The sequence below is a fragment of the Aureibaculum flavum genome, from assembly GCF_016406085.1.
Taxonomy (GTDB): Bacteria; Bacteroidota; Bacteroidia; order Flavobacteriales; family Flavobacteriaceae; genus Aureibaculum; species Aureibaculum flavum.
Map to the genome: position 1 here is coordinate 173,014 of NZ_JAEHFJ010000006.1, position 57,671 is coordinate 230,684.

A 57,671-nucleotide genomic window follows, 5' to 3' on the forward strand; every position below is an offset into this window, starting at 1 on the left:
AGAATTAATAGTTGCAGGATTAAAACTACCAAGAAGAGCTATGCTTAAAAGTGCAGCCCTATGGTCTACAAATCCTTAATTCAATTAAAAGTACACTAATTTTACAATCCGTGCACTTTGAAAGCGACCATAAAAGATAAAAATTCTTAGAACGATATACAAATAGTGACCGAGCTAAATATAAAGTGAAATTATAATACTTTTAACATTACTTTACTTTTAGCTACGGTTTCTTCCCACTCATTTTCAGGGTTACTATCATTTGTAATACCGCCACCAATATAAATTTCAATAGTATTTTTTATAAGTTGCATACATCTTAAATTAACATATAGATTTGAAGTTCCTGCTAAGTTTAATTCTCCTAAAAATCCGGTATAAAACTCCCGATTATAATTTTCATTTTGTAAAATAAAGTCTTTCGCTTCTTGCTTAGGTACTCCGCACACAGCTGGTGTTGGATGTAATAAATTAATTATATTTTTTAATGTTAGTTCTGGTGATAATTCTCCTGAAATATCAGTGCGGAGATGTAGTAAATTTCCAGCTTTTGTAGTATAAGGTTTAGAGACCCTAAAATCATTCAGTACTCCACTTTTCTCGAACTGTTCTAATATAAAGTCTGTAACATGTTTTTGTTCAGTTATCTCTTTTGCTTCCCATTTAACATCATTGTAATCAGAATCGTCAATAGAGGAATTCTTGTTTTCAATATAAACCTGAGTACCCGCCAATGCCATTGTGGCAAACGTGTTTTTATGAACCTTTAACAAAGTTTCAGGCGTTGCTCCTAACCACAACCCCACTTTAGGATGAAACCAACAATATACTAATGCATTATTATAACTTCCAAGTAGTTTTTTAAAGGTTTCAACTAAGTTAAATTCTGTTGCAGGAATAGCCTGCTTTCTAGAGAGTACAACTTTTTTATAATTATTCTTTTCTAAAAATTTAATTCCATCTTCCACTAATACTATATGACTCGCTTTTGAACTTTCTAAATTAGATACCAATGACAAATCCTTTTGGTTATCTTTAAAAAACGTATTGATAAATTTAGCAGTATATAGTTGAGATTCTGATATTGGAAATAAAATAGAAGGTAAAGCAGTGTCAAAAGGTGCAAAAACGAACCCAGAATCTAAATAGTCTTTGGTATTATAAAGGTCATTATTTGTTTGAAAAAAACCTTTAACAAAATCACTATCAGGCTGCCTATATACAACAAAAGGTTTTTTAGTTTCAAAAGCTTGTTGAACCTTTGCGAAAAGTTCATTTATAGATTTATTTTCAAACATTCTATTTAAGTGTTTTTAAAATTTCACTTTTTATCACGTCAAAATTTGACCAAACTAATTCATGGCCAACACCTTTAAGGGTGATCATTTTAAATTTATCTGCATCAATTTTCTGTTGTAAAAATATTGAATTCTTATAGGGTACAATCCAATCAGCATCACCTTGAATATTTACAATTGGTGAAGGACTTTTATTCCATAATTCCGCATACTTGGGCAAATCGGATAGGTGTGAATATTTTTCTTTCGCTGCCGCTTGTACTTTTTTAGGCAGTATCCATCGTGTTAATTTCCAATCATATATTTTTAATCCCCAAAACATAGGTTCTAAATCAGCATTTACAGCACTAGCCAAAGATACTTTATACTTGTAATTTTTGGGTGAAGCTAATACTATTGGACCCCCATAAGAATAGCCTATTAACACAATTTTTTCTGCAGGAATACCATTAGTAACGGCATCTAAAAGACCCAATTCAAAAGCTATAGATCCTTGAACATTACCCGTATGTTCCATACCATATCCTACCCTATCATAACTTAGTAAATTTGCCCTTACATTTAAAGTGCTATCCGTTAAATACCTTTTATAGTCTAAAAAATCTCCAGGAGAGCCATGTACAAAAACTAATGTTAACAAACTGGTATCAATTTTTTGCTGCATTTCCGCCACACGATATTCAAACCCATTATACGTTTTGTGTATGATTTTAGGATATAAACCATTTATAGATAATTCCGTTAAGGCTTTTTTATCAGATGTTGGACTTAAAAAAATATGAGCGGCAATCACTAAACCAATAAAAAACACCAAAAGAAAAATCCCGATAATTTTTAAAATCTTCTTTATTCTTTTCGGCATCATTATCCTTTTCTATTCAGAACAATTACAGTAAGCTTACAAATAGAAATCAATTTTTCTTGTTCATCAACAATCCTAATTTCCCATAATTGTGTTGTTCTACCTTTATGGATAGGTTTTGCTATAGCGGTAACTACACCTTCTCTTATGCCACGAATATGATTTGCTGTGATTTCCAATCCACGTATTTCTTGTGTATTGATATCAATAGAAAAATGAGCTGCTGTACTACCAACACTTTCCGCTAAGGCCACTGAAGCACCACCATGCAACAAGCCTGCTGGTTGATGCACTCGGGCATTAACAGGCATCGTTGCCACTAGATAATTCTCGCCAATATCAGTATACACAATATTCAACGTTGCCATCAAAGTATTCTCTGTACGCCTATTTAGTTCTTCTAATAATGCTTCTTTATCCATAAAACAGTTCTATTTGCTGTAAAAGTAATGAAAAGACTATAAAAGAAAAAGTTACTTTCAGTTCTTATTATTTATAACAAATACATAACTTTGCCCCAGACTATAATGCTATGATATATAAAATAAGATTGATATTAGATACTAAAGAAGATGTTGTAAGAGATATAGCTATTGATTTTAACGATTCATTAGAAGACTTGCATAATACAATAACCAATGCCTTTGGTTTTGATGGTACAGAAATGGCTGCTTTTTATCTAACAGATGGTGATTGGAACCAAGGTGAAGAAATTCCTTTGTTTGATATGAACGAAACGGAAGCTAATATTTCTATGCAAGGTTTTATTCTTAGAGATATTTTAACTGAGGATAAGGGCAAACTACTTTATGTCTATGATTTCTTTTCAATGTGGACATTCTATGTTGAGTTGATTAGTATTGAAGAAAAAACGCCTCAAGTTGAATTACCAAGTATATTACTTTCAGTGGGATTGGTACCAAGCGAAGCTCCAGATAAGGAATTTATCAGTGAGGATAGTTCTAATGGTGATGATGACGATGATTTCGATGCTATGGAAAATTTTGATGATTTTGACTTCGACAACTTCGATGAGTTGATGAATTAAAAAAGTTCGTACTCCTCTGTGTAAAGGCAATACCCTGAAACCTTAATTCAATTTTTGAGATTAAAAATTATTGATTAGATTAACTACATAAAGTAGAAAAACTTTTTTTTCTGTTACGAAATTCAATTTCGTTCGTCTTATTTAATGTAATCAAACAATCACAATCTTGGAAACCATCTTATCCCTCAGAAATTTAGATAAAAAATTTGGAAGTGTACATGCGGTAAATAACTTATCCTTTGATATTGAAAAAGGTAATGTTTATGGTATTTTAGGTCCAAATGGTAGTGGAAAATCTACTACTTTAGGAATCATCTTAAATGTTGTCAATAAAACCTCTGGAGAATTCAGTTGGTTTGACGGAAATATTTCTACACATGAAGCATTAAAAAAAGTTGGAGCAATTATAGAGCGTCCTAATTTCTATCCGTACATGACCGCGGTTCAAAATTTAAAACTTATTTGTAAAATCAAAGGCGTTTCTTATGATAAGATTGATGAAAAACTAAAAGTTGTTAATTTATTTGAGCGTAGAGATAGTAAGTTTAAAACCTATTCTTTAGGTATGAAACAACGATTGGCTATTGCTTCTGCCCTATTGAACGACCCCGAAATTTTAATTCTAGATGAACCTACCAACGGACTCGATCCACAAGGAATTCATGAAATTCGTAAAATTATTAAAGACATTGCCAGTAATGGTACTACAATTCTTTTAGCATCTCACTTATTAGATGAAGTAGAAAAAGTATGTTCGCATGTGGTTGTGATCCGTAATGGTGTTAAACTTTATTCTGGAGCTGTTGATGGTATTACCGCTACCAATGGCTATTTTGAATTAAATACAGAGTCCGATTCTGAAAAACTTAAGGAATTATTAGTAAAGCATCCCGCAATTGCTAACGTAAAAGAAGAAGAAGGAAAATTTATAGCCTCCTTGGAAAATGAATTGTCAGCATCTGAAATCAATACTTATTTATTTAAAAACGGAATAACACTATCGCATTTAGTGAAACGAATGCCAAGTTTAGAGCAACAGTTTTTAACCCTTACCAACAACAACTAACCTACAAGCTACCACAAAATGTTACGACTTTTAAACATAGAATTCCACAAACTAAAACACAACAGAGCTAGTAGAGTACTTACTATCATCTACTTTGCATTACTAACATCAATTGCTTTGATTGCAGCGATAAAATTTGATGTTGGTGTCATAAAATTCCATTTAGCCGATCAAGGTATTTTTAACTTTCCTTATATATGGCATTTCAACACTTATATGGCTTCCATCTTTAAGTTCTTTTTACTTTTGGTAATTGTCTCTATGATGGCTAATGAGTATAGTAATAAAACATTAAAACAAAACTTAATTGATGGTTTAAGTAAAAAGGAATTTATTCTTTCAAAATTTTATACTGTAATTGTTTTTGCCGCAATTTCTACATTTTTTGTATTTGTAGTTTCTATGATTTTAGGGCTAATTTATTCAGATTTTAATGAGCTGAGTATAATTTTTTCTGATCTAGGCTACCTATTGGCCTTCTTTATAAAATTAACTGCGTTCTTTTCGTTTGGTCTTTTTATGGGGATTTTAGTGAAACGATCGGCCTTTGCGGTTGGAGGTATTCTCGTATGGTTTTTTATAGAAAATATTTTTAAGGGATTTCTATATTGGAAATTTAATTCTGATAAATTCGCTTCAAATGATACTGTTAGTAGCGATTCATTATCTTCCATTGGGGTAAATGATATTATGCAGTTTTTTCCTTTAGAGTCCATGGCAAACTTGATCAAACAACCTTTTACAAAATTAAATGCCATACAAACAGCCGGGAAACAATTAGGACAAGATTTTGCTTTTGATGTTAGTGTACATTGGTATCAAATTGCAATTGCTACTGTTTGGATATTTATCTTTATTTATGCTTCTTACGCCTTATTAAAGAAAAGAGATTTATAGAACGCAATTTTTTATCCCAAAACATTTTAAAGGTTTCGTTGCTCTTTTAAATAACGAGCAAAAAAAAATGGGTATTGTTTATGAACCAATACCCATTATTTAACTAACTAACTAACTAACTAACTCAAATAATATACTACAAATTTAAGGTAGAATTTTTTGATTAATGTTAAATTACTATTAAACAATTTGCAATTAATGTTAATAATTGTTAAAATTTTAAGATTTAAATTGAATTATATGGAAATTAATTATTTTCAATTAGAAGGGTCGAAATCTAAAATAGAAGTTTTCTAGAAAATTGTTTATTTAAAAAAAAGTATTTCAGTTCTATTCAAAAAAAAATGGGCATTGTTTATGAACCAACACCCATTATTTAACTAACTAACTCAAATAATATACCGCAAATTTAAGGTGGAATTCATCGTTTAATGTTAAATTAATATTAAACAATTTATGCTTTGTGTTAAATAATGTTAACGATAACGTTATCGTATTTCTTTATCTCTTTTTCATCGAATTATATACTAAATTATGAATTCATATTAGTTCATACTTAAAGCGTTTATCATATGCTATTAATACAAATTAGTTCATTATTTTTGTAGGATGCAATTCGACTTAAAATCAGAATTTAAACCTACAGGTGATCAACCTGAAGCCATTAGACAACTTACGGAAGCTATTGCTTCAGGAGAAAACTATCAAACATTGTTAGGTGTTACGGGTTCTGGTAAAACTTTTACAGTAGCCAATGTTGTTAATAACATTCAACGACCTACGTTGGTATTGGCTCATAATAAAACCTTAGCGGCACAATTGTATTCTGAGTTTAAGCATTTTTTTCCTAATAATGCGGTAGAATATTTTGTATCCTATTATGACTATTATCAACCTGAAGCCTATATTCCTTCAAGCGGATTGTATATTGAAAAAGATCTATCCATAAATGATGATATTGAACGACTTCGATTAAGCACAACATCTTCGTTATTATCTGGTCGTAGAGATGTGTTAGTAGTGGCCTCAGTTTCTTGTTTATATGGTATCGGTAATCCCGTTGAATTTAAAAAGAATGTCATTCATATTGAGGTAGATCAAAAGATTCCTCGTACCAAGTTTTTACATCAATTGGTTACCAGCTTATATTCTAGAACAGAATTTGAGGTAAAAAGCGGAACCTTTAAAGTAAAAGGAGACACAATAACTATTTTCCCTTCCTATGGTGATTATGGCTATCGTGTTCATTTCTTTGGTGATGAAATTGAAGAAATGGAAAGTTTTGATATTGTCAACAATCAAATCATTGAAAAATTTGAAAAATTAACTATATATCCGGCCAATTTATTTGTCACTTCTCCAGATGTATTGCAAAATGCAATTCATGCCATACAAGAAGACATGGTTAAGCAGGTTGATTACTTTAAAGAAATAGGCAAACATCTTGAAGCAAAACGTTTAAAGGAACGTACCGAGTTTGATTTAGAAATGATTCGCGAATTAGGGTATTGTAGTGGAATAGAAAATTACTCGCGTTACCTTGACGGAAGACAACCAGGTACACGGCCTTTCTGTTTATTAGATTATTTTCCTGAGGACTATTTAATGGTGATTGATGAAAGTCATGTTACCATACCGCAAACCCATGCCATGTATGGAGGCGACCGTTCTCGAAAAGAAAATTTAGTAGAATACGGATTTCGATTACCCGCTGCTATGGATAACCGTCCTCTAAAATTTGAAGAATTTGAGGAAATTCAGAATCAGGTAATTTATGTGAGTGCCACACCTGCAGATTATGAATTACAAAAAACAGAAGGTGTTTTTGTCGAACAGATTATCCGTCCAACCGGTTTATTAGACCCTGAAATTGAAATCAGACCTAGTTTAAATCAGATTGATGACTTAATAGAAGAAATTCAATTACGTGTAGAAAGAGACGAGCGGACTTTAGTTACTACATTAACGAAGAGAATGGCAGAAGAACTAACCAAATATTTAAGTAGAATTAACATCCGATGTCGCTATATACATAGTGATGTAGATACGTTGGAACGCGTTGAAATCATGCAACACCTTCGTAAAGGCCTGTTTGATGTATTAGTTGGTGTAAACCTATTAAGAGAAGGATTAGATTTACCTGAAGTCTCATTAGTTGCTATTTTAGATGCCGATAAAGAAGGTTTTTTACGTAGCCAACGCTCTTTAACCCAAACAGTTGGTAGAGCTGCAAGAAACATTAATGGTAGAGCTATTATGTATGCCGATAAAATTACCAACAGCATGCAGTTAACCATTGACGCAACTAATGGACGGCGTGAAAAACAAATTGCATACAATACAAAACATAACATTACCCCAACTCAAATTAAAAAGAGTTTAGACGATAGTTTAAGTAAAAATAATATTAGTTCTTTTCATTATGATGCCGCTGCAACTAAAGCTGCTGAAGAGGATTTAGAATATTTACCAAAACCTGAAATTGAAAAACGCATTAGAGATCGTCAAAAAATGATGGAAAAAGCTGCGAAAGCATTAGACTTTTTAGTTGCCGCTCAATTAAGAGATGAGATTAAGGTGTTGAAAGAGCAGTTGTAAACTTAATCTGTTATATTCACCTTTTATAACATAGATACATATTGAAAAATATATTAAAATATACTCTTTTAGCCTCGATATTGATCAATGCTATCTTAGCTTACCAAATTTTTAAATCAGATCGTCTGGATCGAACACCTCCTTGGCATCCTTTTGTACTTAATTCCCAATTAAATTTGAAATCAATAGTTAAAGATGGATATCGTTTTACAAGTATGCCTTGTGGTCAAGTACAATTTACTAAACAAATCGCAGATACATTAATACAATATGAAGTCACAATAGATTGTAATAAATATGATGGTAAATATCAGCCATTATCAGAAGGTAATGAAGAACAAGTAGTTCTTATGGATAATCAAAATAACAACAAAATTCATTCTGAAAAGCAATCAAAAAAACTGGAAGACGAGATTACAAATAATAAGTTTTACCCATGGAAATTTGATAATATTAAAGATTGTTATCAAAACATTAGTTGGAGAGTTTTCAATATTTCATTGGGATCTGCCATTGACAGTTCCTTTATTAGAACTTACGTACATAAGAAAGGAGGGGATATTATAGAATCCACAGAAAATTGGGATACCAAAACAGGTGGTAATTTCATGGTAAGCCATAATGAATCTAGTCTATATTTCTTCTGTACTTTGATTAACGATAACAATCAAAAGGAAGAAAAATGGGAATTTAGAATCATTAGAACTATTCCTAAACTCGATCAAAAATTATTTATAAAAGAAAAAGAGTGGCAAAATAAAAGAACTGAATACTATCAACAATAAATAACCCACTAAAATTAATAATTAGTGGGTTAAATTTTCAACAATTATTACCTCCTATTTTATCATTCTCCTCTTTACAAAGTAGGTAACTACCCCTCCAATAATTAGTAAAGGCCAAAGATAAACAACACCTAAAATTATTTGTTTAATTAAATTCCATCCAAAAGAAAAACCTTCCTTTATCTCTGAGAAAAAACTACGACTGAAAGAATTTGGCTGTTCTTTATAATCTACTGTTTCATAAATGCTTAATTCAACTGTGCTAAAAGTAACTTTATTCGACAGATATTTTAGTCTTCCCTGAGCTGCTTCAATTTCTTCTTGTATTGCACCTAGTTTTGCTTCAGTTGCTAAAATATCCTCTACATTTTTAGCATTCTTTCGAAGTATGGTTTCATAACGTTCTTTAACTTCTAACTTAGTCTTTAAACGAGATTGAATATCTATATATTCCTCTGTAATGTCTTGAGTAGTGATATTTTCAAAATCAATAAACTCTGCTATAATACTCAATGAATCAATTAAAGTTGTAAAATTATGGTTTGGTACTTTAATAATTAGCCTATTCTCTTTCTGAGATAAATCGTTTTGAGATCTTTGCTCTGATATATAGCCTTGAAATTGATTTATGAGCACATTCACCTCTTTTGAAGCTTTCTTTAATTGTTTAACTTTATAACGTAATGATGCCGATTTTATAATTTTCAAATTATCAGGTAGCTTTGTAATATTGGGGGTTTCAATTTCATTTTGCTCTTCAGAAACAGCATCATACTCACTTGAAATACTAACATTTTCGACAGCTAACTTTTCCCGGTGTCCATTATTACATGATATTAAAATAATACCTAAGATGTTAAGCACTATAATTTTTGATACGAAATTCATTCCTTTTGTGTTCATAATTATCTATTTTTAAATTTTCTTGGAACAAACGTATACCAATGGACAAAAAATGCCTTGCAAAACACTTGTAAACCCATTGTAATCCATTTTACAATTATTAATCATTTACTATTTAGCATTTTACATAGTTGAACCCAACAGATAAATATCATTTTAATCAATTAAAAAAGGCAATCACATTGTCTTATTTTAAAGAAAATGTCGCATCTGAGTCCATAGAAAACTGGAAAGGAGAAGAAATTTCAGCTTTTCAAGAAGATTTATTACAAAAACAAAAATCAAGTATCAGTGAAAAATGGTTTTATACGTACATAAAAAAAGAAGCAGATAAATTACCTCGAATAGATATTTTAAATCTTTTGAGTGCTTATGCTGGGTATCAAAATTGGCATACTTTAAAAACAACATTTCCTGACAGCACCATTAAAGTTTCTAAATGGAATAACAAATTTTATTTTTTATTACTTTTTCCAATACTCGCATTAGTATTTTATTTTACAAATAAAAAAAATGAGTTTCAATTTTGCTTTATTGATCAAGATAAAAACGAAAGTGTAACTTCTGTTTTAGATATTAAAATAATTCATGATTTTGAATCGCCTATTTATTTAAAAACGGATAGTTTAGGTTGCTTCACCTATAAAACGAAGGAAAAGAATATTCGATTTGTAGTTCAATCACCTTACTTTAAAACAGATACTGTTTACAGAAACATAACAACACAAGCTAATAATACTATAAATTTAAATACGGATGACTATGCTTTAATGCTACAATATTATGCAAATGGGAATGTGCAAGATTTAAAAAACAGAAAAAAACAATTGCAAAATCTAATAGCGGACGATGCACAGATTTATCAAGTTTTTTCACAAAACAATGGTGTGGAAATTTATGCTAAAGAAGATTTTATAAACAAACTAATAGTACCAACGAGTAGTTTAAAGAAACTAAAGGTACTAAGTAAAACATATATAGATGGTAAAATCATTAAACTTAAATTCATTATCAGATAATTATAAATAAACGCATACAACACTAAAAGGTAAATCCTTAAAATGAAAAGAATTTCAATCTACATAGTCTTATTTTTAATTGCTTCTTGCTCAAAGGCTCCGAAGGATACTAACATTATGAATAATGATTCTTCAATAAAGAAATATTACGAAGTAGATACAGAAGATTTTCAATATCAAAACATGAGCAAACAAAAGTTACAAGATTTGTTTGATTTATTGGTTTTACAAAAAGAATATCCAGAATTTAATCAGGACATTACTGATCAGCTTAATGAAATCTATGATGGTGAAATTTCAATTTCTGATAAAATTAAAGATATTGCTATCAAAAGTATAAAAGTAATTGAACCAATAAAAAAGCTTTCTGATTCATTACAATCATTAAAAATTTGTTTTGAAGTACAATCCAATCTTGGAATAACAAATGATTCTCTCTTGGTTATTATTAAGACAAAAAAAATAGTATTGGATGATCAAGACCTGGAATCAAAGAAATTAATGTTTAAAAAAATAAACTAAAATTTCGATATCGTATTGGTTATCCTTATAAAAGGCCCTATAAATTATTGAATAACTATCCAAAAGTTTAAATAATCATCTATTGAAAAAATCATTTTCTAACTAAAAAACATTAAATTAGACTCCTATTATATTAACAACCTAATCTATATATTATGGTACCATTTATTGTTATCGGCGGAATTATCGTTCTAATTGCCCTTTTCCTTATTTCTGTTTTCAACAAATTTGTCAAAAATAAAAATGTCGTTAAAGATGCTTGGAGTAATATTGATGTTGCTTTAAAACGTCGTTATGACCTAATACCCAACTTAGTAGAAACGGTAAAAGGATATGCTAAACATGAAAAATCTACTTTAGAAGCTGTAATTAGTGCTAGAAATGCTGCTATGGAAGTACCTACAGGTGATATTAATGCTAAAATAAAAGCTGAAAACCAGTTGCAACAAACCTTACGTAGTATTTTTGCTTTAAGCGAGGCCTATCCTGATTTAAAAGCCAATACCAATTATTTAGATTTACAAGAAAAACTAAATACTATAGAAGAAAATCTAGAACGTAGTCGTAGATACTATAACGGTACAGTAAGAGAGAATAATACCTACGGAGAAAGTTTTCCTGGTGTTCTTGTAGCCGGAATGTTCAACTATCAACATTTTGACTATTTTGAAGCCGATGAAGTAAGTAGAGAAAATGTTAAAGTAGATTTTTCTTAAAAGACTTTGTATACACACATTTAAAACAAAATTAATTGTGAACTATATCAGTTTTTAGCTATGATAAAAACACTTACTTTATTTCTTTTATTTTTCACCTCTGCCATTGGTTTTTCTCAAGATTTTACGGTTGATAGCTGTTCGGTAGATATTTACATCAATCAAAAAGGATATTTTGATGTTGTAGAAAATTACAATCTAAATTTTGAAGCTCAAAAACATGGTATTTTCCGTACAATTATTACCGAATATGACCTATTAACTTACGATCAAAAGAAAGAAAAAAGAAAAATTAGAATCAGTGCTATTGAAGTACCTAATTACAATTTTGAAAAACCATTTGATTTTGAACAACGTTTAAGTAAATCATTAGAAATTAAAATCGGCGATAAAGATAAATTCGTAATTGGTCCTCAAAAATACCAAATAAAATATCGTGTTCACAATGCCTTTCTTTTTGAAGAAAATCAAATACGTTTTTATTGGAATATAAAACCTGACGGTTGGGCTGCCTCTTTTCAGAACATAAACTTTAAAATACATATACCCAAAGGTATTACCGTAAACGCTGATAGTTATTACGTTTATTCTGGATATACTGGCACTACTGAAAAAAGTGATGAATTTGTTTTATCCTATGAAAATAATATTATTTCAGGTACCAGTAAAGATGGTTTTCAATCAAATCCTGGAGAAAGTGTAACTATTTTATTAAATCTTCCTGAAAATTCTATTGCAGAAATAAAACCGTTATGGCCTTTTTGGACTAATTACGGTTGGTCTTTTATTATACTGGGGCTGATAGCGGGGTTTTATTCTGTTTGGAAAAAATATGGTAAAGATGATGATGTAGTCAGTACTACTAGTTATTATCCTCCTGATAACATTGACCCACCAATGGCTGGCTATTTAATTAACGATAGAAACGACACTTCTGATATTATATCACTGCTACCCTATTGGGGTGCCAAAGGTTTTTTGAAAATTGAAGAAATTCCTAAAGGTGGACTATTTAGTAAGGCAGATACAAAACTAATTAAGTTAAAACCATTACCCAGCTCTGCTTCTCCATATGAACACGAAATATTTGATGGATTATTTGGTGGTTCTTTGCAATTAAGTAGTAAAGGAAAGGCGAAAAGCTTTTTAAACGACATATTTGGAGTAGAATCAATTAAGCTAAATCCTAATGAAATATTAGTCAGTAGTTTAAAAGAAACTTTTTATACCACAATGGCCAGTGCCGGAAGCATGTTAAAAGAAAACGCTCAACTTTATTATGAGGCTGAATCAAAAAAAATAAGAACTATTACCTATATCCTTTTGTTTCTAGGAGGGATCGTTTTGGGAATAGTAGGTTTACTATTCTGGGGACCAATAGCCGCAATTTGTATTGTAATTACTTGTATAATTCTTATTTTATTTAACACCTATATGATTAAAAAAAATAAAAAAGGAAACAAAGTCTTTTCTGAATTAAAAGGGTTTAAGCAATTTATAAAAATTGCAGAAGAAAACAAATTGAAAATGTTATTAAACGATGATCCAGGTTATTTTGAAACCACTATGGCTTATGCTTTAGCATTTGGTATGTTTAAAAAATGGGCAAATAAATTTGATGACTTAAATATGGAACCACCAAGCTGGTATAGTTCAGCAACCGGTAACTACATATCAATGAATAGTTTTTCAAAATCGTTTTCAAATGTTATGTCAAACACATCTTCTACTATGGTCAGTTCTCCTTCAAGTAATAGCGGTGGATCTTCTGGTGGCGGATCATCAGGTGGTGGATTTGGCGGCGGCGGTGGCGGAAGCTGGTAATAACAATATCTTAGATAAAATTGATATCATTTTTTTTTCGTAATATCGTAAACTGAAATTTTAAACTAAATTTCTATCAATCAACGATAATTATTAACTCAATTTATTTTTATGAAAAAACTTTTATCCCTATTAGCAATAGCTGCTGTACTTATAAGCTGTAATAGTACAAAAAAAGCTACCACAGCTGTACCTGCAAAACCAACTTTGACAGTTGAAGATTATGCTAAATCAATTACAGCTGAAGAACTTAAAGAAGCATTATATGTATACGCATCGGACGAATTTGAAGGTAGAGATACAGGAGAACCTGGTCAGAAAAAAGCTATAGAGTTTATTAAAAAACACTATGTTGCTTTAAATATACCTTCTGCATTACCAGACAATGATTACTTTCAAGAAGTACCGCTTGAACGCACAAGCTCACCTGAGGTTGCAGTAAACGTTAACGGTAAAGATTATAAATCTGTAGATGATTTTGTGACATTTTCGGGTAGTAATGGAACAATTAATACCGAAGAAATAGTATATGTAGGTTACGGTATTGATGATGAAAAATACTCCGACTATAAGAATATAGATGTTTCAGGTAAAGTTGTTTTGTTTAAAAATGGGGAACCAAAAAATAAAGACGGTAAATATATTATTTCTGGAACTGAAGAAAGTACTGGAAAATGGTCTAATATGCGTCAAGAATTCAGTTCTAAGACAGATATCGCTAAAGAGAAAGGTGCGAAAGCCGCTTTCTATTACAACCCTGATGCTTATGCAAACATTGCAAAGCGTTTTGGTTCTGGAAGAACTAGAATGGATCTGAAAAGTACAGAAAAAAAGGAAGATGAAATAGTTTTTATGCTTGTTAATACTACTTTGGCAGAGGCTATAGTAAGTGATATTGCCACAAATTCAACATCTAAATCCGTAAAACTTCCTGCTGTTTTAACTTACAAATCTAATATTGAAGATTTTAATTCAGAAAACGTAGTCGCATATATTAAAGGATCTGAAAAACCTGACGAATATGTTATTATCTCTGCTCATTTAGACCATGTTGGTGTAAAAGATGGAAACGTTTATAACGGTGCTGACGATGACGGTTCTGGTACTGTAGCTATTTTAGAGATTGCAGAAGCTTTTAAAAAAGCAGCTGATAATGGACAAGGTCCAAAAAGGTCTGTTGTATTTCTTCACGTAACCGGAGAAGAAAAGGGATTATTAGGTTCTCGTTATTATGCCGATGTTGACCCTATATTTCCTCTTGAAAATACAGTTGTTGATTTAAATATAGATATGGTTGGTCGTAGTGACCCTAAAAGAACGGAAGGTGATCGCAATTATGTTTACCTCATTGGTAGTGATAAATTAAGTAGTGATTTACATACTATTTCAGAAGAAGTAAATAAAAAGTATACCAATGTAGAATTGGATTATACCTATAATGATGAAAATGATCCGAATAGATTTTACTATCGTTCTGATCATTATAATTTTGCCAAAAATAATATCCCTGTAATTTTTTATTTTAATGGAACCCATGATGATTATCATCAACATACAGATACTCCAGACAAAATAGAATATGATTTACTAGAAAACAGATCTCGTTTAGTTTTTCACACTGCTTGGGAATTAGCAAATCGTGATCAGCGTATTGTAGTTGATAAACCTACTGAGAAAAAATAATTTACATGCCGTATAAAAAACCTTGTACTATCAACAAGGTTTTTTTTATGCTTCAAATTAGCTTAAATTTGAATCTTATGAAAACAGCTACCATTACCGTACTGAAAAAAGAATTAAAATATAAGTCCAGTGATGAACTTTTAAATTTATGTTTAACATTATCTAAATTTAAAAAAGAGAACAAAGAACTACTCACCTATCTTTTATTTGAAGCTTCAGATGAAGAAGCATTTATACAGAGTGTAAAAGATGAAGTTTCAGAATTATTCAATCAAATAAATACTGCGAGCTATTTCTATATTAAGAAATCTGTTCGAAAAATTTTAAGGCTGATTAAAAAATATATCCGCTATTCAAAAAAGAAAGAAACAGAAGTAGAATTATTAATCTATTTCTGCACTGAACTAAAAGAAATGCATCCTCCCATGGAGAGAAACACAAGTTTATTAAATATTTTTGATAGGCAGGTAATTCTCATAAAAAAGGCAATAGCTACATTACATGAAGACTTGCAATATGATTATAATTTAGAACTTGAAGAAGTTATTTAGAAAAGAGAACCCATGTCAATACTTCAATTTGAATTGTCAGAATTAGAAAAAGCACTTATACATTCTGATAAACACGCCTCTAGTGTGTCTTCAAGTAACATCGCTTGGCATATTGATCATTCCTTAAAAGTAATTCATAAGGTGAGTACGGTTTTAATAGATTCTGATCCTTCTAAATATAAATGGAAGTTTAACAAATGGAGATTTATAATCTTTATAAAAGGTTCTTTCCCTAGAGGTAAAGTAAAAGCACCAAAACATGTTCGCCCTCCTGAAATTATTAAACTAGAAGATATAAAATTACAACTAAAAGAGGTTCAGAAAAACTTAACTGATATAGAAAAACTACCTTCTAAAAGCCATTTTGATCATCCTATTTTCGGACAATTGCATTTAAAAAAAACCATTCGATTTCTAGAATTACATACCACACATCATATAAAAATAATAAACGATATACTTAAAGCAATTTAATATGAAATACCTTAGTCTTATGCTGATTATTACTACTATTATCAGTTGTAAAAATGATTCACAAAAAGATACTAAACCGTCAACCGAAAACGAAAAAAAAATCTCCTTTTTTGTTGGAACCTATACAGACAGTCTAAGTGAAGGAATATATTCGTATTCCCTTTCGAATAGTGGTAACATAAAAAAAATAAAGCTGGCAGCAAAAACGGTAAATCCATCATTTTTAACGAAATCTGCAGATGGTAAATACTTGTTAGCCGTAAATGAAATTAATTCTGTGGATAGTATGGGCACTTTGGAGTCTTATAAAATTACAGGTGATAGTTTAGCGTTTATGAGTAGACAATCTTCAGGTGGAGCACACCCCTGTTTTGTAGGTGTAAATAAGAATGGTTATGTTTTAACGGCCAACTATTCAAGTGGAAACTTAGGTCTGTTTAAATTAAACAAAGAGGGTAATTTATCTGACTTGTTAGATAAAAAACAACATTATACGAATCATCATGTAGAAAGAGGACAATGGGAACCTCATGCACATTCTGCCTATTTTATGAATGATTCGCTAATAGTATCTGCAGATTTGGGAACAAATGATCTTTGGTTTTACACGTTAGATACAGTAGAAAATAAATTAAAAGGAACCATAAAAGAAACATTAAGAATAGGTGTAGATCCTAAACCAGGACCGAGACATATTGCATTTCAACCACAAAAAGATTGGATGTATGTTATTAACGAATTAAATAGTACAATTTCTCTAATAAAAAAAGATAAAGACGAAAAGTACATGGTACAATCTTCCGTTTCTACCTTGCCTGAAGGTTACACAGAAAAAAGTTTCTGTGCTGATATTCATATATCTAACGATGGTAAATTTTTATATGCTTCGAATCGTGGACATAATAGTATCGCAATTTTTGAAATTAATCAAGAATATGGTGAGTTAACAGCTATTGGATATGAGTCTGTAAAAGGTGATTGGCCTAGAAATTTTACTCTTTCTCCGAATAATGATTTTTTATTAGTGGCTAATCAACGTTCAGAAAACATAGTGTCATTTAAACGAGACAAAGTAACGGGCTTACTAACATTTGTTGAAGAAATTAATGTGCCTTCACCCGTTTGTATTCTGTTTTAATTTCCTTTTGGTGATTATAAAATAAAAAATCCCGCCAATTGGCGGGATTTTTATTACGCATTAAATTTCTAAATATTTATTTAGTTACCTTTTTTATAATCTGCTAAGAATGTGGCTAAACCAATGTCAGTCAGCGGATGATTTAACAATCCGTCTATTGCACTAATTGGACCCGTCATAACATCTGCACCTATTTTAGCACAATCAATAACATGCATGGTATGTCTTATAGAAGCTGCTAAGATCTGAGTATCAAAACCATAGTTATCATAGATTAATCTTATTTCTTGAATTAGACCTAATCCATCCGTTGAAATATCATCTAAACGACCAATAAATGGAGATACATAAGTAGCTCCTGCTTTTGCTGCTAATAAAGCTTGTCCAGCTGAAAACACCAATGTACAATTCGTTTTTATTCCTTTATCAGAAAAATACTTTATCGCCTTTATACCTTCTCGTATCATTGGTATTTTTACCACAATTTGAGAATGTAGTTTTGCCAATGCTTCGCCTTCTCTCACCATTCCTTCAAAATCTGTAGAAATAACTTCAGCACTTACATCTCCTTCTACAATTTCACAAATAGCTTTGTAATGGTTTATGATATTATTGTACCCTGTGATTCCTTCTTTAGCCATTAATGTCGGATTGGTAGTAACACCATCTAAAACACCTAATTCTTGGGCTTCTTTAATTTGATCTAAGTTTGCCGTATCTATAAAAAACTTCATGCTTTATCCTTCGTTAAGTTTAATTAAGCAAAAATAAATCTGTGATAAATTTTGCTTATTAAGATAACGTTTAACTTAATAACATATTACTGAAAGCATAAATTATTCAAGATATTAAACATAAGTACGTCAAATAATAATTAAAACCAAAATGAAATAGAGTATCTTAGATTTCTTTAAAAGAATACTAAAAGCTATAATTTATAATGATTCATTAGTAATTTTTCATACCAAGAATCTGGTAATATACGTTTTAAAACTATTGAAAACTTCTCCATAAATCCACCAACTTTGTAATGAATTTTTGGTTGTTTTTGCTGTATGATCTTATAAACAGAATGAGCCATCACTTCAGGATCTAGCCCACCATCAACATGTTGATCCATTAATGCTAAGTTTTCCGCGTACTTTTCTTTATATGCTGACGTATCAAAAACAGGAGTATGATATCTACCTGCCGCAATGTTTGTAGCAAAATCACCTGGAGCCACATTTGTAATATGTATTCCAAATTCTTTAACCTCCATACGTGTAGCTTCAGTAATGACCTCCAAGGCACCTTTACTTGCTGAGTAAATTCCCCTAAAAGGCAAGCCCATATAACCAGCTATTGAAGTAATATTAATAATTAACCCTGATTTTTGTTGACGCATTTGAGGTAAAACTGCCTTCATCACATCAATGGGTCCAAACAGGTTGGTATTAAAAACAGCACGCATCTCATCAGTAGGCGTATCTTCTATAGGCCCAGTAATACCCATACCTGCATTATTGATTAATATATCTAAATGGCCTTCATTTTTTACAATTGTAGCCACTGCTTTTTCAATAGTAACCACTTCAAGTACATTTAAAGCAAGCATTTTCACTCCATTTATAGCAGGCTCTTTAGGGTTACGACTCGTACCATAAACAACCATACCTTTTTGATGTAAATATTCGGCTATACTTTTACCAATTCCTGATGAAGCACCAGTAATTAAAACAACTTTTGACATGCTATTTGTTTAAAGTGTAAATGTAAGAAATTATTAAATGAAGTTATTTTGGATATTTTTTTTTCTGAAGCTATTTAACTTACTAAATAAATTAAATAAAAAATGGGTAAGCGACCTACATCACACCGCTACGACCTAATACCTTTGCTGCATTCCTGCCCTGGAGGATTCAAAGGGAGCTGGTTGTGTAGGACTTACCCACGGCAAAAATACAATCAATTTCGTTCTCTGCAAGTTTTTTTTGCAATATTTTAAAGATATAATTCACATAAAAATTAATTGTTTAATAGTTAAATACTTATATTTGCTCTGACTAACCTAATATAAAATTAATATGAATTCTAGCATAAAAAAAATAGGCGTAAACTTTGGTCTAATACTAGCTCTTTTACTTTCTTTACCCACGTTACTTGCTTATGCCGTTAGTGCAGATATATTAGTAAATTGGTGGACCTTAATCTTTGTGTTTTTTGCTGTAATCATATGTGGTTTATTGGTTATTGGCTATTCTAAGAAAGCTCAAGAAGGTTTTATTAGCTTTAAAGATGCATTTACTGCATTTTTTGTCATGCTGATTATTGCCATCTCTATATCTACGGTAATAAGTATTGTTATTTTCAATGTAGTTGATCCCGAATTTAAGAATGTGATCAAGCAAAAAAACATTGAATTGGTAGAAGGTCAGAGAGATTGGATAATGAGTAAAATGGTCAATTCAACTGAAGATGAAATTGACGATATGAATGCTCAATTTGATAAAAACTTGGAAGAAATGAATAGTAAGGACCAATATAGTGTTGGAAATCAAATACAAGGTTTATTCGTTTTCACCGTATTCTTTTCTGTTTTCGGATTACTATTAGCTGCAATTTTAAAGAAAAAAGAACCACTCAATTAGTTACATTTATGAACATTTCAGTAGTTATCCCACTACTTAACGAAGACGAGTCTTTAAACGAATTATATGATTGGATTGCAAAAGTTATGCAAGCCCATAAGTTTAGTTATGAAATTATCTTTATTGATGATGGAAGCACAGATAATTCTTGGCAAGTCATCGAGGATTTATCAAAAAAGGACTCCGCTGTCAAAGGAATTCGTTTTCAAAAAAACTATGGTAAATCTCAAGCTTTAAATGCCGGATTTAAAATAACAAAAGGCGATGTGGTTATTACCATGGATGCTGATTTGCAGGACAGCCCGGATGAAATTCCAGAACTTTACGAACTGATTACTAAAAAGAACTTAGATCTTGTTTCTGGTTGGAAAAAGAAACGCTACGATTCTAAAATTAGAAAAAACATACCTTCAAAACTGTTTAATGCAGCCGCAAGAAGAACATCAGGCTTAAAACTTCACGACTTTAATTGTGGACTAAAAGCTTATAAAAGTATCGTCATTAAAAGTGTTGATGTTTATGGTGAAATGCACCGTTACATTCCCGTTTTGGCAAAAAATGAAGGTTTCACGAAAATTGATGAAAAAGTAGTTCAACATCAAGCCAGAAAATATGGAACTACAAAATTCGGAATAGATAGATTCGTCAACGGATTTTTAGATTTAATTACCATTTGGTTTTTGTCCAAGTTTGCCAAACGACCAATGCACCTGTTTGGTTTATTGGGTAGTTTTATGTTTTTTATTGGATTCTGTTTTGCATTATATTTAGGTATTGACAAAATGTTTTTCAATACTTCAGGTAGATTACTTACAGAGCGACCTCAATTTTATGCTTCTATTGTAGCTATGATTATTGGTACACAACTATTCTTAGCAGGATTTTTAGGTGAGCTTATACTCCGTTCTAAAAGAAATGATGAACGTTATAAAATTAGTGAAGTCGTTTAATTTATTAAGCGGCAATAGATACTTTAAAAACTACTTGTGTAGTGTTTTTGTATTGTTACTTTTTGAATCTTATTTTTTACCCTTTAATTCTTTCAATTAATCCTTATATTTGTTTAAAATTAAACCTTATGAGCACTCAACAAATATTAGAAAAAGCTAAACAATGGCTAGTTGCACCTTTTGATGCCACTACTCAAGAAAAAGTACAGAAATTAATTGATAATAATGACAATAACTTAACTGAAAGTTTCTATAAAGATATGGAATTTGGTACCGGCGGAATGCGAGGTATCATGGGAGTAGGTACTAATCGTATCAATCAATATACGTTGGGTAGAGCTACACAGGGTTTGGCAAATTACTTACATCAAACTTTTCCTGACAAAGAACTTAAAGTTGCCATTGCTTTTGATTGTCGTCATAATAGTAAATCATTAGCAAAAATAGTAGCTGACGTACTTACAGCTAATAATATTAGAGCCTTATTGTTCGAGGACTTAAGAACAACTCCAGAACTTTCTTTTGCAGTTAGACATTTAGCTTGCGACGCAGGTATCGTTTTAACAGCTTCTCACAATCCTCCAGAATATAATGGCTATAAAGTATATTGGAACGATGGTGGACAAATTGTACCTCCACACGATAAAAAAATTATAGAAGAAGTAAACTCGGTAAATTTTGACAAAATTAATTTTAAAGCCAATGAGAATTTATTAAGTATCATTGGTAAAGAAGTTGATGACGCATTTAATAAAGCGTCTGTTGCTAATGGTACTTTTAACACTCCAAATAGAAATAAATTAAAAATTGTCTTTACTTCATTACATGGAACTTCTATAATGTCAGTTCCTAAAGTGTTGAAAATGGCTGGCTTTAAAGATGTACATATTGTAAAAGAACAAGAGAAACCAGATGGTGATTTCCCTACTGTTGCTTCTCCAAATCCAGAAGAACCAGCTGCCTTAAAAATGGCAACTGATTTAGCCGAAAAAATTGGTGCCGATATTGTAATAGGTACCGACCCTGATTCTGATAGATTAGGTATTGCTGTTAGAAATTTAGAAAATAAATTAGTATTACTTAATGGTAACCAAACCATGGCGGTAATGACTGACTATTTAATTAAACAATGGCATGAAGATGGAAGACTAAACGGAAACCAATTTGTTGCAACTACCATCGTATCTACGAATTTGATCGAAAAAATTGCTCAAAGTTATAATGTGGTTACTAAAGTTTGTTTAACAGGATTTAAATGGATTGCAGATCTAATAAGAGAAGCAGAAGGTGAACAAGAATTTATTGGTGGCGGTGAAGAAAGTTTTGGATATATGGTAGGCGATTTTATTCGTGATAAGGATGCCGTAACTGCTACGCTACTCGCCTGTGAAATTGCTGCTAATGCAAAAAACAACAATTCAACGATCTATAAAGAATTGTTGAACTTGTATTCTAAACATGGGTATTACAAAGAGTATTTAATCTCATTAACAAAAAAGGGAATGGATGGGGCTCAACAAATAAGCCAAATGATGGTGGATATGAGAAATAGCCCTTTGAAAAATATAGATGGATCACCAGTTGAATTTTTATTTGATTATGAATCTTCCATTTGTACAAATTTATTGACTGGAGAAAAGACAGCTATAGATTTACCAAAATCAAATGTCTTAATTTACCAAACAAAAGATGGTACTAAAGTAGCGGCAAGGCCTAGTGGAACTGAACCTAAAATTAAATTCTATTTTAGTGTTAATCTTCCTTTAGAAAAAACTGAAGATGCAACTATTGTTGATAAATTACTCACTCAGAAAATTGATCGAATCATCAAAGAGATGCAATTAAATTAATGGAGTATTTTAAAAAGATTTTACGCTTTGCTTATCCTTATAAATTATATGGCATATTAAACATTATTTTTAATGTTTTATATGCCTTATTTAGTGGCTTATCTTTTATGGTATTAATGCCACTATTGAAAGTTATATTTAATCCTGAACTTAATCAAGTTACTGAAAAGCCAGTGTATGAAGGCATTGCTTCTTTATCTGATTTTTTTAACAATTATGTAAGCTACCAAATTACATCAATTGCTGGTGACGATAAGTCTAAGGCATTGTTAGTAGTTATTGTATTGATAATGATTGTGTTTTTCTTAAAAAACATATTCAATTATTTAGCCATGTATTACATTACATTTTTACGTAATGGCGTTTTAAAAGATTTAAGAAATGAACTTTATAAAAAAACCGTAGAATTACCTCTTTCCTACTTTTCTGAAAAGAGAAAAGGTGATATTATGGCAAGAATAGGTACCGATGTTTTAGAAATACAACATTCTTTTCTTTCTATTTTAGAGTTACTTTTTAGAGAGCCGTTGACCATTATTTTTACAATAATTTTTATGTTAACACTAAGCCCTCAGCTTACATTATTCGTTTTTATATTTATCCCACTTTCAGGTTTTTTAATTTCTTTAGTTGGAAAAAATTTAAAACGAAAATCGGATAGAGTACAAAAAGAACAGGGATACTTTTTATCTTTAATTGAAGAAACATTAAGTGGGCTTCGTATTATTAAAGGTTTTAACGCTGAAGGCATCTTTAACAAAAAATTCAACGAATCAACTAGTAGATTCAATAAATTTTCTAATAGTTTATTAAATAGAACCAATTTGGCCAGCCCTACTAGTGAATTTTTGGGTATCGGAGTTATTGCTGTCCTTTTATGGTATGGTGGTACTTTAGTGTTAGTTGATAAATCTTTAAGTAGTGAAGCTTTTTTAACTTTTATGGGCTTGGCATATAACATTCTAACTCCTGCAAAAGCAATTTCTAAAGCTAGCTATAGTATAAAAAAAGGGAATGCTGCCGCAGAACGCGTATTAGAAATAATTGAAACCGAAAATCCTTTAAAAGATAAAGAAAATGCTATTGTAATTGATGGCTTTTATGATGAAGTTAAGTTTGATCATATATCCTTTAAATATGATGAGGAATTTGTTTTAAAAGATTTTTCGCTGACAATTCCTAAAGGAAAAACCGTAGCTTTAGTTGGACAATCGGGCAGCGGAAAATCGACCTTAGCGAATTTAATTACTCGCTTTTATGATGTGAATTCTGGAAGTATCACTATAGACGGATTGGACATTAAAGAGTTAACCATAAAATCTTTGCGTGCTCAATTGGGTATTGTTACCCAAGACGCCATTCTATTTAATGATTCTATAAAAAACAACCTCCTTTTAGGTGATGAAAATGCTACTGATGAACAAATTATAGAAGCTTTAAAAATTGCCAATGCATGGGAATTCGTAAGTGAATTACCAAAGGGAATAGACACTAATATTGGTGATTCAGGTGGTAAACTCTCAGGCGGACAAAAACAACGTTTAAGTATTGCAAGAGCCGTTCTTAAAAACCCTCCAATTATGGTGTTAGACGAAGCTACCTCTGCATTAGATACTGAATCAGAAAGATTAGTACAAGTTGCGTTGGAAAATATGATGAAAAATAGAACGTCATTGGTTATTGCACATCGCTTATCAACGATTCAAAAAGCAGATACCATTGTAGTACTTCAAAAAGGTGTTATTATGGAGCAAGGTAAACACTCAGAATTAATGGCAAATAACGGTATCTATAGAAAACTAGTTGAAATGCAGTCACTAGGATAATTAAATTATGTTCAAAGTAACTTTTGATCCCAAATTTAGAATCCTAATCCTTAAAATCTGAAACATTGAACAATACAATTGATAGCCTAAAATGGCGTTATGCCTGCAAAAAATTTGATGAAACAAAAATAGTGTCTGAAGACAAAATTGATATTTTATCAGAAGCCTTTAATCTTACAGCAACCTCTTTCGGCCTGCAACCCATAAAAATGCTTATTGTAAAGAATAAGGAATTGCAAAAGCAACTGATGTCGCATTCTTTTAATCAACAACAACTGTTTACGGCATCACATGTATTGGTTCTATGTATTCAAGACTATTTCACTTTAGAAGATATTGACAACTATTTTGATCTTGAAAAGGAAATAAGGGGCACTTCAGAAGATATTATAAAAAAATATAGAAAACAATTAAAAGGTATATTTTCAAATAAATCTACCATCGAAAAACAAGAGTCTGCAATTAATCAAGCCTATATTGCCTTGGGTAATTTAATGACCGTTTGTGCTATAGAAAAAATAGATGCCTGCCCAATGGAAGGCTTTAATGCTCAGAAATTTGATGAAGTTTTAGATTTAAAAGAAGACGGCTTAAAATCAGTTTTAGTTTTACCTGTGGGTTACAGAGCCGATGACGATTTTATGAGTACTCTAAAAAAAGTAAGAAAACCTGTTGAAAATACAGTCATAAGAAAATAATTATTAAATCTAATAGTATTCAAAGAACGGTGAAATTAGTTCATCTTTAACCACCGTATTAGATTTAAAACTGGTTCTTCATTAACAAGTTAAAAATTAAATTGATTAATAAACGATTAAACAAGATAGAAAATGAACAATGAAATAAGAAACCTAGAACCCAAAGCTATTTGGAACAATTTTGCTGATTTGAATGCTGTACCTAGAGCGTCTAAAAAGGAAGAACGTGTTATTCAGTTTATGGTAAATTTTGGTAAAAAATTAGGTTTAACCACTAAGGTAGATAATGTCGGTAATGTTATCATCACTAAACCTGCAACAGCAGGTATGGAAAATAAAAAGACCGTGGTTTTGCAGTCCCATTTAGATATGGTACATCAAAAAAATAATGAAACCAATTTTGATTTCTCAAAACAAGGAATTCAAATGATTGTTGATGGTGACTGGGTTAAGGCTAAAGGCACTACATTAGGTGCAGACAATGGACTAGGAGTGGCTACCATAATGAGCATCTTACAAAGTACAGACATACCGCACCCAGCTCTTGAAGCTTTATTTACTATTGATGAAGAAACGGGAATGACAGGTGCTATGGGCCTAGAAGGAGGATGGTTAAATGGTGAAATACTTTTAAACCTAGATACTGAAGATGATGATGAAATTGGTGTTGGTTGTGCCGGAGGTATTGACATTACCGCTTCAAAAGCATATAAACCAGTTAGAACTTCTGATAATGTTACCGCTTTTAAAATAACCGTGAATGGATTACAAGGTGGACATTCAGGTATGGATATTCATAAAGGTTTTGGTAATGCTAATAAACTAATGAATCGCATTCTCTTTGATCTAAAAAAGGTAATGTCTATTTCAGAGATTGACGGAGGTGGTTTACGAAATGCTATTCCAAGAGAAAGTAATGCCATTGTTGTAACAAATAATTTAGATGACTTTACCGCTCAGTTTACTATAATTTCTAAAGCGATAATTGCAGAATACAAATCGATTGAAGAAGATATAGAAATAACTTGTAATGGCTGTGACAAACCCGTAAATGCCCTTTCAAAACAAGATCAAAATACGTTATTGAAAGTTATATATGCGATTCATAATGGAGTATTTAGAATGAGTCCTGATATTAAAGATTTAGTAGAGACTTCTAATAATGTTGCTCGTGTCTTGGTTAAAGATGGTCAAATTAAAATACTTTGTCTTACACGTAGCTCTGTAGATTCTGGTAAGGACAATTTAGTAAACACCATTTCATCTGTATTTGAATTGGCTCACTATTCTGTAAGAACCTCAGGTACTTATCCTGGCTGGAAACCAAATCCTGATTCTAACATTCTAAAAGTGTTAGAAAAAACCTATCAAGATTTATTCAATGAAAAGCCTCACGTTATGGCCTGCCATGCAGGTTTAGAATGTGGTATCTTAGGACAAAATTATCCTAAAATGGATATGATTTCTTTTGGTCCAACTATAAAAGGAGCACACTCTCCTGATGAAAGAGCAAGTATTAGTTCTACACAGAAATTTTGGAAATATGTCTTGGAGATTTTAAAAGAGATTCCAGAAAAGGATTAAAACCAAAGAATACCATTAAACTCAATATACGTTTAATGGTATTCCTTTTTATTGTACTAAATATTGACTATTACTTGTCCTCTAACTCGTAGCCAAAATCTTTTCCTTTTCCAACTTGAGATACCCCTTCTGTCATCCACTTTGGTGCTGGTACCCCTTTTAAATAATGGTCAAAAAACTGCATCATTCTTATGGATAAATCTTGTCTGTTTTTTTGTTTTCTTAAATTATGTGCTTCGTTATTATAAACCAATAACCAAGCTGGTTTATTTAGCCTACGCATACCCATAAACATTTCAATACCTTGATAGTAAGGTACCGCTCCATCAGCATCATTATGCATCATCAACAATGGCGTTTCAATCTTTGGAATACCAAATACAGGCGAATTTTCGATATACAAATCAAAACCTTCCCAAAGCGTCTTACCAATTCTACTTTGTGTTTTTTCGTATTGAAAGGCTCGGCTTAAACCACTTTGCCAGCGAATTCCTCCATAGGCAGAAGTCATGTTACTTACCGGTGCACCTGCCATTGCCGCTTTAAATTTATTTGTTACAGTCACTAAATACGCTACTTGATAACCACCCCAACTTTGGCCTTGGATAGCCATATTATCACTATCAATATAGCCTAATTTCTCAACCGCATCAACACCTGAAACAATGCAATTATAAGCACTTTGACCGGGCTTACCATCTGTATAAACAATATCTGGTACGAAAACTACGTAATCATTACTCACCAAATAACTCATATTTACAGTTGAAGCACTTGGTCTTGGAGTATGATAACTATTTAAACTATTACTTCGTTTTTCATAGAAATAACTAATTAATGGATATTTCTTAGTGGCATCAAAATTATCAGGTTTGTATATAATTCCATCCAATTTTGTACCGTCGTATGCCGTCCAACTAAATTTCTCAGAAGTACCCCATAAAAAGTCTTTTTGCTGTGGATTAGCATCAGTAATTTGTCTCGATCTTTTTCCATCAAAATATTGTAAATCCGGAAATACTTTAAAATTCTCTTTAGTATATAATAGAACATCTGCTCCTTTTGCTTTTCTAAATCCACCTAAAACCATTTTATCTGCACTTAATAATTCTTTTGCACGATAACTTGTAGCATTCAGTCCAGCAATTGTATTTGTTTTATTTGTTTTGTCAAAAACATCAACTAATAACTGCTTCTTAAAATAAGAGGCATTATTTCTATTTTCAATATCCAAACGTAATGTTCTGTATTCAAGATTCTTTTTTCTTCCATCTTTGGTTATATTTACTGGTGACTTAACACTCTTTACATCAACTTTCCAAATATCAAATTGATCATTTAATAAAGCAAACCCTTCTTTATCAAAACCACCAAAACCATAAGATCCGGCTGTGGCTGGATGATCATCTTCAACATCGTAAAAAGGAACACCAATATTTTGAGTTAAATTTATTTTCTTGTTGTTTGTTAAATCTAATGCCCACCAATGTTGACTCTCCCCTTCAAAATAAATAGCATAATTACCATCTGGTGCTAAATAAGGACGAGCAGAACTACCTTCCATGGCCAATTCTTTCACACCCGTTTCTGTATTTATAATATAATAATCTGATAACCAAGGATACTCCCAAGAACGTTCCACATCATAGGGACTAGAAGAGTTTCCTAATATATATTTTTGCTCTTTATCAGTATCAAAAAGTACATTATTAATTGATTCGTCTTGCAATTGCACTACTTTATCATTACTCAAATTAATGTATGATAAATAGGCTTTATCCTTTAAAGAAGCTAATTTCGATTTTTGCTCAGGCTGTATTAACTTATCTTTATAATTCCAAACATCAACTTCTGGAATTTCTTCTTTTAACAACGTTGTGTCAATATCATAATTGACTATTGGTTTAGAATAAAAATATAACCGTTTTGAATGTTCAGAAAAATAAGGATTTTGAGCACCACTCAACTCCCAATCTGTACGTAAATTCTTTCCTAACGTATCTGTAACTTGTTTTAAACTATTCTTCGTAAGATAGAATAATTCATATTTTAAGGAATCTTTGCCAATAGAATCTTTAGCTGATAAAAAAGCTAAATAATCACCTCTTTTATCAATAGCTAATCTATCATATGCATACCTACCTGTATCAATAACTTTCTCATTTCCATTAGAAAAATCATATTGAAAAACACCAATATCTCCTTTCTTTTTTATTTTAGTTTTTGTAAAATATAAGGCGAGTGCGTCTTCTGCTAATTTTAAAGATTTGATATAAAAAATAGTATCGGACGTTTTACTAATGAGATTATAAACCAAGGCGTAATCAGCTTCGAGTGCAGGGTTTTTAGTTTTTATACTATCTTTTTTCTTGTCCTTAACACCCTTCGATTCTTTAGATTTCGTTTGAGTTGTATCTTTTGGTGGTTTTAAGTTTTTGATTTTTTCAACAACTAGCCAATCATTATATTTTTCGGGAACATCAAAACTTTTAACTCTTAAAATACTATCTATAATTTTGTTAGCGGCCACATCAAAAATCAAGAGCTTACTTTTAGATTGTTTATCTTTTTTTACCTCCTTTTTTTTCTCTGCTCTAATAGTTTGATAATCTGATTTTTGAAGGAAAAATACAAATTTATTATCGTTAGAAATCTTAGCTCCACTTCCATTGTGAAATGTATTAGATTTACCTGTTTTTACATTGTAAATTTTCAAATAGCCATCTCCTCTGGTTGTTGCAGTCCCTACAGAAGTAACTACTAATTTACCATTGTCAGAAACTTGGGGACTTTCTATTTTTTTCCATAAATCGTAATCATCGTGCGTAAGACTCCTTTTTTGCTGAGCGTAACTCAATGAAAAACTTAGTACTATTAAAAATAAGGTGATTTTTTTTAACATAATTATAAGGGGTTAATTGAACCATAAATATACAATTATATATAAAAACGAATAATTAGTAGGGCTGAAATATTAAAAAAAGGAATTTGACTTCTTCTATCCCTATAAATTTAAAGGATACAAAAGGAATATGACAATAAAATAGAATTGAAAAGCCTTTTATCATTTAAGTAAATAAGGCTATTGCACTTCTACCCCTCACTTTAAAAGGTAATCAATAAAAACCTACTTACATTTTTAAAATGTAAAGCCCACTATGTTTCTGTTTAAAATCAAGGCTTTTATAAAGGCTTATGGCTGCTTGTCGTTTCTCATTACTAAAAAGTAAAATCTCCGACAGTCCTTTTTTCTTACCTTCCTCCAATAACGTATTCATTAATTTTCTCCCCAAACCTTTACCTCTATAATTATGATCAACCACCACATCTTCAACCCAACCTTTATAACCGGAAATTACAGTGTAGTTACACATTAAAGCCATACCCGCCAATTTTTCACCATCCATACAATAGGCAAAAACAATATCGTTCTTTGGGTTAAATAGAGTCGCTAAATCAATTTGATTAATTTCTGAATTTAATTCACCGAAAAGTGCTTTAACTTGTTTTGATAAATTTTCATTGACTTCAGAAGCTTTTAAAATGGAAACTTTCATGGTTATATTGTTTGTTTAATTAGAAAAAAATGTATTCTATTTTAAAGATATGTAAATTTTTGATAGACAGCACATTTTATGTTCAATATGCAATGAATTGATATATTGGAGACAACATATTCAAAAAATCATTATTTATTTTTTATTCTTCGGTTTTCCAACCTCAAACTACCTCCTTAATAATACGTAAAACGTCTCACTTTAGCAATATGTTTCGCCAATCTAATGACCTGATGGCTATAGCCATATTCGTTGTCATACCAAACATAAACAATTGCATTTTTACCATCATCAGTGACTATAGTGGCATTACTATCAAATATTGCAGGAGCGGAAGCACCAACAATATCAGAAGAAACCAATTCATTACTTAAAGAATATTGAATTTGCTCTACCAAATCGCCCTCTAAAGCATATTTTTTCATTACCAAATTAAGGCTTAATTTACTAGTTGAATTATCTAAACGCAAATTTAAAATAGCCAAAGATCCATTCGGAACGGGTACCCGAATGGCATTGGAAGATAGTTTTCCTTCCAAAGGTGGTAATGCTTTTGCAACCGCACTACCCGCACCCGTTTCTGTAATTACCATATTCAACGCTGCTGCTCTACCTCTCCGGTACTTTTTATGCATATTATCTACTAGATTCTGATCATTGGTATACGCATGAATAGTTTCTAAATGTCCACTTATAATCCCAAAACTATCCTCAATTACTTTTAAAATCGGAGTAATAGCATTGGTGGTACATGATGCCGCCGAAAAAATTGAGACTTTATCAGGATCATAATTAAAATGATTCACACCATGCACTATATTAGGGATCCCTTTTCCTGGAGCCGTAAGTAAAACCTTATCCGCTCCTTTACTTAATAAATGACGACTTAATGCTTCCTTATCGCGAAACGCTCCTGTATTGTCAATAATAAGTGCTTCATTTATACCATATCTGGTATAATCTATTTCTTCAGGATTACGAGCAGAGATCATAAACACCGTTGTACCATTAATGATTAAAGCACTATTTTCAACATCGGTCTTTACTGTTCCTGGAAAATTACCATGGACAGAATCATTTCTTAATAAAGAAGCTCTTTTTTCTAATATGGTTTCTGTAATTTCTCCTCGTGTTACAATGGCACGCAATCGCATTTGTTTGCCTTTGCCTGTTCTCACCATTAATTCTCGTGCTACTAATCTGCCAATTCTACCAAAACCATATAGTACAACATCTTTAGGCTCAATGGCATCCGTTTTTTCTGCTCCTTTTAATTTATCACTTACAAAATCAATCACATCCTCATCTTCTTCTGTGAGATGAAACTCATACGCTAGTTTACCAATATCTAATTTTGCAGGTGGTAAATCTACTTCCTGAATAGCTCTAGAGATTTCAACAGCATCAAAAATAGAAATGGGCTTTTGCACAAATTCACTAGCATATTCTATCAAGTTTAAAATTTCACTTACATTTCTATTAATTAATTGATTTCTAAAAAGTATCAATTCTATAGCATTGTCATACCAGAGATCACTAATAATTTTAATAAATTCAACCGTGGCTCTTCTTCTATCGGCCTGAAATGCTAATTCTGATTCGTAGGTTTGGTCTAATGCCATTGCTTATATAGTTTTATTCCCCTTCGATTTAAAGGAAAAGTATTTTAATACAAAAGTACTATTTCAAACGTTTTCGTAAAAGATTTAGTTTATTTTTCAATAAAAAAAAATCCCCCAATACAATTGGAGGATTTCTACTAAACCATTAATACTATTAGTTTCCTACAGCTATTCTATAATATTCTACGTAACCTTCATCATTTAACACTTGAACAATTACCTGTTCACCTTTATGCTGTCTTAAAATATCTTCGGCATCTTTTACTTCATAAATTTTGGTATCTGCAATGTTTAAAATGATATCTCCATCTTTAACACCATTCTTTCTCAAATTAGCACTTCGTACTTTTTCTAATTGCAGTCCGTAATTAATTCTAAACTTAGTCGCATCTTTTTTGGAAATTTTCTTTAAGCTACCTAGTAGATTTTTAGAAAAATCTAATTCATCTATAGTTTCTTTACCAAATTGATTTCCCAATTTCACTTCAAACTGTTTCTCTTCATCATCTCTTAAAACCGTAACATTAACTTTATTTCCAGGTCTTTTAGTGCTTAAGAACCCTTTCAAATCTGAAAATTGGTTAATTTTGATATTATCCATTTGAATAATGATATCATTCTTTTCAAGTCCAGCTTTAATTGCTCCTCCGCTCTCGGTTACACCGGCCACTAAAACACCCTGAGTCTGATTTATATTCAACTCTTTAGCCAATTCACCGTTTAATTCTGCAGATTGAATACCTAAATAAGCCGTACGTACATCTCCATACTCCATTAAGTCTTCTATTACTTTTTTAGCGATATTAGAAGGTACAGCAAAAGAATATCCTACATAAGAACCCGTTTGAGAGCTAATTGCTGTATTAATTCCTACCAATTCTCCTCTTACATTAACTAAAGCTCCTCCACTATTACCAGGATTTACTGCTGCATCCGTTTGTATAAAGGATTCGACCATTTTACCACCAGAAATATTAATATTTCTAGCTTTAGCACTAACAATACCCGCGGTAACCGTTGATGTTAAATTAAAAGGATTACCAACTGCCAATACCCATTCACCCACCTTAACATTATCTGAATTTGCAAAAGAAACAAATGGTAAATCATCGGCATCTATCTTTATTAAGGCAATGTCCGTACTTGGATCAGACCCTATAACTTCAGCTACGTATGATTTCTGATCATTCAATGTAATTTGCAATTCCTTTGCTCCATTAATTACATGGTTATTTGTAATTATATATCCATCAGGAGAAATGATTACACCTGACCCTGTACCAACAGTTGTTCTTCCTCCACCTCCTGCTCCTTCACCATAGAAAAACTCTGCTAAAGGATTTGACTTCGAAACAGAAGTGTTTTTTACATGCACCACTGCATGTACAGTACCTTCCGCCGCTTTTGTAAAATCTGTTGCTTCTGCAATATAACTTGAGCTCGGTATATTATAATTCGCTTGGACTATTTTCGGTTCATTTGAGGATTTATTACTATTTATATTTTCATTATTACCTAAAACAAATACATAGGCACCTAACGCAATAACTCCTCCTAATAGGGAAGCGAAAACTAAACTTACTATTTTTTTCATTTTCTAAAAATTTTATATTTTTAAATTATATTTCTAATTAACATTCAAAATTAACAACTTATTTTATGGTAAAAACCACTTTAACGATACTTTAACGCCGTTATTAACGGTACTTTAACAAAATACAAATCAATTGGGCAGATTAAAAAAATGTTTACATTTGCACCATGAGTCAAATTGAATTTTATAAATATCAAGGTACAGGAAACGATTTTGTTATGATTGATAATCGCCAACAACAGTTTCCCAAAAATGATACCAAATTAATAGCGAAGCTGTGCGACCGAAAATTTGGCATAGGAGCAGATGGTTTAATACTTCTGGAACTGTCAAAATTGCATGATTTCACTATGAAATATTATAATGCAGACGGAAATGAAGGTAGTATGTGCGGCAATGGAGGGCGATGTATAGTGGCTTTTTCGAAACAACTAAAAGTGATTGAAACCAATACAACTTTTGATGCCGTTGATGGCTTACATGAAGCTCATATAAAAGATGGTATAGTTAGTTTAAAAATGAAAGATGTAGCTGAAGTTGAACAATTTTCAGATTATTTGTTTTTAGATACAGGCTCTCCTCATCATATTGCTTTTGTAGATGGCGTTCAGGATTTTGATGTTTATAATACAGGGAAAAGTATTAGATATGGTGCTCCTTATTTTGAAAAAGGAACGAATGTAAACTTTGTGGAGCAACAAAATGAAAATACTTTTAAAATCCGCACCTATGAGCGTGGTGTAGAAGATGAAACCTTAAGTTGCGGTACGGGTGCAACTGCTGCAGCCATAGCTGCATTTCATTCAAAAAAAACAAGTAAAAAAAATGTTTTTTTAGAAACCCTAGGTGGAACATTGGAAGTTTCTTTTGGCCCAGATACTAATTCTTATAAAAATGTGTTTTTAAAAGGAAAAGCAACAATGGTATTTAAAGGTTTTTTTGAATTATAATAAGAAGATGCGAGCACTAACAGGAAACAACGTTCACTTAAGAGCTTTAGAACCAGAAGATCTAGAGTTTTTATACGAGATTGAAAATGATTCAACTTTTTGGGAAGTTAGTAGTACAGAAACTCCCTATTCTAAATATATTTTACAACAATATTTAGCAAATGCACACTTAGACATTTATGAGGCAAAACAACTTCGCTTGGTTATCGCTATTAATAAATCTGACGAACCTATCGGTTTAATTGATCTTTTCGATTTTAACCCACAACATAAACGTGCGGGAATTGGCATTTTACTATTAGAAAATGAACAACAAAAAGGATATGCCTCGGAAGCTTTAGAATTGTTGATTGATTATAGTTTTAAAAATCTAAACTTACATCAATTATTCGCCAACATCACCAAAGACAATAAAAAGAGTACAAAACTGTTTAAAAAATATCATTTTAAAGAAGTTGGTATTAAAAAAGAGTGGATTTTTATGGAAGGAGAATTCAAAGATGAAGTTCTGTATCAATTAGTGAACTCTTAAAGTACTTAGAAATAGATCCTAAAAAACACAATTAATTACAGACGAATTAGATTCTTTAAATACATCTTAATGAAGCTTAAAAAAATAATACTAGCCATAATTGCAATACTCCTTATTGGAGGAGGACTAATTGCTTATCAATTCTACGGAAAAATATACAGCACCAATGTAAAAGAGGATACCGCTATTTTTATCCCTACCAATGCTACTTTTGATGAAGTAAAAGAGGTTTTATCTCCTGTAGTGAGTAATATTGATAGTTTTGTTTGGGTAGCCAATCAAAAGAACTATCCTAATGTTATAAAATCAGGGAAATACCTTATTAAAAAAGGAATGAGTAATAACGCCTTAATTGACTTATTACGAAGCGGAAAACAAACACCTTTAACACTTACATTTAACAATCAAGATACTTTAGAAAAATTAGCGGGTAGAATAGCAGCTCAAATTGAACCGGACTCTCTTCAAATATTAACAGCTTTAACAGATTCGAAATTTTTAGCTGAGAATAATTTTACTAAAGCTACGGTATTAGGCCTTTTTATACCGAACTCTTACGAGTTTTATTGGAATACCTCTGTTGAAAATTTTAGAAATAAAATGTTGAAAGAATATGACCGATTTTGGAATACAGATAGAATTGCAAAGGCAAAAAAGCTAAATATGTCTAAGAATAATGTTATTACCTTGGCATCTATAGTTCAAAAGGAAACGGCTAAAGTAAGTGAACGTCCTACAGTTGCGGGACTTTATTTAAATCGCTATAGAGATGGTTGGGCATTACAGGCCGATCCAACTGTTATATTTGCATTGAAACAAAAACATGGTCAAGACTATGAGGTAAAGCGTGTATTAAATGCTGATCTATTAATAGATTCACCTTACAATACTTATAAGAATACGGGCCTACCTCCTGCTCCAATTGCGATGCCTGACATTTCTTCTATAGACGCGGTGCTAAATTCTGAAAATCATGAATATTATTATATGTGTGCGAGCATATCAAATATCGGGTCTCATGAATTTGCGAGAACACTATCACAGCATAACCTAAATGCTAAAAAATACCAACAATGGCTTAATAAGCAAGGTGTGAATAGATAATTGTTATTACTTTTACCGCTTAGATAAAAGTATTCTGTTTTGAATAAAATCAAAAGTTTATTGAATAAAATGAGTTCACGTGATATGTCTATGACGGATCGTACAAAAAACAAATCTTTTCAAGTAAACTCAATTAGAATTATTTTTGTCCCAATTTTCCTATTATTCTTTTGTTTTACATCCGTGGCTCAGTATAAGTCTACTTTTTGGACAAAATCAGATAGTCTTAATGTTAAGAGAAAAAATGCCGTTTATATAACAGAAGGATCATTAGCCAGTTTAGCTTTATTAGGTATTCATCAACTATGGTATGCTAATTATGATTCCTCTTCTTTTCATACCATTAATGATAGTAATGATTGGTTACAAATGGATAAAGCTGGACATACCATGAGTGCTTATTATGTAGGTAAAATGGGAATGAATGTTTTAGATTGGGCAGGTGAAAGTAAAAAGAATCAATTACTATACGGTGCAACCTTAGGTTTTGGCTTTTTAAGCGTAGTAGAAATCTTTGACGGATTTTCAAAAGAGTGGGGATTTTCACCATCAGATATTTTAGCAAATGCAACAGGTGCTGGTCTTTTAATAGGACAAGAATTATTATGGGATGAACAACGTATTTTAATGAAATACTCTTTTCACACTACGAAATACGCTAACCGACGACCAGAACTATTAGGTGAAAACTTTTTAGAACAAACCTTAAAGGATTACAATGGCCAAACATATTGGTTATCTGCAAATATCTGGTCATTTGCAAAAGAGAGTCGTTTTCCAAAATGGTTGAATATAGCTTTTGGTTATGGAGCGGATGGTATGATCTCTAGCAATACTGATTATTTTATTGATAATGCCATTATCAATCCACCACAACGACTCAGACAGTATTATTTAAGTTTAGATGTCGATTTATCTAAAATAAAAACACAATCAAAGTTCCTGAAAACACTCTTCTCAACGATAAACTTTATCAAATTACCAGCCCCAACACTCGAAATAAACTCTAATGGGCGTACCAAATTCCACATGCTGTATTTTTAAACTGTTGATTACTAATTAATTAAAAATTAGGTTTGTTTAAATAAATTGTTATATATTTGCCGACTGATTTGAAAAATGCGTTTAACCCCCTTTAATGCATCAACAATGAAAAAGAAAACTAGTAAACTATTAGTATTATTAGTATCCATTTTTACTATATACGGTTTTACCGATATGTATAAAATAGAAACTAAAACAGCAAAATACAATGTGCCTAGTGCAGATTATTTTGCTACCGTACCTCAACTTGCAGAACCTTTTGTTGATTTTGACTCTCCTAATATTGGTAAATCCTTTATTGGTTTTAAAGAAGCGTTGGCTTTTAAAGAATCACAAGGAAAGTATAACAGAATTAACACGTATGGATACTTAGGCAAGTACCAATTTGGTAAAGGAACCTTAAAACGGTTTAAAATCTACGATACTGCTGAATTTTTAAAAGACCCCCAATTGCAGGAAGAAGCCTTTTTAGCTTTATGTTCTGTAAACAAATGGATCTTAAAAAGAGATATCAAAAGGTTTGTAGGTAAAACTATTAATGGCGTTAAAATTACTGAATCTGGTATTTTAGCAGCCGCACACCTTGCCGGTGCTGGTAATGTAAAAACATATTTACGTAGCTATGGTCAAATAACTTTTGAAGATGCATACGGAAGTAGCATAAAATATTACATTAAGAAATTTGCTGGCTATGACACTTCGTTTATCGAAGCAAACAGACATCCTGTTTTATAAAAGACTGATTTAAACTTAAAATCAGAACAATAATTCTAACTATCAACGAAGATCCTCAATGTTACATTGGGGATTTTTACATTTTATGAATAATAAAAATAGCAGGTCGTTTATGTAAATTCACTTTTTGCCTTTTCCAATCATTTACTGTCATTGTCTTAATAAATTCTGTAGACAATGTGATATCTACTGCGATACATAATTTTGTTTGACCAGAGAGCGTTTGCTTCAAATCTTCAAGCAATTTCTCGTTGCGATAGGGTGTTTCTATAAAAATTTGTGATTGATTTTTATCAAAAGATAATTTCTCTAAATGCTTAATACTTTTCTTACGTTCTCCTTTTTCAATCGGCAAATAGCCATTAAACGCGAAGCTCTGTCCATTTAAACCGGACGCCATCATTGCCATGATAATAGAAGATGGCCCTACCAAAGGAACAACACTAATACCTTTTTGATGTGCTAGCTGTACTATTGAAGCTCCCGGATCAGCGACTGCTGGCACGCCTGCTTCTGACAACAACCCTACATTCACACCTTCAGCACAAACATCTAAGTAATTTTGTATTTCTAAGATATCTGTAAATTTATCAAGAAGGTATATTGTTAAATTGGGTTGGGACTTTCTAGGTGATATTTTCTTTATAAATCGTCGAGCCGTTTTTTCATTTTCAACAATATAATGATCTGTCCGCTCAATTATTTGTTTCACCGACATCGGTAATACTTCCAAAGGTTCATTATCACCTAAAGTAGTAGGTATTAAATAAAGTTTCCCTTTACTATTCTCCATCATTCAGTGTATTAGCAATTATTGCACATGACTTATCTAGCATTTGATAAACATTTTCGAAACCACGTTCTGTATCGTGATACGGATCGGGAACATCAACATTTTCATCTGGAAACAATTCATTGAGAATCATTTTAACCTTAGCACTATCATTTTCATTTCTTGCTAAACGTAAAATATCATCTCTATTAAAAGCATCCATTACATAAATCAAATCGAATTCATCAAAATCTGATTGTTGAAATTTTCTACAACGCTGATCTGTAATGTCAATGTTATATTTTTTAGCAACAGCAATAGAACGACTATCAGGTAATTTACCAATATGGTAACCTCCTGTTCCTGCTGAGTCTATAAAAACTTTTTGCGAATTAACTTTAGATTTTAAAATACCTTCAGCTAATGGTGAGCGACAAATATTACCGAGGCAAACCATTAAAATACGAGTCATTGTATGAGTATTAAAATGATAACTTTTTAGTTATATCTTCAACGTACTTTTTAAATTGCTTATCAGTTTCGGTAAGGTTATCTACAGTTTTACAAGCATGTAATACCGTAGCATGATCTCTACTTCCTATTTGAGAACCAATACTAGCTAACGAAGCTTTAGTCATACGTTTTGCAAAGTACATAGCTAATTGACGAGCTTGTACAATATGACGCTTACGTGTTTTAGATTGCAATGTAGTTACGTCCATTTCAAAATATTTAGAAACTACTTTCTGAATATAATCAATAGAAACTTCACGTTTAGTGTTTTTAACAAACTTATCAACTATTTGTTTAGTAAGAGCTAACGTAAATTCTTTTCTGTTAAAAGAAGCTTGGGCAATCATAGAAATAAGCACTCCTTCTAACTCCCGCACATTTGATTTTATATTTTTAGCAATATACTCAACTATCTCATCAGGCATCTCTACACCGTCTCTAAATAGTTTTTTCTGTAAAATTAAAATTCTTGTTTCATAATCAGGTGCCATCAATTCAGCTGACAATCCCCATTTAAAACGTGACAACAAGCGTTGTTCAATATCTTGCATATCTACAGGAGCCTTGTCAGATGTCAAAATTACCTGTTTACCATTTTGATGTAAATGATTAAAAATATGGAAAAAGACATCTTGCGTACCTGATTTACCAGACAAAAACTGCACATCATCAACAATTAAAACATCTATCATCTGATAAAAATGAATAAAATCGTTACGCGTGTTTCCTTTTACGGAATCAATATATTGTTGTGTAAATTTTTCAGCAGAGATATACAGTACTGTTTTTTCTGGGTATTTATCTTTAATATCAACACCTATAGCATGAGATAAATGCGTTTTACCTAAACCAACACCTCCATAAATCAACAAAGGATTAAATGAAGTTCCACCTGGCTTATTAGCAACTGCCATACTCGCAGACCTTGCTAAACGGTTTGAATCTCCTTCTATAAAACTATCGAAATTATAATTTGGGTTAAGTTGAGATTCTATTTTTACTTTCTGAATACCTGGTATAATAAAAGGGTTTCTTAACTCTCTTTTATCAATTTCCAACGGTACAGTAATTCCCTGACTATTAAATGGTTTTCTATTAGAACTTGGTATTTTAACGGTATGCGGATTTTTACTACTATACGCATTTTCCATCCTAACATCATACACTAATTTAGCATCATCACCTAACTCCCTTACCAAAGCAACTCTTAACAATTTAATGTAATGCTCTTCCAACCATTCGTAGAAGAACTTACTCGGAACTTGAATAGTTAACGCTTCTCCAGCTATTTTTACGGGTAAAATTGGTTCAAACCATGTTTTATATGCTTGGGGTTTAATATTATCTTTGATAAAAGACAAACAATTATTCCAAACTGAAGTAGCTGTTTTACTCATTCTAATTATTTAGTTTTGTTAGTTTAAAAAAGAGCCTAAAATTGGGGTTATGCTCTCTCTTATTTCGAGCTACAAAAATGTGAATAAATTTTATTATAAAAAATTTTATTATCCTTGTTTTTCAACTTTTTTTTTATTACACTCGACTTCAAATATAGCGAATTTATGTTGAATCATGAAATAAATATTAGAGTACGTTACGGCGAGACTGATCAAATGAAATATGTGTACTATGGCAATTACGCTCAATACTTCGAAATGGGTAGAGTTGAATGGCTACGCAACCTAGGTTTGTCCTATAAAAAGATGGAAGAATTTGGCGTTATGTTACCCGTTATAAATATGAATATCAACTATTTAAAACCTGCCAAATATGACGACCTACTTACCCTTAAAACTACATTGATTAAACTACCCGGATTTAAAATTGATTTTGCCTACGAACTTTACAATGAAGCGGATGAGTTATTAACAAAAGCAACAACTACTTTAGTCTTTATTGACATAAAACGCAACAGACCAACGAAAGCTCCTGAATACATATTAGAAAAAATTAATCCGTATTTTTAATTAAATAATTTTCCAATTGATATATCTCGATTCTTCTAACGCTAATTGTAACTTTTTAGCTTCACTTTTTCTTATTGTAATTACAAATTCACACTTCATTTCCATTATTTGTTCTACAATATCTGCAGAAGTTTCTTTAATTATTCTCATTACAACGTTCATTTGAGCGTATTCAAAAGATAATTGAAACTGCGTATTTATAGTCTTAATCACTATTTTTGATGATTCCAATGCAAGTTGTGCCGCCGTTTTATAAGCATTTACCAAGCCGCCAACCCCCAATTTAGTACCTCCAAAATAACGAACAACTACCACCAAAACATTGGTCACGTCTTTGGATAGAATTTGTCCATAAATCGGTTGGCCTGCAGAATTATTAGGTTCACCATCATCATTTACACGATAATGCACATCTTCTATACCAACTTGCCATGCATAACACCAATGCCTCGCCTTATGGTGTTGACTTTTAAGATTATCAATAAGTTGCTTTACATTTCCCTCATTGACTAATGGATAGGCATAGCCTAAAAACTTACTGCCTCTATCTTTAAATAGTACTTCTTCCGAAGGTTTCAATATGGTTTTATAGGTATCGATATTTATTATTTTAATATTTACTCAAATTTAATTACAAAACCTTTGGAACCAAAATTTTTAATGAATCAAACTTAATTTCTTTTTTTGAAATTTCAACACCTTTAATATAAGGAGCTTTTACTCCCTCATAAAAAGTTGAATTCCCAACAAAAACCCTCGCTTCATCCCATAAATTGGCATCAATGAAAGATTGTAACGTTTTAGCACCTCCTTCTACAAGGACTGATTGAATTTCATTTTGATATAAATAATCACAAATCTGCCGAGGAACATTTTCTGAAAAATCAATTTTACGATACACCAAAGATTGCTCTTCCCTGTTTTCAACTTCGTTAAAAACAACGGTCTTATTGCCCCCATCTAACACATGACAACTCTCTGGAAATCGCAATTCTTTATCCAACACTAATCTTAACGGATTTTCTCCCGCCCAATCACGGACATCTAATTTAGGGTTGTCTTGCAACACAGTATTCGTCCCTACTAAAATAGCCGGCTCTTCAGCTCTCCATTTATGCACCAATTGACGTGAGTATCGGTTGGTAATCCATACCGGTTCATTTTTCACAACTCTTTTGGCTGGAGCGATAAAGCCACCTGATGTTTCTGCCCATTTTAATACAATAAAAGGTCTTTTTTTATTATGAAAAGTGAAAAAGCGATGGTTTAACGCTATACATTCGTTTTCTAAAATACCAACAATAACCTCACAACCCGACTTTCTTAATTTTTCAATTCCTTTTCCCGCAACTGCCTCAAAAGGATCTACACATCCCACAACAACTTTTTGCAATTTATGCTTAACAATCAAATCAGAACAAGGAGGTGTTTTTCCAAAATGATTACATGGCTCTAAACTCACATAAAGTGTTGATTTTTGCAACTTACTTTTGTCTACAACCGAATTAATCGCGTTTACTTCTGCGTGATTCCCTCCATATGGGCTGGTAAAACCTTCTCCAATAATAGCATCATCACATATAATAACACAACCGACCATAGGATTTGGTCTTGTTAAACCCAATCCGTTTTTTGCCAATTCTAAACAGCGTTTTATGTATTTTTCATGTATCTTCACATCGCAAAAATACAGATTTAAAAAGATATGATTATTCGAAAAATAGAACCGAAAGATAATCAAGAAATAGAGCAGATAATTAAAGAAACTATATTAGAATTTGGCTTACCTACTCATGGTACTGCTTATGAAGATATAGAAACCACAAAAATGCATGCGTCATATCAACAAGATAACGAAGTTTATTTTGTCTTAGAAAATGAAAATAAAATTGTTGGCGGTGCTGGAATCAAAGCTTTAAAAAATAATATTGAAGCCGTTTGCGAACTTCAAAAAATGTACTTCAGCCCTATAGCCAGAGGAAAAGGTGTAGGTAGCGTTCTTATAAAAAAATGCTTACAAGAAGCGAAAAATTTCAGATTTACTGCATGTTACATAGAAACGGACCCGAGAATGGAGGCGGCAATTCACTTATACAAAAAGAATGGTTTTACCTCTTTAGAAAGTTCTTTAGGTGATACTGGACACAGCTCTTGTAGCGTTTGGATGCTAAAAACTTTATAAATGAACTTATTACAATTAAAATCTCTTTTTATAGATGAATTAACGGATACTTATCCTAAAGAGGAAATTTTGTCTTTTTATTATTTATTAATCGAAGGTTTGTTGCACTTACAAAAAAAGGAAGTCTTTCTGGAGCCCACTATTGAATTATCTACTCAGCAATTAAGTGAGTTTAAAAATTCTATAGCACTTTTAAAACAAGAAAAGCCAATTCAATATATTTTAGGCAGCACAGAATTTTGCGGCTTCACCTTTAAAGTTAATAAAAACGTGTTGATCCCTAGACCTGAAACTGAAGAATTAGTAAGTTGGATTTGTTCAGATAGAATTTCTGATATTTCAAATCAAAAAGATACAGACAGCAGCAAAACATCTATTTTAGACATTGGAACGGGTAGCGGTTGTATTGCAATTAGCCTTGCTAAAAAATATCGTAACGCTAATGTTAGTGCTTTAGATGTTTCAAAAAATGCTTTAAGTACAGCAAAAGAGAATGCCATAGCAAATGATGTTGCTATTCATTTCATTGAACAAGACATTTTAAACTTACCTCTTAGACTTAACACTACCGTGTTTAAAAAGTATGACATTATTGTAAGTAATCCCCCATATGTTCGCGAATTGGAGAAACAAGAAATGCAAAATAATGTATTACAGAACGAACCTCATTTAGCCCTATTTGTAGCTAACGACAACCCACTTTTGTTTTATGATAAAATAGCAGAATTTGCCAAAGAGAACCTAACAGAAAATGGATTGCTTTATTTTGAGATCAATCAGTATTTGGCTTCTGAAACCGCTATATTGTTAAAACAAAAGGGATTTAATAGGATTGAAATACGAGAAGATATCTACGGAAACAAAAGAATGTTAAAAGCAACTAACAAATCAAATCTTTAATTAACTTTGTAAATTAAATTTTGCGACATTAATGAATAATCTTAAAACAACAAATACATTATTGCTAATTTTAGTGGTACCTGTAGTATTCTATTTACTAAATATACTTTCGTTTATTTTTATACCATTGGTATTCTCAATGTTTATTGCATTATTATTTTTACCATTGTTGCGTTGGTTACAGAAAAAAGGAATAGCTAAAGCCATAAGCATCTCTATAGTTATCCTTATTATTATTGGGGGCTTAAAGATTATAGCCGAACTGATACAATTATCTAGTAGAGAAATAATTGCCACAAACGAAGCTTTTATCGAAAAAGCCCAACTAAAATTAGTCGCTATTTTAAATTCTTACCAAGATTTTTTTGGAGTTGAACAAGGTGGAGACACTAATTTTTTAAATCATTTTCTGAATAAAGACAATTTCGGATCAACCATTAGTTATATTGGTAATACGTTAACAATGACGTTAATGACTGCATTTTTCGTTGTTTTATGGCTTGCTGAGTCCATTAATGTTCAAAAACTAATGAACAACACTATCCTTAGACAAAAGCATACTTCTGTAAAGACTTTTATGAAAATTGAGAAAGACTTAATAAAATTCATTAAAGTAAAATTTTTAGTGAGTTTAGGAACGGGAATTTTCACTGGATTAGCCTGTTACTTTTTTGATGTTAGTTTTCCTATTTTTTGGGGACTATTTGCCTTTGTCATAAACTTTGTTCAAATGATAGGCTCTTTTATAACTGTGATTCTATTAGCTATATTTGCTTTTGTAGAATTAGACCCTAATAGTATTTTATTATTTTTTGTCTTAACAATTACAGGAGTACAAGTTTTATTTGGCAGTATTTTAGAACCCATTTTTATGGGAAAATCATTCTCTATAAATATTATTACTGTATTGGTAATGCTAATGTTTTGGGGCTTTATCTGGGGCGTTCCAGGTATGATCATGTCTATTCCAATAACAGTATTCATAAAAATCATATTAGAACAATATCCAGAAACAAGAGTAATAGCAAATATTATTTCCGGAAACGACACTGTAACTCCATTACCTGTCAAAAAATAATACTAGCTCTTTAAATTCAGATTTCCTTTAGATTCTTTGAATATCTTTAGCTCTTAAATGCTAAACACATTCCCCTACTATGTGTTTTCTTTTAAAAGATATTACGATTAATTTGATTGAATTCAACCCCCTACTTAATCGTGAAAAATTAATTGAAAATTTTTAACGCTAACATTATGAGGAGTTGTATTGCTTTATTCTTGACCTTTTCTTTTACAATTTTTACATATTCGCAAGATTTAGGCTACGGTCTTGTTGCAAATGATTTGACCAACAGACCAATGCAAGATATTGCTAAACCGGGTTATCTTCAAACCATTACAGACCCTTCTTTTGGAACCACGATTAGACGGATTACGAATGCAGCTACCGGCGAAATTATAAAACCAATGTATAGCACTATACAAGCTTGGAATGCGGATGAATCTTATATGATTGTTTATCAAGTAGGTAAAGGTCACTTACTTTTAAACGGAACAACCTATCAATTTATTAAAACGTTAGATGTTAAGCCAGATGATATTGAGCAACTATTTTGGGACTTTAACAATCCCAAATATTTTTACTATTTAGAAGCTACGTCTGATGATTTTATCAAATACAATGTAGACACCAACGCTAAAGAAATTTTAGTCAATTTAGACACAGCGTCAGGCTGCAATGGTAATATAAGTTTAGGTAATGACGTACAAATGATGTCTTGGAATTCTGACATCATTAGTTTTAGGTGCGATAATAGAAGTGCTTTTTATTATAAAATTTCAACAGGAGTTACAACCTCTTTTAATATCAATAACATAAATTACCTTGCCCCTATGCCAACACCGTCTGGCAATTACTTTTATCATGATAAAATATCTTACAATTCGGCTGGAAATATACAAACTACGTTAAATGAATTAAAAGGCGAACATTCATGTATGGGAAAATTAGCGAATGGAAACGATGCCTATTTCGCCGTTGCTTTTGACCCAACATCACAAGGTGGTTGTACCGGAGACATTGTAGCTCATGACATGGCAAGTGGAGAATGTTATTCAATCATAAGTGAATCACAAGGTTATAATTACACACAATCGGGTACTCACATATCTGCACTTGCTCATAAAAATACACAACCGGGATGGGTAGCAGCTTCTTTAGTGGGCTATAAAGATGGTGGTCAAAATGGACAAACACTTTTAGATCAGGAATTAGTTATTGCTAAAGCGGATAAAAACAACATTAAAGTTTATAGAATTGGTCATCATAGAGCTGACGAAGATCAATTTGACTATTGGGGAGAACCACATGCCGTTTTAAGTCCTACGGGTACCAGAGTGCTTTTCGGATCTGACTGGAGTGGCTCTGATGATGGTAAATCAATAGATTGCTATGTAGTAGAACTACCCATATATAATTCAGCATTAGCCGTGACTGATAATATCTTAGACAATTCAATAAACATATATCCCAATCCTGTTGCGGATCAAATCACCATTAATAATGATAGTGGGCAAAAAATAAAGAAGGTCTCCTTTTTTAATATGAAAGGGCAGAAAATTAAAACACAAAACTTAACGAATAGCACTATTGATGTTTCCACTATTTCGGGCGGAATATACTTGTTAACCATACACCTTGAGAATGCTATAATAAACAAGAAAATTGTTATTGAAAAATAAGCTAGTATTAATATTAGGTTTCAGGACTGTTAATCTATCACATTCTCCATAAAAACTTATTCGAAATACATAATTTCGGTCATAAATTGTATTATTTTTGTAGCTTCAAAAATAAATTAAAATAATTATGTCTTCGAAATACAATCAGTGGTATCATCCCTACACTCCAGCAAAAAAATTCAGTAAAAAGGTTGCTTATTTTAGTATGGAATTTGGGATTGACCAAGCCTTAAACATATATTCAGGTGGTTTAGGATTTTTAGCCGGTTCACATATGCGTTCAGCTTTTGAATTAAAGCAAAACCAAATCGGTATTGGAATGTTATGGAAATATGGCTATTATGATCAAAACAGGAATGAAGATCAAACCATGAAAGCCGATTTCACTGAAAAGCATTTCGATTTCTTAGAAGATTCAGGCTTAGAAGTAGAAATAAAACTACATGATAACCCTTCAGTAAAAGTTAGGGCAATGGTGCTTAAACCAGAGATCTTTGGTACTGTACCTATCTATTTGTTAACCACTGACGTTGAAGGTAATGACCATTTATCTAGAACTATTACCAATCATCTTTATGATTCTAATGAAGTAACACGTGTATCACAAAGTATCGTTTTGGGGCTTGCTGGTGCAAAAATTGTTGAAGCCTTAGGAGGAGCAGATGTCTATCATTTGAATGAAGGCCATGGTTTACCCGCTTTTTATTATTTAAGAGATCAAGGTGTAAAAAAGAGCCAAATGGTTTTTACTACGCACACTCCAGAAAAAGCAGGAAACGAGGAACGTGAAGCTCGTTTTCTAAACCGTTGTGGATTTTTTGGAAGAAACCTGTCTAATGATGAGCTATCAAAAGAAGCTGTAAATGGAGGAATGATTAATTATACTATGTCAGCCTTAAGAATGGCGAAAAAATCAAACGCAGTTTCTAAATTGCATGCTAAGGTTTCTCAAGAAATGTGGAAAGACTTTAAAGGTGTCAGTAAAATTATACCAATAACCAATGCTCAAAATCAGAAATTTTGGCAAGATGAGAAAATAAAGAAAGCTGCTAAAACTAAAAACGAGAAGGCATTTACCAAAAGAAAAACGGAATTAAAATCAGATTTATTTTCCGAAGTTTATATGCAAACAGGTAAACAATTTGATCCAACTATTTTAACAATAGTTTGGGCACGTCGTTTTGCAGGCTACAAAAGAGCTGACTTATTACTTTTTGATATTGAACGTTTTGAAAGACTTATTTCAAATGAAAAATATCCTGTACAAATTATTTGGGCAGGCAAACCTTATCCTTTTGATTATGGAGCTATTGATAGTTTTAATTATTTAGTGAACTACTCAAAACCTAGAAAGAATATTACCGTACTTACAGGTTATGAAATTGAATTATCAAAAAAACTAAAAGAAGGTTCCAACATTTGGTTAAATACACCAAGAATTACGAGAGAAGCTTCTGGTACCAGTGGAATGACAGCTGCGATGAATGGATCTGTAAATGTATCTACAAATGACGGGTGGATACCCGAATTTGTAAAAGATGGCAAAAACTGTTTTGTTTTTCCTGAAGTAGATCATAATTTACCTTCTTGGGATCAAGATAGATTAGATAGTGAAAGCCTTTATGATATTTTAGAAAATAAAGTCTTACCTACTTACTATGATTCTCCAAAAAAATGGCAAGAAATTGTATTCAATGGCATTGATGATGTACTTCCTGAATTTGGAAGTAAGCGTATGGCAACACAATACTATAAAGAGCTTTATTAGTTCTAATTGACTTTCGTTTGTTAATCATAAATAACAAACGAAAGTCAATATAAAATGCACCTAAAACAATATGAGAATAGATATAATTACTGTTTCACCTGACCTTATTAAAAGCCCTTTTGAGCATTCAATAATCAAAAGAGCCATTGATAAAGAATTGGTGGAAATTCATTTTCATAATTTAAGAGATTATGCCGTTAATAAATATGGAAAAATAGATGATTCACCTTACGGCGGAGAATCTGGTATGGTGATGATGATTGAACCCATTGATAAATGCATTTCAAAGTTGAAATTAGAGCGGAATTACGATGAAGTAATTTATATGACGCCAGATGCAGAAATGTTAAATCAACAAACAGCAAATACGTTATCTTTAAAAGAGAATATTATTATTTTATGTGGCCATTATAAGGGTATAGACCATCGTGTACGCGACTTATTGGTTACTAAAGAAATTTCAATTGGTGATTATGTACTCAGTGGTGGCGAGTTAGCAGCTGCCGTTTTATCAGATAGTATTATCCGATTAATACCCGGAGTTTTAGGTGATGAAACCTCTGCTTTAAGTGATTCATTTCAGGATGGGTTGTTGGCTCCTCCCGTTTACACAAGACCTTCAGAGTATAACGGATTAAAAGTACCAGCAATTTTACTATCAGGTAATTTTCCTAAAATTGAAGAATGGCGAACAGAAAAAGCTATAGAAAGGACAAAAAACATACGGCCTGACTTATTAAAAAAGAGTGAAAAATAATTTTAACATTTCACCACTCACTTCAAAAATAATTTATTATATTTGCACACTCAAAATCAACCTCTGACGAAAATCGTGAATGTTGATCTTTGAAATTTTCTCAAAATATAAAAAATGGAAGATTTAGTAAAATTTGTACAAAACGAATTTGTAGCAAAAAATGAAATTCCTGAGTTTGCTGCCGGAGACACAATTACTGTGTATTATGAAATTAAGGAAGGTGAAAAAAAACGTACGCAATTTTTTAAAGGTGTAGTTATTCAACGTAGAGGTTCAGGTTTATCTGAAACTTTTACAATTAGAAAAATGTCTGGTACTGTAGGTGTTGAAAGAATATTCCCTATTAACTTACCTGCAATTCAAAAAATTGAAATAAACAAAAAAGGTGCTGTAAGAAGAGCTAGAATTTTCTACTTTAGAAAACTTACTGGTAAAAAAGCTAGAATTAAAGAAGTACAACGCTAAACAATTAGTGTTCAATATATCAAACCCCATTTCTTTTAAAGAAATGGGGTTTTTCTATGAGCTTAAGTTTTTAACAAATGTTAATAAACACTACTCATAACTTATTAATAACTAGAAGGCTACATTATTTTTAATTCTGTACTACTTAGTTATCTTTGACGTAAGATTTTAAAGTAAACATCTGATTTAGATATACGTTTAGTATTCGTACCAGACTATAGCTCAAACTAGTTTACTGAAAATCTGAAAAGAACGTTCTTTTTATTGTTTCTAATAACAAAACCTTTACCAAGTGTTTAGCATGAATAATTGGAACTGTTACTGTTATTAAAACAACTTAAAATACAACTACAGACATAATGATACAATTTAAATTGTAACATCTTACTGATTGTAAATGTATTTTAATGAAATCTTTAACTGAGTACACTATTTAATAATAGTCATTATGATTCGCAAGTCATCATAAACTTGAGTTAACGATTTCAGCTAATAGCCATAATTGAAATTTATTTCTGTTATGGCTTTAGTTTTTTTTATAAAAGTCTCCCCCTTTGATTACTGCAATTTCTGTTGATTATAAAAAGGCATAAGAAACTCCCTATTTTAACTCCCTGTTTTCAGTGGTTATAATTCACTTCTTTATAGGCGATATCTTTAACCATTACTTGATTATTTTTATTGAATCATTTACAATAAGTAATGCACGACAGTTTTATACGTTATATGTTACTTATAATCCATCTAGAATCATAATATTAAATGAAGTATCCTATAAAATCATTTTTAGCCATATTGACCATAACCTGTTTTAGTTCTTTTGCAATAGCCCAAAATATTAATTTAACTACTGAAAAAATAATTACACCCAAATTAGGTAAAAGTCATGATATCTCTGAAAGCGGTATAAAAGCTTATCAGAAGATTCAAACCAAATTAAATCGAATCCAAAAGGATTATGAAACAATGGGACCTGAAAGAATATCGAAATCAGATGTTGAATATTTAGAGTTGCACGAAATGGATACACCACCCAATTCAACGGATACTCCTGGTTGCAGCTGGTATTGTGCTGCATTAATAAATAACGTTATCGCCAGCAGTACGCTTGACGATTCTGATGCCTATAAAGCCTGGAATATCCATGATTTTGACTTGTCTAATACGTGGGCTACAAATAAAAACAAAGGTATTGGTGAGCACATAACTTTCGTTTTTGGCAAAACAAAATCCTTATCAATTCATCAAATACAAATTTATAATGGATACCAAAAGTCAGAATCTACTTGGAAAAATAATAGTAGAGCAAAAAAGATAGCCTTAAGTATAAATGGTAAACATTATGCTTACCTTGAACTAGAAGATGTAAAAAATGTTCAAATATTTACTATTGATGCTCAAAAATTTTTAGCTGACACCAATCTAACTTTCGAATTTAAAATTATGGAAATCTATCCTGGAAAAAAATATGAGGATTTGTGTATCTCTGAAATTAATTTTGATGGTGCAGGAGATCATTAAAAATTGATTTAATAAAGAGTAAATTTAAAAAATTCTTAGACATCTGTTATTAACATTTGTTTATAACTGTTGTTCATATCAAGTTAACAAATTACATTACACAATTCACACAATTAAAGGCTTTTAAGTGTACTTTTAACCACTTGAATCTAAATTCAAAATAATAATTTACCCCTTTTTGTTTTTATTTTGAAAATACTATGAGTTTTAGATTCAAGATGTATTGTTCTTAAACTTTATGTTAGCATGGTGTTTAGCACACGATAGATAATATTAATAAAAGAGCATCAACTAAAAGCACCTTTTTATTTAAGGTGCTTTTTGCATATAAAGAAATTGAAGTAAAATGCTAACAAATTCTTAAATCTTATAGAATTTTATGCTTTTATGTGTAGATTTGCTTTCGCTAAATCAAAAAAAATTAATTAATATAAAAGAGTACATGTCAAAATCAGCACCTATTATCTATACAAAAACAGACGAAGCTCCTGCATTAGCAACGGCTTCTTTCTTACCAATAGTACAAGCATTTACTAAATCTTCTGGTATTACAATTGAACCCAAAGACATTTCTTTAGCTGCAAGAATATTGGCAGCTTTTTCTGATTTTTTAAGAGAGGATCAAAAAGTTGTTGATGCATTGGCTGAATTAGCAATATTAGTTAATAAACCTGAAGCAAACATTATTAAATTACCCAATGTAAGTGCTTCTATTCCACAATTAAAGGCGGCAATTGAAGAATTACAATCTAAGGGTTATGCCCTACCCGATTATCCGGATGAGCCGAAGAATGATGAAGAAAAGAGTATCAAAAGTAGATATGAAAAAATTAAAGGTAGTGCTGTAAATCCAGTATTACGTGAAGGAAACTCTGACAGAAGAGCTCCTAAAGCGGTGAAAAATTACGCCAAAAGAAATCCACATTCAATGGGGGCTTGGTCATCTAGTTCAAAAACACACGTTGCAACCATGACTCATGGTGATTTTTTCCATAATGAAAAATCAGTTACGCTTCCAGCGGCAACATCAATAAAAATAATACACACAGACAATCAAGGTAAAACAACCGCTCTAAAAGAAAATTTAGAATTACTAAAAGGTGAAATTATTGATGCTACAATAATGAGTAAAAAGGCATTGATTCAATTTTTAGAAGAACAGGTTATAGATGCTAAAGAAAAAGGTGTGTTATTTTCTTTACACATGAAGGCAACAATGATGAAAGTCTCTGATCCTATTATTTTTGGCCATGCTGTTCGTGTTTTCTTTAAAAATGTTTTTGAGAAACATGCTGCTGTTTTAGATAAAATTGGAGTTGATGTTAATAATGGATTTGGAAATTTACTATCTCAATTAGATGAATTACCAGAAGCTACACGAAAAGAAATTGAGGCCGATATTGAAGCTGATTTAAAAAACGGACCCGCATTGGCAATGGTTAATTCTGCCAAAGGTATTACAAACTTAAATGTTCCTAGTGACGTGATCATTGATGCATCAATGCCAGCAATGATCAGAACTTCTGGACAAATGTGGAATGCTGAAGGAAAACAACAAGATACGAAAGCTGTAATTCCTGATAGTTCATATGCAGGTATTTATGAAGCTACCATAGACTTCTGTAAAGAAAATGGTGCATTTGACCCAACAACTATGGGTACCGTACCAAACGTGGGACTAATGGCTCAAAAAGCTGAAGAATATGGTTCTCATGACAAAACTTTTGAAATAAAAAGTGACGGTAAAGTTCAAGTTATAGATACAAACGGTAACGTTTTATTGGAACATAATGTAGAACAGGGTGATATTTGGCGTATGTGTCAAGCGAAAGACGCTCCAATTCAAAACTGGATCAAACTTGCCGTTGATAGAGCAAAAGCAACACAAATACCAACTGTATTTTGGTTGGATAAAAATAGAGCTCACGATGCTGAATTAATTAAAAAAGTAAATCAATATTTACCGAACCACGATACTTCAGGACTAGAAATTAAAATTCTTTCGCCAGTTGAGGCAACGTTATATACGCTAAAAAGATTAAAAAATGGAGAGGATACTATTTCTGTAAGTGGTAACGTGCTCCGGGATTATTTAACGGATCTCTTTCCTATTTTAGAAGTAGGTACCAGTGCGAAAATGCTATCTATTGTTCCATTAATGAATGGTGGTGGTTTATTTGAAACGGGTGCGGGTGGTTCAGCTCCAAAACACGTACAACAATTTTTAGAAGAAAACCATTTAAGATGGGATTCTTTAGGTGAATTCTTAGCATTAGCAGTATCCTTAGATTATTATGGTAATGTAAATAATAATGAAAAAGCTAAAGTTTTAGCAGAAACATTAGATGACGCCACCGATAAGTTATTGGAAACTAGTAAGAACCCTTCACGTAAAGTAGGTGAACTAGATAACCGAGGTAGTCAATTTTACTTGACTCTATATTGGGCAGAAGCTCTTGCTTCTCAAACTAAAGACACTGAATTACAGCATCATTTTAAGCCTGTTGCAGAAGAATTAAAGTCTAATGAGAGTGAAATTGTAAATCATTTAAATGAAATACAAGGTGTACCTGTAAACATAGATGGGTATTACGCTCCGAAGGAATCTTTAGTAACTGAAGCTATGAGACCTGATGAGAAGTTTAATCTAATTATTGAAAATATTTAGTAAGATAGAGTAAAATATATTTTCGTTAATTTTTTTTTTTGTAATTTGGTTATGTTAAACACATAAATTATGAATAAAAAAAAACTTGCTCTTGCAGGTGGCATTATTTTAATTTTAATAATAGCTTACTTCTTTTACAAAAAAGAAAATGACGAAAATGTATCGCTCACTGCTAAAGTACAAAAAGGAACTTTTAAAAACGAAGTAATTATATCTGGTGAGGCTCAATCTACGAGTTCGAAAGATATAAATGGTCCTATAAATGCCAGACGACATAATATCTATCAGCTAAAAATACAAGATTTGGTAGCTGAAGGTACTGTCGTAAAAAAAGGTGGATATATAGGTAAACTTGATGCTTCTGAAGTTAATGGAAAAATTAACGATGCCTTATTAAATTTAGAAAATGCACAATCTAAATATACACAACAGCAGCTGGACACTACCCTTTCATTAAAACAAGAAAGAAACGGAATAAAAGATTTACAATTTGAAATTGAAGAAGCTAAATTGGAAGCTAAGCAATCTATTTATGAGGCTCCTTCAATTATAAGGCAATTGGAGATAAAACTTGAAAAACTTGATAGAGATTTAAGGGAAAAAACAGAAGATTACTCGATCAAAAAACGACAAGCTAATGCCAAAATGATTGAAGTTGGCACTGAAGTTTCTAAAATCAAAAAGAAAATTGAAGAATTAAACAGTCTACAAAAGGAATTTACTATTTATTCTGAAGATGAAGGGATGGTTACTTATGTAAAGGATTGGAATGGAACAAAAAAGAAAGTTGGTTCTACCATTTCTCCTTGGGAACCTGCTATTGCTAGTTTACCAGATTTGACAAAAATGGAATCCAAAACATATAGTAATGAGGTCGATATTAGAAAAATAAAAAAAGATTTAGTAGTAAAAATTGGCTTTGATGCTTTTCCAGATATAGAATTGGATGGTATTGTAACTGATGTTGCTAATGTAGGTGAAAACAAAAGAGGTTCAGATATTAAATTATTTCAAGTTTTAATAAAATTGAATGAGATAAACAAAAATATTAGGCCCGGTATGACAACTTCTAATCGCATTCTAACGCATCAAGAAGAAGATGTACTTATGGTGCCCCTTGAGGCCATTTTCTCTAAAGATTCTATTAGTTATACTTTTGTAAAATCAGGATATTCTATCAACAAAAAGCAAGTTGAACTTGGGTTAGCTAATAATGAAATGGTTATTATAACTAATGGGCTAGAAGAAAATGATGTTGTTTATTTAAACAAGCCAGAAAATTCAGATGATAATTCTATAACGCTATTGAAAAAATAGTATGGTAGATAAAATCTTCATAGAAAAATTAAAAGCTAACTTTAGTGAAGCCTATCGCGTAATTATCACAAACAAAGTAAGAACTTTTTTAACTGCATTAGGTATCATTTTTGGTGTTGCTGCAGTCATAGCGATGTTAGCTATTGGCAATGGTGCTGAAAAAGAAATCTTAGCCCAATTGGAGTTAGTGGGCGTAAATAATGTTGTTATTACACCGTTGCCAGACAATGAAGATTCGAATAATAGTGATGAATATGAAGAGGATGGTGAAAATAGCGAACCCAAAAGATTTTCTAAAGGTCTAGACATTTTAGACGCCCTTAGTATACAGAAAAACATTCCTTCGGTAAAATTAGTGAGTCCAGAAATTATTTTAGACACCTATGTAATTAATAATGGCAAACAAAATTCGGTGAAACTTATAGGAGTTAGCCCTCTTTTTTTCAAAGCTTCAAACATTAATATTGAAACTGGATCTAACTTCTCAGAATATCAAACTTCAAATGCCCTTTCTGTCTGTATAATTGGTAAAAAAGTAGAGAAAAAATTATTTACCGGAGAAAGTGCACTCGGAAAAAGTATAAAGGTAAAAAATGTTTGGCTCCAAGTCGTAGGAATTATTGAGGATAAATTAATTTCAGAAAAAGCTCAAGAAAATTTAGGCATTAGAGACTTAAATCAAGATGTGTATATACCCTTAAAAACATTTTTAGTTAGATATAGAGATCGAAAAATTATTACTGACAATATAGACATTAGCAATTTTGAAAATCAAAATACTGGCCCTAAGAAAAGGATTCCTAGAGGAAATTATCATCAAATTGATAAATTAACAGTTCAAGTAAACAACACAAATGAACTGCAAGCTACAGCAGATGTTTTAAGCAGAATGATTAAACGGAGGCATAATGATGTATTGGATTTTGAAATTACCATCCCAATACAACTTCTAAAACAGCAACAAAAAACGAAACAAATTTTTAATGTGGTATTAAGTATAATTGCTGGTATTTCTCTGTTAATTGGAGGTATTGGAATTATGAATATTATGTTGGCCTCGGTGTTAGAAAGAACCAAAGAAATTGGTATTATAAGAGCGATCGGGGCAACTCAAGAAGACGTGATTTTACAATTTTTATCAGAATCTGTACTTATTAGCATAGGTGGTGGAATCATAGGAATTATTGTAGGAATTATTGGTGCATATGTAATACAATTTGCCACTGGTATTGAAACCATATTATCAATTAATTCAATAATATTATCATTTTTTGTAGCAATAATTATTGGTATTGTCTTTGGAATTGCACCAGCAAGAGCAGCTGCTAACAAGAGACCCATTGAAGCCATTAGAGATGAATAAGCTCCTTGAATAAATACACTTTGCCATTCGTATTTATCATTTATTATGGAAAGAGCTAGCTATATGAAATAAACAATTATAACAACCATCATTAAATAAGACCAAAGGGTTGGCTAAATTTTATTCAAATGAAAAAAATATTAATCTTACTTTTAGTTATCTTCCCATGTATAACTTTTGGTCAATCTAAAACTATAACGTTAAACGAAGCCATAAAAATTGCAAGGCAAAAATCTCCGGACTATAAAACGAACTTAAATAAAAATCAAGCTAGTTATTGGCGATTTAAAAATTACAGAGCTAGTTTTTTACCTCAATTAGAATTAAGTGCCACCCTACCTGAATTCTCAAATTATACAAGAAGATTAACTAATGATCAAGGGGAAGATATATTTGTAAATCAAAACCAATCTAGAATAGAAGGTAATTTATCTTTATCTCAAAACATTCCTTTTACAGGAGGTACTTTATCTGTTGGTTCTAGTTTAGAAAGAGTTGATATTTATGGAAATAATGAAAATACAGGTTATTCAGTAGTACCGTTTTCCTTAAGTTACTTTCAAAGTTCAATATTTTATAATCCCTTTAAATGGAATAAAAAAATTGAACCTCTTATTTATGAGGAATCGAAGCGAGATTTTGTTGAAAATATGGAGCAAATTTCTTTAAATACCTG

General features: G+C 31.5%; 53 protein-coding genes and 1 other RNA gene (2 of these 54 only partly in view). 38 read left to right on the plus strand and 16 right to left on the minus strand.

From position 1 onward, the window contains the following. On the plus strand, positions 1-79 hold the final stretch of the coding sequence (locus JBL43_RS13630; RefSeq protein ID WP_198841966.1) for a 3-ketoacyl-ACP reductase. The gene continues 641 nt to the left of window position 1, outside the view; only the last 79 of its 720 coding nucleotides appear in the window; the start codon falls outside the window, past its left edge; its stop codon occupies positions 77-79. A 112-nt stretch (positions 80-191) separates the two neighbouring features. Here the strand turns inward: JBL43_RS13630 and JBL43_RS13635 are convergent, their stop codons facing one another. The 3 genes from JBL43_RS13635 to JBL43_RS13645 are packed head-to-tail and all read right to left on the minus strand — an operon-like array spanning position 192 to position 2,582. Next, positions 192-1,298: an isochorismate synthase gene (locus JBL43_RS13635; protein WP_198841967.1), complete on the minus strand. Its 1,107-nt coding sequence runs from the start codon at positions 1,296-1,298 to the stop codon at positions 192-194. A gap of 1 nt (position 1,299) precedes the next feature. Continuing rightward, complete coding sequence (locus tag JBL43_RS13640) at positions 1,300-2,163, minus strand: alpha/beta fold hydrolase (protein WP_198841968.1); 864 nt, start codon at positions 2,161-2,163, stop codon at positions 1,300-1,302. After that, a complete protein-coding gene (locus tag JBL43_RS13645; RefSeq protein ID WP_198841969.1) occupies positions 2,163-2,582 on the minus strand; it encodes a hotdog fold thioesterase in 420 nt (139 codons plus the stop codon). The genes JBL43_RS13640 and JBL43_RS13645 overlap by 1 nt, the downstream gene beginning before the upstream one ends. Positions 2,583-2,692: 110 nt before the next feature. Between JBL43_RS13645 and JBL43_RS13650 the strand changes: the two genes are divergently transcribed. The 5 genes from JBL43_RS13650 (at position 2,693) to JBL43_RS13670 (ending at position 8,554) form a co-directional block, all read left to right on the plus strand. Beyond that, complete coding sequence (locus JBL43_RS13650; protein WP_198841970.1) at positions 2,693-3,208, plus strand: IS1096 element passenger TnpR family protein; 516 nt, start codon at positions 2,693-2,695, stop codon at positions 3,206-3,208. Between the two features lie 166 nt (positions 3,209-3,374). Continuing rightward, entirely contained in the window at positions 3,375-4,274 is a 900-nt protein-coding gene (locus tag JBL43_RS13655) for an ABC transporter ATP-binding protein (RefSeq protein ID WP_198841971.1), read from the plus strand. Positions 4,275-4,292: 18 nt separating this feature from the next. Then, positions 4,293-5,171 (plus strand): ABC transporter permease, encoded by an 879-nt coding sequence (locus tag JBL43_RS13660; RefSeq protein WP_198841972.1) that lies wholly within the window; start codon positions 4,293-4,295, stop codon positions 5,169-5,171. A 609-nt stretch (positions 5,172-5,780) separates the two neighbouring features. Beyond that, on the plus strand, positions 5,781-7,769 hold the full coding sequence (gene uvrB, locus JBL43_RS13665) for an excinuclease ABC subunit UvrB (protein ID WP_138949154.1): 1,989 nt from the start codon (positions 5,781-5,783) through the stop codon (positions 7,767-7,769). Between the two features lie 176 nt (positions 7,770-7,945). Next, the gene (locus JBL43_RS13670; protein ID WP_198841973.1) at positions 7,946-8,554 is read left to right on the plus strand and encodes a hypothetical protein; all 609 of its coding nucleotides are present in this window, start codon (positions 7,946-7,948) and stop codon (positions 8,552-8,554) included. Positions 8,555-8,608: 54 nt separating this feature from the next. Here the strand turns inward: JBL43_RS13670 and JBL43_RS13675 are convergent, their stop codons facing one another. Then, the gene (locus JBL43_RS13675) at positions 8,609-9,457 is read right to left on the minus strand and encodes a DUF4349 domain-containing protein (RefSeq protein ID WP_198841974.1); all 849 of its coding nucleotides are present in this window, start codon (positions 9,455-9,457) and stop codon (positions 8,609-8,611) included. Between the two features lie 131 nt (positions 9,458-9,588). Between JBL43_RS13675 and JBL43_RS13680 the strand changes: the two genes are divergently transcribed. The 8 genes from JBL43_RS13680 (at position 9,589) to JBL43_RS13715 (ending at position 17,384) form a co-directional block, all read left to right on the plus strand. After that, positions 9,589-10,476: a hypothetical protein gene (locus JBL43_RS13680; protein WP_198841975.1), complete on the plus strand. Its 888-nt coding sequence runs from the start codon at positions 9,589-9,591 to the stop codon at positions 10,474-10,476. Positions 10,477-10,518: 42 nt separating this feature from the next. After that, positions 10,519-10,998, plus strand: a complete 480-nt coding sequence (locus JBL43_RS13685) for a hypothetical protein (protein WP_198841976.1) — start codon at positions 10,519-10,521, stop codon at positions 10,996-10,998. 155 nt (positions 10,999-11,153) lie between these two features. Then, positions 11,154-11,714 carry a LemA family protein gene (locus JBL43_RS13690; RefSeq protein WP_198841977.1) on the plus strand — a complete coding sequence of 187 codons (561 nt, stop codon included), beginning with the start codon at positions 11,154-11,156 and terminating at the stop codon, positions 11,712-11,714. Positions 11,715-11,774: 60 nt separating this feature from the next. Further along, positions 11,775-13,538 (plus strand): DUF2207 domain-containing protein, encoded by a 1,764-nt coding sequence (locus JBL43_RS13695; protein ID WP_198841978.1) that lies wholly within the window; start codon positions 11,775-11,777, stop codon positions 13,536-13,538. Positions 13,539-13,649: 111 nt separating this feature from the next. Next, positions 13,650-15,221, plus strand: coding sequence for a M28 family metallopeptidase (locus tag JBL43_RS13700; RefSeq protein WP_198841979.1), 1,572 nt, complete (start codon positions 13,650-13,652; stop codon positions 15,219-15,221). Positions 15,222-15,298: 77 nt separating this feature from the next. Next, positions 15,299-15,772 carry a hypothetical protein gene (locus JBL43_RS13705; RefSeq protein ID WP_198841980.1) on the plus strand — a complete coding sequence of 158 codons (474 nt, stop codon included), beginning with the start codon at positions 15,299-15,301 and terminating at the stop codon, positions 15,770-15,772. Positions 15,773-15,784: 12 nt separating this feature from the next. Further along, a complete protein-coding gene (locus JBL43_RS13710; RefSeq protein ID WP_198841981.1) occupies positions 15,785-16,246 on the plus strand; it encodes a DUF1569 domain-containing protein in 462 nt (153 codons plus the stop codon). 1 nt (position 16,247) lies between these two features. Then, positions 16,248-17,384: a lactonase family protein gene (locus JBL43_RS13715; protein WP_198841982.1), complete on the plus strand. Its 1,137-nt coding sequence runs from the start codon at positions 16,248-16,250 to the stop codon at positions 17,382-17,384. A gap of 80 nt (positions 17,385-17,464) precedes the next feature. On the opposite strand, the gene fsa is transcribed toward JBL43_RS13715, so the two are convergent. The 3 genes from fsa to ffs all read right to left on the minus strand — a co-directional run bounded on the left by fsa (position 17,465) and on the right by ffs (position 19,316). Next, on the minus strand, positions 17,465-18,118 hold the full coding sequence (gene fsa, locus JBL43_RS13720; RefSeq protein ID WP_117884030.1) for a fructose-6-phosphate aldolase: 654 nt from the start codon (positions 18,116-18,118) through the stop codon (positions 17,465-17,467). A gap of 194 nt (positions 18,119-18,312) precedes the next feature. Further along, positions 18,313-19,116, minus strand: a complete 804-nt coding sequence (locus tag JBL43_RS13725; protein WP_198841983.1) for an SDR family oxidoreductase — start codon at positions 19,114-19,116, stop codon at positions 18,313-18,315. A gap of 101 nt (positions 19,117-19,217) precedes the next feature. Then, positions 19,218-19,316, minus strand: an RNA gene (gene ffs, locus JBL43_RS13730) — signal recognition particle sRNA small type. A gap of 134 nt (positions 19,317-19,450) precedes the next feature. Between ffs and JBL43_RS13735 the strand changes: the two genes are divergently transcribed. The 6 genes from JBL43_RS13735 (at position 19,451) to JBL43_RS13760 (ending at position 26,922) form a co-directional block, all read left to right on the plus strand. Continuing rightward, the gene (locus JBL43_RS13735; RefSeq protein WP_198841984.1) at positions 19,451-20,014 is read left to right on the plus strand and encodes a DUF4199 domain-containing protein; all 564 of its coding nucleotides are present in this window, start codon (positions 19,451-19,453) and stop codon (positions 20,012-20,014) included. A gap of 8 nt (positions 20,015-20,022) precedes the next feature. Continuing rightward, a complete protein-coding gene (locus JBL43_RS13740) occupies positions 20,023-20,964 on the plus strand; it encodes a glycosyltransferase family 2 protein (protein WP_198841985.1) in 942 nt (313 codons plus the stop codon). 128 nt (positions 20,965-21,092) lie between these two features. Next, positions 21,093-22,814 (plus strand): phospho-sugar mutase, encoded by a 1,722-nt coding sequence (locus JBL43_RS13745; protein WP_198841986.1) that lies wholly within the window; start codon positions 21,093-21,095, stop codon positions 22,812-22,814. Then, positions 22,814-24,640: an ABC transporter ATP-binding protein gene (locus tag JBL43_RS13750; RefSeq protein WP_198841987.1), complete on the plus strand. Its 1,827-nt coding sequence runs from the start codon at positions 22,814-22,816 to the stop codon at positions 24,638-24,640. Before JBL43_RS13745 ends, JBL43_RS13750 begins: the two co-directional genes overlap by 1 nt. Before the next feature lie 65 nt (positions 24,641-24,705). Further along, entirely contained in the window at positions 24,706-25,338 is a 633-nt protein-coding gene (locus JBL43_RS13755) for an NAD(P)H-dependent oxidoreductase (protein ID WP_198841988.1), read from the plus strand. A gap of 132 nt (positions 25,339-25,470) precedes the next feature. Beyond that, on the plus strand, positions 25,471-26,922 hold the full coding sequence (locus tag JBL43_RS13760) for an aminoacyl-histidine dipeptidase (protein ID WP_198841989.1): 1,452 nt from the start codon (positions 25,471-25,473) through the stop codon (positions 26,920-26,922). A gap of 70 nt (positions 26,923-26,992) precedes the next feature. Here JBL43_RS13760 and JBL43_RS13765 read toward each other — a convergent pair whose 3' ends face one another. The 4 genes from JBL43_RS13765 to JBL43_RS13780 form a co-directional block, all read right to left on the minus strand. After that, entirely contained in the window at positions 26,993-29,824 is a 2,832-nt protein-coding gene (locus JBL43_RS13765; protein ID WP_198841990.1) for an alpha/beta hydrolase family protein, read from the minus strand. 229 nt (positions 29,825-30,053) lie between these two features. Continuing rightward, positions 30,054-30,479: a GNAT family N-acetyltransferase gene (locus JBL43_RS13770; protein ID WP_198841991.1), complete on the minus strand. Its 426-nt coding sequence runs from the start codon at positions 30,477-30,479 to the stop codon at positions 30,054-30,056. Between the two features lie 176 nt (positions 30,480-30,655). After that, the gene (locus JBL43_RS13775) at positions 30,656-32,101 is read right to left on the minus strand and encodes a glyceraldehyde-3-phosphate dehydrogenase (protein ID WP_198841992.1); all 1,446 of its coding nucleotides are present in this window, start codon (positions 32,099-32,101) and stop codon (positions 30,656-30,658) included. Positions 32,102-32,255: 154 nt separating this feature from the next. Continuing rightward, positions 32,256-33,695, minus strand: a complete 1,440-nt coding sequence (locus tag JBL43_RS13780; RefSeq protein ID WP_198841993.1) for a S1C family serine protease — start codon at positions 33,693-33,695, stop codon at positions 32,256-32,258. Positions 33,696-33,862: 167 nt separating this feature from the next. Here JBL43_RS13780 and dapF point away from each other — a divergent pair, with 167 nt between their 5' ends. The 5 genes from dapF (at position 33,863) to JBL43_RS13805 (ending at position 38,060) form a co-directional block, all read left to right on the plus strand. After that, the gene (dapF, locus tag JBL43_RS13785; protein ID WP_198841994.1) at positions 33,863-34,645 is read left to right on the plus strand and encodes a diaminopimelate epimerase; all 783 of its coding nucleotides are present in this window, start codon (positions 33,863-33,865) and stop codon (positions 34,643-34,645) included. Positions 34,646-34,652: 7 nt separating this feature from the next. Continuing rightward, positions 34,653-35,177: a GNAT family N-acetyltransferase gene (locus JBL43_RS13790; RefSeq protein WP_198841995.1), complete on the plus strand. Its 525-nt coding sequence runs from the start codon at positions 34,653-34,655 to the stop codon at positions 35,175-35,177. 69 nt (positions 35,178-35,246) lie between these two features. After that, positions 35,247-36,281: an endolytic transglycosylase MltG gene (mltG, locus tag JBL43_RS13795; RefSeq protein ID WP_198841996.1), complete on the plus strand. Its 1,035-nt coding sequence runs from the start codon at positions 35,247-35,249 to the stop codon at positions 36,279-36,281. A gap of 39 nt (positions 36,282-36,320) precedes the next feature. Further along, positions 36,321-37,325: a DUF2279 domain-containing protein gene (locus JBL43_RS13800; RefSeq protein ID WP_233098782.1), complete on the plus strand. Its 1,005-nt coding sequence runs from the start codon at positions 36,321-36,323 to the stop codon at positions 37,323-37,325. 105 nt (positions 37,326-37,430) lie between these two features. Continuing rightward, a complete protein-coding gene (locus tag JBL43_RS13805; protein ID WP_198841997.1) occupies positions 37,431-38,060 on the plus strand; it encodes a peptidoglycan-binding protein LysM in 630 nt (209 codons plus the stop codon). 76 nt (positions 38,061-38,136) lie between these two features. Here the strand turns inward: JBL43_RS13805 and JBL43_RS13810 are convergent, their stop codons facing one another. Genes JBL43_RS13810 through dnaA form a run of 3 tightly spaced genes read right to left on the minus strand, consistent with a single transcriptional unit; the run spans position 38,137 to position 40,742 of the window. Further along, positions 38,137-38,853, minus strand: a complete 717-nt coding sequence (locus JBL43_RS13810; RefSeq protein ID WP_198842025.1) for an SAM-dependent methyltransferase — start codon at positions 38,851-38,853, stop codon at positions 38,137-38,139. After that, a complete protein-coding gene (locus tag JBL43_RS13815) occupies positions 38,843-39,304 on the minus strand; it encodes a low molecular weight protein-tyrosine-phosphatase (RefSeq protein ID WP_198841998.1) in 462 nt (153 codons plus the stop codon). The genes JBL43_RS13810 and JBL43_RS13815 overlap by 11 nt, the downstream gene beginning before the upstream one ends. Positions 39,305-39,314: 10 nt before the next feature. After that, entirely contained in the window at positions 39,315-40,742 is a 1,428-nt protein-coding gene (dnaA, locus tag JBL43_RS13820) for a chromosomal replication initiator protein DnaA (protein WP_117884012.1), read from the minus strand. A 165-nt stretch (positions 40,743-40,907) separates the two neighbouring features. Between dnaA and JBL43_RS13825 the strand changes: the two genes are divergently transcribed. Continuing rightward, positions 40,908-41,312 carry an acyl-CoA thioesterase gene (locus JBL43_RS13825; protein ID WP_117884011.1) on the plus strand — a complete coding sequence of 135 codons (405 nt, stop codon included), beginning with the start codon at positions 40,908-40,910 and terminating at the stop codon, positions 41,310-41,312. Here JBL43_RS13825 and JBL43_RS13830 read toward each other — a convergent pair whose 3' ends face one another. After that, complete coding sequence (locus JBL43_RS13830; protein ID WP_233098783.1) at positions 41,313-41,891, minus strand: IMPACT family protein; 579 nt, start codon at positions 41,889-41,891, stop codon at positions 41,313-41,315. A 52-nt stretch (positions 41,892-41,943) separates the two neighbouring features. Then, positions 41,944-42,990, minus strand: a complete 1,047-nt coding sequence (gene ribD / locus JBL43_RS13835; RefSeq protein WP_198841999.1) for a bifunctional diaminohydroxyphosphoribosylaminopyrimidine deaminase/5-amino-6-(5-phosphoribosylamino)uracil reductase RibD — start codon at positions 42,988-42,990, stop codon at positions 41,944-41,946. A 27-nt stretch (positions 42,991-43,017) separates the two neighbouring features. On the opposite strand from ribD, the gene JBL43_RS13840 reads away from it, so the two are divergent. The 12 genes from JBL43_RS13840 to JBL43_RS13895 form a co-directional block, all read left to right on the plus strand. Continuing rightward, the gene (locus JBL43_RS13840; RefSeq protein ID WP_198842000.1) at positions 43,018-43,494 is read left to right on the plus strand and encodes a GNAT family N-acetyltransferase; all 477 of its coding nucleotides are present in this window, start codon (positions 43,018-43,020) and stop codon (positions 43,492-43,494) included. Further along, entirely contained in the window at positions 43,495-44,394 is a 900-nt protein-coding gene (prmC, locus tag JBL43_RS13845) for a peptide chain release factor N(5)-glutamine methyltransferase (protein ID WP_198842001.1), read from the plus strand. Positions 44,395-44,425: 31 nt separating this feature from the next. Next, entirely contained in the window at positions 44,426-45,472 is a 1,047-nt protein-coding gene (locus tag JBL43_RS13850) for an AI-2E family transporter (protein WP_198842002.1), read from the plus strand. 176 nt (positions 45,473-45,648) lie between these two features. Continuing rightward, positions 45,649-47,136 carry a T9SS type A sorting domain-containing protein gene (locus tag JBL43_RS13855; protein ID WP_198842003.1) on the plus strand — a complete coding sequence of 496 codons (1,488 nt, stop codon included), beginning with the start codon at positions 45,649-45,651 and terminating at the stop codon, positions 47,134-47,136. Positions 47,137-47,263: 127 nt separating this feature from the next. Next, entirely contained in the window at positions 47,264-48,904 is a 1,641-nt protein-coding gene (gene glgP / locus JBL43_RS13860; RefSeq protein ID WP_198842004.1) for an alpha-glucan family phosphorylase, read from the plus strand. 70 nt (positions 48,905-48,974) lie between these two features. Beyond that, complete coding sequence (trmD, locus tag JBL43_RS13865; RefSeq protein ID WP_198842005.1) at positions 48,975-49,661, plus strand: tRNA (guanosine(37)-N1)-methyltransferase TrmD; 687 nt, start codon at positions 48,975-48,977, stop codon at positions 49,659-49,661. 114 nt (positions 49,662-49,775) lie between these two features. Further along, a complete protein-coding gene (rplS, locus tag JBL43_RS13870) occupies positions 49,776-50,126 on the plus strand; it encodes a 50S ribosomal protein L19 (RefSeq protein ID WP_117884002.1) in 351 nt (116 codons plus the stop codon). A 762-nt stretch (positions 50,127-50,888) separates the two neighbouring features. Further along, a complete protein-coding gene (locus tag JBL43_RS13875) occupies positions 50,889-51,647 on the plus strand; it encodes an NADase-type glycan-binding domain-containing protein (RefSeq protein WP_198842006.1) in 759 nt (252 codons plus the stop codon). 442 nt (positions 51,648-52,089) lie between these two features. Continuing rightward, positions 52,090-54,315 (plus strand): NADP-dependent isocitrate dehydrogenase, encoded by a 2,226-nt coding sequence (locus JBL43_RS13880; RefSeq protein WP_198842007.1) that lies wholly within the window; start codon positions 52,090-52,092, stop codon positions 54,313-54,315. A gap of 69 nt (positions 54,316-54,384) precedes the next feature. Next, positions 54,385-55,632 (plus strand): efflux RND transporter periplasmic adaptor subunit, encoded by a 1,248-nt coding sequence (locus JBL43_RS13885; protein WP_198842008.1) that lies wholly within the window; start codon positions 54,385-54,387, stop codon positions 55,630-55,632. 1 nt (position 55,633) lies between these two features. Further along, positions 55,634-56,995: an ABC transporter permease gene (locus tag JBL43_RS13890; protein WP_198842009.1), complete on the plus strand. Its 1,362-nt coding sequence runs from the start codon at positions 55,634-55,636 to the stop codon at positions 56,993-56,995. Positions 56,996-57,123: 128 nt separating this feature from the next. Continuing rightward, a protein-coding gene (locus tag JBL43_RS13895) for a TolC family protein (RefSeq protein ID WP_198842010.1) crosses the window boundary here: on the plus strand, positions 57,124-57,671 show its 5' portion. Its footprint extends 913 nt past the window's final position; 548 of the gene's 1,461 nt are visible here — the first part of the coding sequence; it begins with the start codon at positions 57,124-57,126; its stop codon lies beyond the right edge, outside the window.

Coding starts and splice junctions, on each gene's coding strand:
- dapF (WP_198841994.1), top strand. CDS start 33,863: ATGAGTCAAATTGAATTTTATAAATATCAAGGTACAGGAAACGATTTT.
- JBL43_RS13735 (WP_198841984.1), top strand. CDS start 19,451: ATGAATTCTAGCATAAAAAAAATAGGCGTAAACTTTGGTCTAATACTA.
- JBL43_RS13750 (WP_198841987.1), top strand. CDS start 22,814: ATGGAGTATTTTAAAAAGATTTTACGCTTTGCTTATCCTTATAAATTA.
- JBL43_RS13825 (WP_117884011.1), top strand. CDS start 40,908: ATGTTGAATCATGAAATAAATATTAGAGTACGTTACGGCGAGACTGAT.
- JBL43_RS13760 (WP_198841989.1), top strand. CDS start 25,471: ATGAACAATGAAATAAGAAACCTAGAACCCAAAGCTATTTGGAACAAT.
- JBL43_RS13855 (WP_198842003.1), top strand. CDS start 45,649: ATGAGGAGTTGTATTGCTTTATTCTTGACCTTTTCTTTTACAATTTTT.
- JBL43_RS13700 (WP_198841979.1), top strand. CDS start 13,650: ATGAAAAAACTTTTATCCCTATTAGCAATAGCTGCTGTACTTATAAGC.
- JBL43_RS13815 (WP_198841998.1), bottom strand. CDS start 39,304: ATGACTCGTATTTTAATGGTTTGCCTCGGTAATATTTGTCGCTCACCA.
- JBL43_RS13675 (WP_198841974.1), bottom strand. CDS start 9,457: ATGAACACAAAAGGAATGAATTTCGTATCAAAAATTATAGTGCTTAAC.
- JBL43_RS13775 (WP_198841992.1), bottom strand. CDS start 32,101: ATGGCATTAGACCAAACCTACGAATCAGAATTAGCATTTCAGGCCGAT.
- JBL43_RS13715 (WP_198841982.1), top strand. CDS start 16,248: ATGAAATACCTTAGTCTTATGCTGATTATTACTACTATTATCAGTTGT.
- JBL43_RS13810 (WP_198842025.1), bottom strand. CDS start 38,853: ATGGAGAATAGTAAAGGGAAACTTTATTTAATACCTACTACTTTAGGT.
- trmD (WP_198842005.1), top strand. CDS start 48,975: ATGAGAATAGATATAATTACTGTTTCACCTGACCTTATTAAAAGCCCT.
- JBL43_RS13840 (WP_198842000.1), top strand. CDS start 43,018: ATGATTATTCGAAAAATAGAACCGAAAGATAATCAAGAAATAGAGCAG.
- JBL43_RS13740 (WP_198841985.1), top strand. CDS start 20,023: ATGAACATTTCAGTAGTTATCCCACTACTTAACGAAGACGAGTCTTTA.
- JBL43_RS13635 (WP_198841967.1), bottom strand. CDS start 1,298: ATGTTTGAAAATAAATCTATAAATGAACTTTTCGCAAAGGTTCAACAA.
- JBL43_RS13885 (WP_198842008.1), top strand. CDS start 54,385: ATGAATAAAAAAAAACTTGCTCTTGCAGGTGGCATTATTTTAATTTTA.
- JBL43_RS13805 (WP_198841997.1), top strand. CDS start 37,431: ATGAAAAAGAAAACTAGTAAACTATTAGTATTATTAGTATCCATTTTT.
- prmC (WP_198842001.1), top strand. CDS start 43,495: ATGAACTTATTACAATTAAAATCTCTTTTTATAGATGAATTAACGGAT.
- JBL43_RS13770 (WP_198841991.1), bottom strand. CDS start 30,479: ATGAAAGTTTCCATTTTAAAAGCTTCTGAAGTCAATGAAAATTTATCA.
- dnaA (WP_117884012.1), bottom strand. CDS start 40,742: ATGAGTAAAACAGCTACTTCAGTTTGGAATAATTGTTTGTCTTTTATC.
- JBL43_RS13695 (WP_198841978.1), top strand. CDS start 11,775: ATGATAAAAACACTTACTTTATTTCTTTTATTTTTCACCTCTGCCATT.
- JBL43_RS13890 (WP_198842009.1), top strand. CDS start 55,634: ATGGTAGATAAAATCTTCATAGAAAAATTAAAAGCTAACTTTAGTGAA.
- JBL43_RS13645 (WP_198841969.1), bottom strand. CDS start 2,582: ATGGATAAAGAAGCATTATTAGAAGAACTAAATAGGCGTACAGAGAAT.
- uvrB (WP_138949154.1), top strand. CDS start 5,781: ATGCAATTCGACTTAAAATCAGAATTTAAACCTACAGGTGATCAACCT.
- mltG (WP_198841996.1), top strand. CDS start 35,247: ATGAAGCTTAAAAAAATAATACTAGCCATAATTGCAATACTCCTTATT.
- JBL43_RS13640 (WP_198841968.1), bottom strand. CDS start 2,163: ATGATGCCGAAAAGAATAAAGAAGATTTTAAAAATTATCGGGATTTTT.
- JBL43_RS13690 (WP_198841977.1), top strand. CDS start 11,154: ATGGTACCATTTATTGTTATCGGCGGAATTATCGTTCTAATTGCCCTT.
- rplS (WP_117884002.1), top strand. CDS start 49,776: ATGGAAGATTTAGTAAAATTTGTACAAAACGAATTTGTAGCAAAAAAT.
- JBL43_RS13685 (WP_198841976.1), top strand. CDS start 10,519: ATGAAAAGAATTTCAATCTACATAGTCTTATTTTTAATTGCTTCTTGC.
- glgP (WP_198842004.1), top strand. CDS start 47,264: ATGTCTTCGAAATACAATCAGTGGTATCATCCCTACACTCCAGCAAAA.
- JBL43_RS13790 (WP_198841995.1), top strand. CDS start 34,653: ATGCGAGCACTAACAGGAAACAACGTTCACTTAAGAGCTTTAGAACCA.
- JBL43_RS13660 (WP_198841972.1), top strand. CDS start 4,293: ATGTTACGACTTTTAAACATAGAATTCCACAAACTAAAACACAACAGA.
- fsa (WP_117884030.1), bottom strand. CDS start 18,118: ATGAAGTTTTTTATAGATACGGCAAACTTAGATCAAATTAAAGAAGCC.
- JBL43_RS13780 (WP_198841993.1), bottom strand. CDS start 33,695: ATGAAAAAAATAGTAAGTTTAGTTTTCGCTTCCCTATTAGGAGGAGTT.
- JBL43_RS13710 (WP_198841981.1), top strand. CDS start 15,785: ATGTCAATACTTCAATTTGAATTGTCAGAATTAGAAAAAGCACTTATA.
- JBL43_RS13705 (WP_198841980.1), top strand. CDS start 15,299: ATGAAAACAGCTACCATTACCGTACTGAAAAAAGAATTAAAATATAAG.
- JBL43_RS13745 (WP_198841986.1), top strand. CDS start 21,093: ATGAGCACTCAACAAATATTAGAAAAAGCTAAACAATGGCTAGTTGCA.
- JBL43_RS13880 (WP_198842007.1), top strand. CDS start 52,090: ATGTCAAAATCAGCACCTATTATCTATACAAAAACAGACGAAGCTCCT.
- JBL43_RS13850 (WP_198842002.1), top strand. CDS start 44,426: ATGAATAATCTTAAAACAACAAATACATTATTGCTAATTTTAGTGGTA.
- JBL43_RS13725 (WP_198841983.1), bottom strand. CDS start 19,116: ATGTCAAAAGTTGTTTTAATTACTGGTGCTTCATCAGGAATTGGTAAA.
- JBL43_RS13875 (WP_198842006.1), top strand. CDS start 50,889: ATGAAGTATCCTATAAAATCATTTTTAGCCATATTGACCATAACCTGT.
- JBL43_RS13765 (WP_198841990.1), bottom strand. CDS start 29,824: ATGTTAAAAAAAATCACCTTATTTTTAATAGTACTAAGTTTTTCATTG.
- JBL43_RS13650 (WP_198841970.1), top strand. CDS start 2,693: ATGATATATAAAATAAGATTGATATTAGATACTAAAGAAGATGTTGTA.